Origin of the sequence: Blautia sp. MSK18_10 (assembly GCF_020553185.1) — a bacterium.
Lineage (GTDB): Bacteria > Bacillota > Clostridia > Lachnospirales > Lachnospiraceae > Blautia_A > Blautia_A wexlerae.
This window is the reverse complement of the sequence record NZ_JAJCGT010000028.1, coordinates 1-45,164: the sequence shown is the minus strand read 5'-3', so window position 1 is coordinate 45,164 and position 45,164 is coordinate 1. Positions and strand designations below refer to the sequence as shown.

Genomic DNA, 45,164 nt, shown 5'->3' with positions numbered 1-45,164 from the left:
TTTCTTTTTCTCATAAAACATGACCCCTTTCGTGTAGGAATTGCTATAATTTTTATATTTTTATTGTATCATTGTATATGTGCAAATTGTATTTTTTAAGTTACAAAATCCTGAGATAATTTTATGAGAACCAATCCTCTTCCCTATGCATCTAATTAGTGTAAAAGTAAAAAGTAAACACGTGTAGTAATCCGGCTGGACAAAAGGAGAAGACAAAGTTATGACAAAAGATGTATTTATTAAGGAGGTTCGGGATGCAGAAGCCATGCTGTATCATATATCAAAGTCCATTCTGAAGAATGACTCTGATTGTGGGGATGCTGTGCAGGAAACAATTCTTAAGGCATATGAGAAACTTCCCACCTTAAAGAAAGAAAAGTATTTTCGAACATGGATCACAAAGATATTGATCAATGAATGCAATGGGATTCTTCGGAAAAGAAAAAATGTTATTCCATATGAAGAATATATGGACAATATGAGGCTGACTGAGGAGGACAGATACAGTCATCTGTATATGGCGATTATGGAACTTCCGGAGGATCTGAGGATTTTGGTAACATTGTATTATTTAGAAGGATTCTCACAGAAAGAGATCAGTGAGGCTCTGGATATTCCGGAAGGAACGATTAAAAGCAGACTTTCCCGTGCAAGAGAGTTTTTGAAAGCACAGTTATCCGATGAAGAAGAGAAAAGACCGATGCCTGGGAAAAACAGCAAACTATCAAAGAGAATAACAGGAAAGGGGAAAATGTCATGTTAGAGAACAAATGGAATAATATAGCACCGGAAGTACCACAGGATTTTCATGATAAATTTGAAGAGACACTGAGACATATTGAGCAGGCAGATGCAGTTGATAAAAAATATAAAAGAAAAAGATTCAGTGGCCGATTACTGATTGCAGCAGCAGTGATCTGTACAGGCATGGGAGTAACAGTGGCGGCAAAAGAGTTCTTTAAATGGAATGACCATCTGTTAAAAAGATTGGAACCCTCTGAGGAACAGCAGGAAACGATGCAGGAATCAAACTATATTCAGAATATAGACCAGTCTGTAACACAAAATGGTGTGACGGTTACCCTGACAGATTCTATTCAGGATCAGGGATTCCTGTATGCTTTTTTTGAAGTGAAAACAGAGGACAGTATTTCTATGACTGATCATACTTCTTTTGAGGAGATGACACATTTTAAAATTGATGGAAAAGAAGTATATGCAGAAGATGATGACAGATTTGGAAGCCTGAGTACAGGTGTGAGCCAGGATAATCTGCTGAACTATGATCAGGATTCGGCACATTCTAAATATTTCACAGCAGGGATTTCTTATGACAGTGATTATAATCTGAGTAATAAAACTGTAGAAATCACATTGAAGAATCTTACGGAGGAAGGGGATTATGATAAGACTGTTATTACAGATGGAACATGGGATTTTAAATGGACTCTGGGTGCAGTAAAGCCTCCGACAACTCTGGAAGTGAACCGGAAATGTGATTTTGGAGGTTATGAAATCACAGTGAAAAAAATGGAAGTAACGCCCCTTTTATGGTCATTATATCTTGATTATGATGAAGCTATGAAGGTGTATGAAGATGAAAAAAACAAATTTGAGTACGCAGGTACGGACTATGGCATGGATCTTTATGTCAGAACTAGTATTGACCAGGTGCGCTATAAAGATGGAACGGTTTTAACACTTGATAGGACCATGGGAGGCATCGCTGGCGGTGGAGAAAAACAGGATAAGGAAAATGGTGTCCTGATCATCAGAAACAGCTTCCCGCAATTGGTTGATGTAGATAACCTGCAGGCGGTACATTTTGGAAACATTGACCAGTGGCTTGAAGTGCGGGAATAAAGGTTTTTTCGGTGATACAGAAAAATTCTCCCATAATTAGATAATGAGAGAATACAAAAAGAACCGATACAAGGTCTTTGCAAGACTGATATCGGTTCTTTTTGGCTAAGTCTGCCAACTGTAAAATTTTGTTTATATATTAACGCATCCTGTTCATGTACAGGAAACGGATTCTAGCGTATACTGAAATTATTGATTACAAGGTCTACATGAACTGCAAATACAGATTCCGGGTTATATCCGGAAGCCATATTTTGCACTTACTGGTAAAATCTGTAATAGTTGGCATAAAAGTTCATTACATATTCGATATAAGCTTTAAATTTTTTCATTGTCTGTTCCTCCTCTTCTTTACGGGACGGGGAACATGCACTGGGGCTTTTGAAAAACCAGCTCCGTTATACCAGGGAGGAAAATATCTCCTGTGTGGGAGGCGGCATTTATCCCAACATGCTGTGTGCACACCCTCCGTTCCAGATTGATGGGAATTTTGGCTTTGCAGCTGCAGTTGCAGAGATGCTTATCCAGAGCAGGAAAGGGTATATCCTGTTACTTCCGGCACTTCCGGATGAATGGAAGGATGGAAAAGCCCGGGGAATGAAGGCACAGGGTGACATCACAGTTGATTTTGAATGGAGAGAGGGCAGGATACACAGGGTTCGCCTCTGTTCTTCCCATGAGCAGAAAGTAACGCTGGAATGTAATGGAATTTCGAAAACAGTATTTTTAAAACCTGATGGGACAGAGAATATGATTTTTGATTGATCTGTCCTGAGGGGCTGGAATCATTGGCAGCCGTATCATGTAAAAGCACATGGTACGGCTGTTTTTAGTACCTGGAATATTTTATAGCACCTTGACTGATAATCATGAAAAGCATGGAAGTGTTCAAACTAATCTTTTGGGGATTTTCTGAGATTGTTAAAAAAAATTGCAACTTTTTTGGGAGTTTGCACGTCTAATAAGTAGAAGCACATAAAGAAAAGATTTTATACAATATTTCCTGATGACCGGTCTGATATAGGAGAAGGGAGACGACAATGAATGAGATTTTGATACGAAAAGCAAAGAAAGGCGATAAAGATGCTTTTTGTCGGCTTATAGATGAGAATGTACAGAGTATGTACAAGGTTGCAGCGGCATATCTGAAAAATGATGAAGATGTTGCGGATGCAATACAGGATACTATTCTTTCCTGCTATGAAAATTTGAAAAGTCTGAAACAGAACAGATATTTCAAGACATGGATGATCCGAATTCTGATCAATAAGTGCAAGGACATGATACAGAAGAAAAAGCTGGTTACTTATACGGATCAGATGCCGGAAACGCCTTTTCACGAAGAAAAATATGCAGCAATGGAATGGATCCAGGTCTTAGAGCCATTGGACAGTAAATACCGCTTGGTTGTTCTTCTATACTATATGGAAGGATTTGGTATCCGGGAAATCAGTGACATTCTGGATATGAAGGAAAGCACTGTAAAATCTCGTCTTTATCGTGGCAGAAAACAGATTGCAGAGATGTATGGATATAAGGTTAAGGAGGGACGTGCCTAATGATGACTTTAAATTATAATGAGAAAGACTTCCAGAAAAAACTTCAAAAGGACATAGAAATGCCGGAAATCGTGCATGAACATATTAATCAGGCATATCGTTTGATTGAAAATAACGCTGTTTTACAGAAAAAAGCATCAAAGGATCCATATCATTGGATGAAAAGTGGAGGCAGGATAGCAGGAGGGATGGCAGCGGTACTGGCAGTAGGATTTGTATTCTGTGCAATCAATCCGGTAATGGCAAAAAATGTCCCGGTTGTAGGAGGACTCTTTGAAATTTTACAGGATAATGTGAGTTTCTTTGGTGACTTTTCAGATCATGCAACAACTTTGGAAGCTGTTGATGGAACGAAGACAGATAGCAGTGAAACAGACGGAGCCAAGACAGATCATGCCAATAATGATGCTATTTACACTAAGACAGCAGATGGGCTGACAATTACATGTTCTGAGGTATATGCAAACAGCCAGGCAATTTATGTGACTATGCAGTTTAAAAGTGATAAACCGTTCCCAGAAACAGAAACTGGGGCGGAAAGTGGAACACCAGTCATTGATCTGGATATGACAGGGGGTGTGGACTTTAATTCAGAGGCTAGCCCGGTAATTGACGGTCAAGTGGAAGGAAAATTTCTGGATGATAACACCTATGCATGTATTTTCCGTTATGATTTGGCTGAAGCCGCAAAAGATTATACGGAATATAATGAGAAATACAATGAAATGACACAGCAGGTAATGGATGAGATGGGAATAACTCAGGCGGACTTAGATGATCAGACGGATGAAGGTTATGCGCTGCTGGAAGAGTTTATCAATAAATTGTCTGAACGTGGTGGAGAATATCAGAAGTACATTAAAGATATTGATATTCCAGATACCTTTAACCTGCATCTGGATATTACGAAGGTAAGAGGACTGGAAGCAAACTATCAGTGGTCAGAAGAGGATGAGAAAAAATATGGAAGGGATGCTGGCTACTACAAATATGAAGGTGACTGGAGCTTCGATATCCCGGTTACGGTAGATGATTCCCAGACAGAAGTATTGGAACTCAATGATACAAACGATGCAGGTATTGGACTTAAATCGGTGATTCGTACTCCATATGAATTGACGGTAAATGAACTTTATAAGGAAGGTTCCAACAGTGATTGCTTTATGGTAGCTCTTGATGCCAATGGAAACACACTTCCGTACAATGAGTCTACTGGAAACTGTAATAACTTCGCAATTCAGGACAGAGATATTTCTACGGTAGACATTTATTTTCTGGATTATGTCCAGTATATGGATGAGCTGAAAGGCCAGCAGAATTTTGATAATCCTACGAAAGAGGATGGACAAAAATGGAAAAAACTTCTGGAGGAGAATGCGAAGTACCATAAGACATTGCATTTTGACAATGACAATGTAAAAAACTAGTTGATATAAAAGAAAGATGAATAAGATATGAGACAAAAAGAAGTGATGGGGCAATCAATAAGAACTTCAAAATCGGCAAGACCCGGAACAATTACTTATGTGCCGATAGACAAGTCTGAATTCAGATCTACTGTATCTTCAGACAAAAAGAAAAACAAAATTATGAAAATAGTTGTAATGCTTATAGTGATGATTTTGGTTATGAGCTGTTGTGTGTATGCAGGTATATCTTATTATTACTCATATCACTTCTTTTTGGGTACGACCATCAATGGAATTGACAGTTCAAATAAGACAGCTTATGAAGTTGAGCAGGAGATTGCAGGGAAAAAGGATAACTATGTTATTCAGGTAAGTGCAAGGATGCAGGAACCTCAGACTATTACAGGTAAAGACATTGATTATCAATATGTATCCAGCGGGGAAATCCTTCAGCTGCTGAAGACTCAGAAACCATGGGAATGGATCAGAGGTTTTTTTGAAACGAAAAATTATATGGTTCAAGAAGAGACTGTTTTCAGTCGGGAAAAGCTAGAAAAACAGGTAAGTTCATTAAATTGTGCCCAAAAAGAGAATCAGATAGCACCGGAAAATGCGTATGTAAGTTTTGCTAATTCAGAATTTACTATTATGCCAGAGACAGAAGGCAGTGAATTAAATGCCAAGGAAGCTTATCAGATGATAAGCAGAGCAATTGATAATGAGGCGGCAGATGTAGATCTGGGAAGCAATCCAAAGGCTTATAAGGAAGCAGATGTGACGAGAGATAGTTCAGAACTTCAGAATATGGTAAATATGTATAATAGCCTGGCAAAAGCAAATATCACATATACATTTGGAGATGAAACGGTAACACTTGACGGGAATACCATCAAAAACTGGCTGCAGTTTGACGAGAAAGGGCAGTTGCTTCCGGATGATGGAGCCTTCAGGCAGCATGTAGTGGATTATGTGGCACAGCTTGCAGCAGATCATGATACAGTTGGTACTGAAAGACAATTTGAGACCACAAGCGGAAGGATTGTGTATGTATATGGCTCAGCCTATGGATGGAAGATTGATCAGGACAAGGAAGCAGCACAGCTCATGCAGGAAATTCAATCAGGAACCCAGACAACCAGGGAACCGGTATATTCTATGAGAGCAAATGCACATGGGATCAATGATCTCGGAGATACATATATAGAGGTAGATCTTACAGAGCAGTATATGTGGTATTATCAGAATGGAAATATTATTTTTCAATCAGAAATCGTATCCGGACTGCCAGGTGATCCGGATAGAAAAACACCCCCTGGAATATTCACACTGAATTCAAAGAGCAGTCCGTCTGTGCTGCGAGGTGAAATGACAGCAAATGGAACCTATTCTTATGAACAGCCGGTAACGTACTGGATGCCATTCAATGGAGGAATTGGCTTTCATGATGCAGACTGGCAGCCGTACTTTGGTGGTGACAGATATCTTACAGGTGGTTCTCATGGATGCATCAATCTTCCCCCGGAAAATGCCGGGCAGCTTTATAGTCTTATTCAGTATGATGTCCCGATAATTTGTTTTTACTAATTCTATATTATTCTGCCAGACGGCTTTAATTAATATGTTTTCAATCCGCCGGATATTTGTTTTTGGAAAAGAAGACCTCATTTTTAAAGAATAAAAAAATACCTGTGATGTGGGCAAAACTTTTTCAGGATCTTTTAAAAGATTGTGACCGGGAGATATATTCAAATCCGCAATTTTATACATGGAAGAAAACAAAGTAATAGCAAGTCGAATGGCTGTGTATTAAAATTAGGTAATGTAATTGAAGAAAAGATATGATATCATATGGGTAACAAATTGAACTGTGTGTGGAGGTGATGGCTGTGAAGAAAAAAGTGACAATAGTGTTGGTCATTATTAGTATTGTTGCTATAAGTACAATGATTATGTTTTCAACATATAAGTCTTCAGAAGCCTGTCGAAAAGCAAATGCCGCGATACAGTGGGATTGTTCTGTAACCTGTGCGGAAGAGTCAACGCCTGATTCTTATGTAATTACATATTCTGATGCAAAAATTTTATCCAAAACAGGCGTGTTGACGGTTCAGAACAGAAACGATTTTGACGTTATTGTGCATCTGCTCTGCGAAGGAAAACAGGAACTCGTATCTGGCAGTATTCCTGCGGGTGGCTGCTATTCTTTTCTGAACGTTACAGATGAAGAATACACGGTAGGCATCCATGCTGATGTTGATGAAAATACGGATATAAAAGTATTTGTATATGACGGAAAAGACACCGAACCATATACAAGATAATTGATAAGACAAAGGAATATTGAAAAAAATATTCGCAGATATTTTGGGATATGAAGTTCAGGAATGGATAATGGATTTAGAAGCATTAGGAATTCACTCATATGACTTGGATGATCTGGCACAAACACAGAAAATATTCCACTGCCGATAAAAAAGGCAGCTTTTCCCTATATCTACACGCCATAGGTATCGAAAACCTATGGCATTTTTTATAAAATTTTTTTCTTGAAAGCAAATTGCTGTTTTTCAAGTCTAATAATTATAAGAAGAAAAGGAGGTACGTTATGGATGCTTTAATAACAGAAGCTAAAAATGGAGATAAAGAAGCATTTGTCAGATTAATCCGGATGAATAAGCAGAGCCTGTATAAGACTGCCTGGATTTATCTTCGGGATGAGCAGGACATTGCTGATGCCCTGCAAAATACAATCCTATCCTGCTATGAAAATATACAGAGACTGAGAGAACCGAAGTATTTTAAAACCTGGCTGATGCGGATCCTTATAAATGAGTGCAAGGACATTCTCCGCCAAAAGAACCATGCAGCAGAACTGGATGATTTTGCAGAAGGGGTACATTGTGAAGAACTGAATCTCTGTGAATGGAAACAATTGCTTTTATGCCTGGATGAAGAAAGTAGGAAAATCGTGGAACTCTATTATTTTGATGAGTTTTCAGTTAAGGAAATCAGTGCCCTTCTTGAAATGAACAGCAATACCGTATCAACCAAACTTTCCCGGGCAAGAGCAAAATTAAAAAAGGTGATCAGGAGGTGAGACTATATGAAGGAAATCAGAAGGATTTTAAAAGAAGAAACTACAATACCAGAAAATATTGATAAAGCTATGGAAGATGTTCTGAGTGGAATTTTAAATTCCCCAGATGAGAAAACAACGGGGGATTTAAGTAAAAAAACAGATGGAGAAAGAACGAAAAATTCAGGAAATAAGAAAAAAATAATTCGGATTCTTCTTCCGGTAGCTGCTATATTAGGAGTTAGTACTGGTGTACTTGCAACAAATATCGGACGACTGTATAAAGAACTTGAGCAACAGGGGGTCACTGAACAGGAAGCAGCTCAAATGGTTGTCACAGAACCTGAGTCAACTGCAGAAAATATTACTTCTTATTCAATAACGCCCGAGGAGGTCGATTGGAATCAGTCCATGCTGACTGTTAAAGAAGCGTATTTTGATGGCGGCGGTTTAAGTTTTCTCGGAGAACCTTCCACTGAGGCAAAGAATTATATGATCGGTTGCCGTGATCATGCAACGGTGAATGGAAAAGATGCACTGGCTTCTTTAAATAAAATAGAAGGGGAAGATCTTTATTATGGGCATATTACTTTGTATGATGACGCTTTGATTGAGAAAATATTAAAAGAAGATTCTGAAGTAGAACTTTCCATGACTATTCAGGCATATCCTGTTTATGACGGTAAGATTTATTATACCTGGAAAGACACTGAAGCTTACGAAAAGATTTTTAAAATTGGTTCTTTTACAGATTCAGAAGGAAGGGTTTCTTATGCACTTCCTGCGGAGGACGTTTACAGAGGATATACGCCTCAGACCCTTACGTTAACCCTCCCATTAAAGGATGAAGTAAGGGATATCATTGAAAAATATAGAAAAGAAGGGAAATTGCAGGCTGCTGACACCGGAATAGAACCATCTTCGGGTGAGAGTACGCAGAACACAACAGATTTGGAAAGTTCGTCAAATACTACGAGTGTAAATGAAAAATATGATCCGGAAAAAACAATGTTGCAGGTAAAGGAAAACCATGTAACAGCTTCTCTGCCGGGAAAATCAGGAACCCTTACGATAGAAGCTGATATTACCGGAAATACCGATGACGTTTCAAAGGGAGTTCTGAAAAAATGCAATATATCAGAGAAAGACATCTGCTCCTGGTTTGGCGGGAAAGATGGATGGGAAAAATCTGTAACAGATGAAACGGTCTGGGAAAATAAAGAAAAAGGACTGCAGTTATTTATTTCGGATGGGATGATAGAGTGTGATGGATTAAGTGAAAAAGATTTGGGATTTTTAGGTGAGAATACAGAAGATGAGAAATTAAATATTATAAATCAACTGTTTTCCAAAGCTGATTTAGCTGGAACTTCTGTAAGAAAATCAATTAGCAACATGACGGAAGGATATGATTATTACGACACAGAAGTTATGTTGAATGGAATACCGACAGGTGGACTTTCCCAGTATCATTACCAGGGAAGCGCAGGATTTGGTCTCAAGCTTGAAGACTGTTATTTCAAAATACCGATCCCGCTTCAGGTGAAAGAGAAAGAAACAGTTACTATGCTTTCCATGGAAGAAATTATGAAATCGGTGGGACAATATGTAAAAGAAGGAAAAATTGGATTTTTTACGGAAGAGGACACGACGGAAAAAACAGAACCAATCACGATTCCAGTTACGAAAATTCGTCTGAAATATTATATTGATGAAACCACAGATGGAATTGTTTACAGGCCTGTATGGAGTTTTTGCTGTCCTTACCAATGGAAGGATTCACCAGAAGAACAGGAATTGTTTTATATAGACGGAGAAACCGGAGCTTTGATCCGGGACGCATTCGGATGGTAGACATGAAAAACAAATTTTATGGGAAACATGACCATGGATGATGCTATAGCTTCTAAGGCAAAGCTTTCGTCATAGGCTTTGCATCTGCTTGAAGATAGTTAAGAATAGTTAAGGTACAGTTAAATGAACAGGTAAGAATTAAATGTTATTGTATAAGTACATTCTAAGAGATAACTCTTAGAAAATAATACATGAGGAGAAAAGTAAAGGAGCATTTATGAAAATAAAATGTACGTTCCATATTGCAATAGCATTCATTCTTATTCAGCTTACGGATGAATTTAGTATAGCATTTGCATATGGGATATGTGAGAAGAATCCATATGTGAGAATTCTATATGTGACATTTGCGATTTTGAGCCTGCTGACCATGATATATTTATATACGAAGTATATTATAAGAATTCAAATGCAGGATTTGTTTTTAGGAATGCCGCTTCCGAAAAAAAAGTGGTGTATAACAGCGGTATTAATGCCGGTATTAATATGCCTTTTTTATATATTTTTTACAAAGGGAACATTTGAAAAAGGAAACCTTACATATAAAGAAATCATAGATGTAGTTACAATTTCTATTTTATCATCAGGTATTAAAGCGGCAGTAACAGAAGAAATTGTCTTTCGTGGTATGATTTTAAGATTGCTTCAGAATACTTTTGGAAAGAAATGTGCAGTGTTTGTTTCAAGTTTTTTATTCGCTGTTTATCATTTTGATGGGATTGATACTTCTGATATAGAAAAAGTAATTATGATGATTATTTCTGTTGAAATTGCAGGAATTGCATTGGCACTTGTTACAGAGCAGACAGGTTCTATATGGTCTTCGGTTATGATTCATTGTCTGTATAATATTCTATCAGGAGAAAGCCAGATTTTTCATATTGACGTGGCACAGAACTTTCCTGCAATATGGATGTATACTGTAAATAGTAAAAATATGTTGCTTACAGGAATTAATGGTTCGGTAGGGTTTACAGCTTCAATTCCAACAATGGCAGGATTTACCGGGATCATATTAATGGTGATTTATGATGAAAAAAAGAAAAAAACATATGGGAAAAAGTTGTAGTAAAATTATTCTTCTGATTTTAATTCTGGCAGCATGGATAGTTGTGACAGTAAGAGCGAAAAAAACTGAAGAGGGTATTATATTGACAGACGCTTACAAAAAACAGATAATGGAAAGTGCAGAGTGGAAGAAGATATTTTTACATACAGAAAATTATCCGGATATTCTTTTAGAGGATTTAAAAAGAAATCCGGAAATGCTGGAATTTGTCGAAGGATACAATGATGTACATAAGAAGTCTTCTGAAGGACTTACATTTGAGGAACGGAAGAAAAAAGTTCCTTTATTTATTCAATGGGATAAAAGATGGGGATATGAACCTTATGGAACAAGTGATATAGGAATTTCCGGATGTGGTCCGACGTGCATGGCAATGGTAATATACAGTTTAACCAGAAATACAGAGGCAACACCACCTGTGCTTGCGCAAAAATCCATGAACGAGGGATATTATGTAGAGGGTATTGGAACATCCTGGAAATTCATGAGAGAAGCTGCTTTGGATTACGGTGTAATTGCTTCGCAATTTGATATGCTGGGAGAACAGGAAATGGCCGACAGACTTAAAGATGGAAATCTGATAATCTGTGCTATGGGTCCCGGAGATTTTACAAATTCAGGGCATTTTATTGTTATTTATGATTATTCCAGAAAGAAATTTTCTGTAAACGATCCATTCAGCTATACAAACAGTTCAAAAAAATGGGAATATACGACCCTGATTTCTCAATGTCAGCAAATATGGGTATATGCAGTTTAGAAGACGAAAGGATGAAAATGGATAATCATATTTTGGTTGTAGAAGATGATGCAGCAATTAGAGAAGGAGTGAGGATACTTCTTGAAGGTGAGGGATATATTGTTCAGGAAGCAGAGGATGGATATCAGTGTTTGAAAAAAGTATCAGATGATATTGACCTTGTTATTCTTGATATTATGATGCCGGGAATATCCGGGATAAAAACTTGTGAAGAAATTCGAAAAATCTCACATGTTCCAGTGTTGTTTCTGACAGCCAAAAGTCAGGAATCTGATAAATTACTCGGACTTATGGCAGGAGGTGATGACTATCTCGTGAAACCATTTTCGTATGCGGAACTTCTTGCCCGGGTTAAAGCGTTACTACGAAGATATCATGTATATAGTCAGACATTACAAGGTGAGAAGACAAAAGAACATTGGATTGAATATGGAAAAGTAAAAGTGAATACTCAATGTAATGAGGTATTCCGCAATGAAAAGGAAATCAGTCTCAGAGAAATGGAATACAGAATCTTATTGCTTATGATGGAAAACCCGAAAAAGGTATTCTCGGTAAAAAATCTTTATGAGAGTTTGTGGGAGGAGCCGTTCTTATATTCATCTGGAAATACTGTTATGGTGCATATCCGAAGATTACGAATGAAAATCGAAGATGATCCACAAAAGCCAAAGATGATTCAAACCGTATGGGGAAAGGGATATCGCCTTGGATAAAATTTGCGGAAATAGTTTGACAGGCAAGATAATTTGCTATCTTATGCAGGGGTTATTAGCAGGTTTATTAGTGTTAAGCGTGACATATTTCGGGGGAAAGGGGTTACTGCAACGCTTTTTCTTTCGTACAGGATATGTTTATGCTGAAGAGACAGAACGTGCAGAAGAACTTCAGGAGTATGTTACACAAAATAAGTTGAGTGCATCTGATTATAAAATGTTGAAAAAATGGGGTACAGAACGAAATATTGATGACTTCACGATTTCAAGGGGAAAATGGCTGTTGTTTGATATTTCCTACAACGGAAAAATTATGTATGGCAGCAGAGAAATACCAAATCTGACATGGAGAATGTACCACAGAATTTCATTTAAGGATGGAACGGCAGATGTATATATATATGAAGGAACAGCGGATAAATATTTTAACATATTGATGGTCTTTTCTGTTGTACTTGGAGTCGCGGCGTGTATTGGAATTGTTGTATCTGGAATGTATGAGAATGTAAAATATATACAATGCCTTATGAAAGAGGTAAATATAATCAGCAGAGGAAATTTGCAGGGGAATGTAACTGTTCAGGGAACAGATGAAATTGCACAGTTAGCCAGTGGACTGGAACATATGAGACAAACATTGGTGAAAAAAGAGCAGATAGAGTATGACCTGAAGAGTGCACAGGAGAAGCTGGTGTTAGGAATGTCACATGATCTGCGTACTCCTCTGACTGGTTTGATGGCATATCTTGAGATTCTAAAAAAGCAGCAAAAAGAAGGTGCGGTTACTCAGGAATATATAAATAAAGCCTTTGATCGTGTACTTCAGATCAGAGATTTGTCGGAGCAGATGTTTGAATATTTTTTTGTAAATTCACGACACCATATAGAACTGGAACCTGCAGAAGATATTATGTGTGCTTTTGGTGATTATCTTTCTGAACTGTGTGCTTTACTGGAATATGAAGGATTTAAAGTAAATACAGATCGGTTGGAGTGGAGACAGATATCTGTATGTATAAATACAGATTTTATTGGCAGAATTATGAATAATATTATTTCTAATATTGAAAAATATGGAAAACATGAAAATGAGGTATGTATACAGCTTTGTTATGGGAATGAAGAAGTAGGAATCAGTATTCAAAATAGTATTACCAGGTTTGATTCTGAGCATCAAAAAACAGGGATTGGGTTGCACAATATTTCTATTATGATGGAGCAGATGGATGGGCGAATGGAAGTTAACGCAGACGATTTAACTTATTGTATAGTTTTGTATTTTCCAGAGAAAAAAGAGTATCATAAAATTTCAAAAGTATAGAGAAATCTGTTGGCATAGACGCCTGCTCAGGCAGACAATCATAAACAAGGTATCCGCAGAGTAGAAAATTATTTACACGCCATAGGCATTGGAAAAAACCTATGGCGCTTTTTATGTCCATTTCTGAAGGAATACCGGAAATAAAACTGGCAAAAGTAAAAATGAAGATGGAGTTTCAGAGGGAAAGTGAAGGAGTACTACTCTGAGTGAAATCTACATAACATGATCCACTTGAAAAATCACCTGTTCTTTTTAAAATTTTGTGCATGTTTTGTATTATATCTTTTATGTAAATTCAGTATAAACAGAGTTATTATAATGACGTAAAATCCAAAAAAATCAGAGAAAATTGTTGAGGTACATAGCATGAAATCTAAGTACATGGCAGTAATACCGTTTTTGTTTGCTTTTGGGATATTACTGATATCAGGATGTTCAGTTACAACACAGAAAAGTACATCTTCACAGGAAAATATGCCAGAGATAATCATTGGAAGTGACGATTTTCCACCTTTTAATTATTCCGATGAAAATGGGGAACCGGCAGGGATTGATGTTGACATTGCAAATGAAGCTCTGGGGCGCCTTGGTTATAAGCCGGTATTTACAAAGATTGTATGGGATGATAAAGATAAAGACCTGGAAAATAAGGAGATAGACTGTTTATGGGGGTGCTTTTCCATGGATGGCCGGGAGAATGATTATAAGTGGGCAGGTCCATATATGGTGAGCCGGCAGGTCGTTGCAGTCAATGAAAACAGTAATATAAAGAAGCTTAGTGATCTGTCGGGAAAAGTAATCGCAGTACAGGCTTCCACAAAGCCTGAGGATATCTTTCTTAACAGGATGAATCCTGCTATTCCATTGGTAAAAGATGTGTATAGCTTAGAAAACCGAAAACTGCTTTTTACCTCTCTTGGAAAAGGTTATGTTGATGCCATAGCAGCTCATGAAACCTCCGTACAATAGTATATAAAAGATTACGGGGCAAAGATAAGAATCCTGGACGAAGCTATCCTGACTACAGGAATTGGAGTAGCTTTTCCTGAAAACACGGATAGTGAACTTCCGGAAAAACTCACAGAAATCTTTAAAGAAATGAGAAAAGATGGAAGTGAAGAGAAAATTCTAAAAAAATATCTTCCCGAAACCAGTGGATATCTGGAGGTGGACAAAATTGAAAATAACTAAACTGTCCAGACGGCAGATTCAAATCATCATTATTACTACAGGACTGCTTCTGTTTCTGATAACTATAGTTTATTCTGTAAAAACCGATATAAAAGCAGTTGCCAGGCAAATGGACGAGACTCTGAAATATGTGAAAGAACAATGTTATATTTATAACAGATATAATGAAGCATCCCAAACAAAAGGTTTAATGCGTGCAATTGAAAATGCTCAGCAGGTTAATCGTAATCTGACGTATACAAAGGATGAAGTTACGAAGGATAAGCTGAAAACATATGCAGAGGAGCAGAAACTTACCGGAATTATTATACTTGATGTAAACGGAAAGGTAAAATGTGAATACAGTACAGACAATCTTAATTCCCGGGCTTTACAGAATGAGATTCAAAAGAAAACAGTACTTGATGTAGTTGCTTATCCCCGAAAAACATATGCTGCAAGTATCGTTCTTGAGGATGGATCACAGGTGGATCTGGCTGCATATGGACGTTCTGACGAAAAAGGCATAATTATTACTTTTTATCATACAACGGCTGAGTATGCCAGAAACTATAATCTTACGATCCAGAGCCTTTTTAGTGGCTATGATACATATTCCAGCGGAATGATTGTTGTAACAGATGGAAAAAATGTGGTTGCTTCAAACGACGAAAATCTGATTGGACTGAGCTCTGAAGGTATTAATATTATCCAACAGGTAAAACAGAAACCAGCTAACAAACTGGTCCGTGTTTCAGACAGAAAATGTAGATATATTGGCAGAATGACTAAGGGGCGTGATTATTATGTTTATATGTTTATAGATGAGCAAATGGCGTTTGCTTCTGTTTTTAAAAACCTGTTGGTCGTGTTACTGTTGTATATCTTTGTGGTTGCTTCCGTATTTGCCTTCCGCAGGAGATCAAATGCGCAATTGTTGAAGATTCAGATGATGCAGGAAGAAGCCTATAAGCAGAAACTTTTGCAAGAAGCTCAGAGGGCTGACATGGCAAATAATGCAAAAACAGAATTTCTGCAGCGAATGAGTCATGATATCCGAACTCCTATTAACGGAATCCGTGGCATGATCGAGGTAGCTGATTATTATAAAGATGATTAAAAAAAGCAAGATGAGTGCCGCAGGAAAATATGGGATGAGACTATTTCCGGATCTGGTCCGTGTGGCTGCCGGCATCCATTTCGGAAGTGGACCATTTCCTGCACCAATGCATGCATTTTTTTATTCCAGGTACGGTTTGGCTCGTTCTCTATGCTGGCTTTCAGATACCGCAGTACATGGGCAAGGCATTCCTGATGATCTGCTCCATAATTATAAAAGGTAATATCATGGTCATGGACAAGGATCCCCTGATAGTCTTCTGTAACCGTACCCTTTACTCCTTCGTGTCCCTTTTTCTCGCGGGCAAAGTACAGGGCTTTTCCGTCCGGTGTTGCACAGACATATGCCTGGCAGCTCTTTCCGTTTTCCCTGGCATTTGTACAATCTGTATGCATAACAGGGGAAAGCAGCATATCTGCATAGGCAGACCTGCGTTCAGGTTCAGTTTTTAAAGCAAACTCCCGGTTTAGTCTGCTTATCATGCCTTTGGAAATATTCAGTTTTCCACCCGTCAGGTCGGACAGAAATGCCCTGTTCTTCTTCCAGTCTGGATGCCGTTTCATAAAACTGATGTCTGAAAACGGCTGCTTTATCCAGTGCATCATCTCTTTGTTTTTCTGCATTCAGTGCACGGATCTCCATTTTTCGGAGTTCCTGCGCGGACCTTTTTTGTGCCTTTTCAAACTCCCGGAGCATATCCTCCAGTACCTGAAACCAGTAATTGCGCACACGGATCGTTTCTTTGTACGCATCTGCAAGTTCTTTTTTCAGCTTCTCAATCTTATGTTCATAAACGTTGTACTCTTTCTGATGAAGTTCTTCTAACTGGATATATCTTTCACCAGATTCCAGTTCTTTGTTTCTGCGTTGTGCAGCTTTCAGCCGACACATGAGAGTGATATGATCATAAGTATCAGGCATACGTTTTCCTCCGGTACAGTCCTGCTAAACACTGCTGACGATATCTGTGATCTTTGAGATATGATCCTCGAGATATTCGATCAGCTCTTTCTGTTTCTGGATGAATTTCTCCTGGATCTCGATCTGCCTGAGATAGCCGTCAAGAAGTTCATCACGTTTTTTTAGTTCCTGTATAAAATCAATCTCCATAAAAACAACCTCTCTTTCTTGAAAAAAGTATAGCAGAAATGCAGGAAAAAAGCGAATTTCCGGAAATGACCCATTGGGCAATCTGACTGTGGATAAATCTCCATTATAAGATTGGAAATGAGTAGATATAAGGCCTCTGTCTGAAAGAATGGATAGGATTCGGTGTATAACTTTTGTGAAAAAGAACAGCAGAAAAAACTATAAATACAGTTTTTTCTGCTGAAGATAATTATCCACAAAATAAAGAAAATAATTTCGTCACTTTTTACAATGACTTATACATACCTTTGAACAGTAACAAACTAAAAGCGAAATCTCTGATGAGAATGGAAACAGCTATACAGAAATAGACTGATATGATATAATAAAATCGTTCCTACATTTGTAGAAAGAGGGAGAATGAGAGCGTGAAAAAAACATATCAGAGACTTCCAGAATCAGAACTGGATATTATGCTTGTTCTTTGGAATAATACACCTCTGATGAACAGAATGGAAATTGTAGCAGCAGGTGAAGGTGATGAAGAATCCAGAGTCCTTTACAATAACGGAGACGGAACCTGGATCGATGAGAACGGAAATCTTCATGAAGAGTAAATGAAAAGAAACGTTTTCCGTAAGCAAATAAGGGAATGGAAAACATTTCTTTTTTTATAAAATGTTATATGAGATATAAAAGCTATTTTGAAATATAAGTATTTGATAAGAAAGACATTTTTATTTTACAACAAACAGACATTTTTATGATAAAATATCGGTAAAAATAATTTTGGACTGTAACAAAAGTCGTTGCAGTGTCTAAACTACATCAAATGGATACGGAGGAAAAAATGTGCGGGATTTGTGGATTTACAGGTTACAGACAGGATCAGAAGACAGTAATTGAAAGGATGATGAAGGCCATTGAACATAGAGGCCCGGATAGTGAAGGCTCTTTTTGCAGGGAGAAGATTACGCTGGGCTTTCGAAGACTTAGTATTATTGATTTAGAAGATGGGCAGCAGCCTATGGAAAGTGCGGACGGAAACCTGCATATTGTTTTTAATGGGGAAATCTATGATTATAAGGAACTGCGGGCAGAACTTGAGGCTTCCGGCATTTCTTTCTGTACCCATTCTGACACGGAAGTTCTGGTAAATACCATTCAACAGTATGGGGAGAAGGCACTGGATAAGCTCAGGGGAATGTTTGGGTTTGCAGTATGGAATGAAAAAGAGCAGACTTTGATGCTTGCAAGGGATTTCTTTGGAATTAAGCCTGTGTACTATGCCGAAATAGATGGACACTTTGTATTTGCTTCTGAAATTAAGAGTATTCTTGCATTTCCAGGCTATGAAAGAAAAGTAAATCAGAAGGCCCTAGAGCAGTATTTGTCATTTCAATATGCCCCTCTGGAAGAGACCTTTTTTAAGGGAATCTATAAACTTATGCCCGGACATATGCTTTTATATAAAAACGGAAACTATGAAATAAAGACTTATTTCAAAACAAAGCTTACACCTGGCAAGTGGAACCGTAAGACGAATATGGATCAGCTGCGGAGCCAGCTTGCAGAGATTTTAAAGGATTCGGTGAAGCACCACATGTTAAGCGATGTGGAAGTCGGCGCGTTTTTATCCGGGGGAGTGGACTCCGGGTATCTGGCTTCTGCCTCCGGCGCAGATCAGGCATTCACAGTGGGATTTGATGAGGGAGACCGATATAGTGAAGTAAACAAAGCTGCCAAAGTGGCAGAAAAAGCAGGCTTGAAACACCATGTGAAAATCATATCCAAGCAGGAATTCTGGGACGCCCTTCCAGATGTGATGTATCATATGGATGAACCACTTGGGGATGCCTCTGCAGTTGCACTTTATTTTCTTTCCAAGGAGGCTGCCGGACATGTTAAGGTAGTCCTTTCCGGGGAAGGCGCAGATGAACTTTTCGGTGGATACAATATTTACAGAGAGCCTGAAGCATTAAAGAAAGTTGCCTGGATTCCGTTCGTGCTCAGACGCGCTGTCAGAAAACTGGCTGCAAAGCTGCCAGATGTGAAAGGACGGGATTTCCTTATCCGCGCAGGAATGAAAGTAGAAGAACGCTTCATCGGAAATGCATATATTTACTGTGAAAAAGAGAAAGCACAGATTTTGAAAAATAAAGTAACAGGACCTTCCACGCAGGAATATTTAAGTCAATTTTATGAAGAGCTTGAGTCAGAAAACAGAGGCTCACTTCAAGACATGGAAAAAATGCAGTCTATAGATCTGAACTACTGGCTTCCTGGCGATATTTTGCAGAAAGCAGATAAAATGAGCATGGCACATTCCCTGGAAGTCAGGGTACCATTTCTGGATAAAGAAGTTTTTAACTTTGCAGCAAAGCTTCCGAAAGAAGCCAAGATTGCAGCAGGTACAACCAAATATATTTTCCGTAAAGCTGTTTCAGAATTTCTTCCACAGGAAACCAATGAACGGAAGAAACTTGGTTTTCCCATTCCAATCCGTGTGTGGCTGCGGCAGAATGACTGGTATCAGATGGTAACAGATTTATTTACCTCGAAAGAAGCAGAAGAATTTTTCCATACAGAGAAACTGCTCCAGCTCCTGAACGACCATAAAGATAAAAAAGCAGATAACAGCCGTAAAATCTGGACAGTTTTAACATTCCTTATCTGGTACGATAGATTTTTTACTACATGTTCGAAGTGAGAGAGTTGGTTATGAGACGGTAATAATACCTAAATGGATATTCACAAAGAAAAAATAGAAGATAGGTATTAAGCTTTCGTATAGGAAGCTGCATGTCAATCCATGGTTTATGAAGAGCAGACTTCATCATAACTATTTGAATAATTTATCGAAAGAAGGAAAAAATGAAATTATACCACTACCGTTCAATAAGCAGTGCATTATTAGAAATTGAAAATGGCACTTTTCATTTTGCATCGAAAGAAGAGTTAAATGATCCGTTGGAAGGGTTTGTACGTGTTTTCTGGCAGGGAGATAAGATGGCCTGGGAGGGATTGTTCAGACATTATATATATAGCGTAGCGCGTGCATTGAAACTCTATATTCTGAAAGCCGATGATGAAACGTTATATCATGGTACTTTGGTTGCAGATGTTCATTGCTATAAAAATAACTTTTTTGAGAAAATTTTATTGAAATTAGGAGAAGAGTTCATAACGGATACAGATGTACAAAATCTGGCAGGAGTTTATGGTGACAATTGTTTGAAAGTATCAGAAAAGGAACTTCAATATATTCTTTTTTATATTCATAATAATGCACTAATTAGGTGTCTGGAAGAATTTAAGAAAAATAAATTTGTACCTGCAGAGGAAGCTGAGAAACAGATTAAACTTCTTAATTTTTCACTTTCTGTGGAAAAATTAGTAGATGCAATAAAGAAAGTCTTTTCTAATGAAAAAATGCGTGTCCAGACAATTGAATCTATGGAAGAAATATTCGAGGAAATGAAGGAATTCTCCTATATAATGAAAGGTGCAGAAAACGACATATTTCTTCATGGTAAAGGCTCTGAAGAACAAATATATGATAATGATGGCAATTCAGTAGTTCAACAGCATAGAAAGTGGTTAATTGTTATGGCTGATTTTCCAAAAGTGTTTGTGGCTCAGTTGAGGGATATGATATACCCCAAAAGCTATGTTGTTTGTTTTTCTAAAAAAAATGATAATTCTGCTATGTGGGGAAACTATGCAGATTGTCATAAGGGTGTATGTCTGATTTATGATACAGGTGACGAGGCAAAACTTAAGGTAGGAGGGCGACATATTCCTCTTGATGTAAGAGCAATTTCTTATGGTGGAGAGTCCATTGAATGTAATTTTTTCCAGACATTAGGACGATTGACTATGGTTCAAATAAGAGAATGGTTACTTGGAGTAGACGGCGTCAGTTCCTGTTATGAAGCATTTTCTGATGTAGAGGAATGGAGAAAACGTTACTGGAAGATCTATGATGCGAAAACCTATCGCAAGACAAAAAACTGGGAACATGAAAAGGAATTTAGGGTAGCTGTGTCAAATACATTTGGTGAATTTGATGTTCCTCAAAAGCAGAATATGTCATTTGATTGGAACCTTTTGAAAGGTGTTATCTTTGGAATCAGAACCAGTGAATATGATAAAAAACAGATTCTGGATAAGCTGATAAAGCATAAGGACGAATTATCAGATTTTACTTTTTATCAAGCTGAATATAGTGCTGAAGAGCAGAAAATTAAGATTCGAAAAAAGAAATTTTGGAGACTGATAAATTATAAAGGAAAAGTCGATGGCACAGAAAAAGTTTAAGGTAATTTGACATGGAAAGTATGTAACGCTCTGGCTTTATGGCTGGGGCGTTATTTTGCTGGAAAAAAGCAGATTCTGAGGATATAATATAATCATGTTGATTTTTCCTGATTTAATCCTGTGATTAATTGTGATGAAGAAAATACATATCGTGTAATACCATATGAACAGGGGCTTATGTTCCCTCTGAGATTGTATCACATAGTATATTAGAAGTTTGCAATAGAAAAGAATAAGTCATTTGCAGAACAATTAATGGAAATTGTAGAGGAAACGCTAGAAAGCTGCCAAACGGAAGACGAGATTAATACTTTAACTCATTCATATACATCTATGTTACTGGATATTAGGTAAACGGTAGAACCTGAGTACCTTTTTATTCACTTCAAGTTATGCCATAATCATACTCAACAAAATAACATAGTCAAAAAAGTTTAGTACTTAACTTTTTTAACTGACTATGATTCAGAGGAGGAATATTATGGCTACGCAAACCAGCCTTGTAGCTCAGCAGGTCAGGATCAGACAATGGGCAGAACAGATCCGGAATTGTCAGAACCGTCCCAAAGGGATGGATGTTGAAACCTGGTGTACCCAAAATAATCTTACAAAAGCCAACTATTATTACCGTCTCCGGTGTGTCAGGCAGATATGCCTGGATCAGATGCAGGACACAGAAACCACTGCTTTTGTGGAACTGCCCGCACCTGCACCAGATCCAAAGAAAATAGATACTCCAAAAGAATCCGGTACATGCATTTCGGCAGGAACTCTGCCAATGATCCGTATTAAAAATACCAGGGGACTGTCAGCTGAGATATTTTCCGGTACTTCACCGGAAATGCTCTGCCATCTCATAAAGGCTTTTACCCATGCTGAATGATGCAGATGCTTCCGGATTTAAAAAGGTGTATCTGGCGATGGGATTATCCTCAGCATATTTTTATCCTCAGCTTTTCATTGATTCCCTATAATTATTGTGAAAATACTCTCAAAGCTGAGGATAATTATTATCTTATTCCACAGATCCTAGCTAATTCTTCCTCATCATCTAGCCATTCAGCTGTTTCAGATACATCAACACTATTGTTTTCCATGGCCTTTTTCAGCATTTCAATTGATGGAGATGCGTATATACGGGTCGTTTGAGTGGAAGTATGTCCCAGTATTCGGGATACAAGTTCAAGTTCAACTCCATTTTGATACAGTCCACAAGCCCTGGTTCTTCGGAGCATATGTGGATACAGCTTTTGCGGAAGTCCAGGATGATCAGGTCTTATTTTTTCTGCATACTTGTTCAGTATTCTTTCTACATTTCCGGTTGACATAGCAGACAGATTTCCTTTGATCACTGTATAAAACAGGGGATAATCACCGTTTGTTTCCGAATGATAGATCTTTATGCATCTTTTTAAGTGCTCGACAGTTTTGTCTGTTATTGATACAATTCTTTCCTTATCACCTTTTCCATGAACTCGGATATAAGGTATCGTTTCATTTAGCTTCAAAGATTCAAGAGTTAACTCTCGCAGTTCAGATACTCTTATAGCCGAATCGTACAGAAGAATCAGTATAGTCTTGTCCCGTATTCCTATTTTTGATCTGTCGGAAGGGGCAGCCAGCAAGGCTGCAAGATCATCTGGCTTTATTGTTTCCTTCACCTTTTGTGTTCCCTTAATAAATGTGACCTTTGAAGCCCCAAGAGCGATTGACTGCATCGATATTTCGCCATCAGCTACGTACCATAAATAAGATCTAATCGCAGCCAACCTGTTATTACAGGTGCCAGCGGAACATCCTTTATTCACTGCCCTGTGAATTCATGTACTGGGCCAGTTGCCGCATTGCACGGCGCGATTTTGCTTCATCTGCATGATAAGACAGCCATGTGTCCGATAATTCTTTTGTTATGATTGCCCTATCGATAGCATTGACTTGCCTGATGAAAGTTGTCGAATACTGATTATGGATAGCCTTCCGTATTTTGATAGCTTGGCAGATCGCTATGAAGAACAGGCGTGTCCAAATAGTGAACTGATCAATAAACGGATAGCTCAAAAAATTGAACAGGGTATTGGCAGAGGTGTCCGTGGTGAAAAAGATTATTGCGCCATTTTAATAATTGGCTCAGAATTGGTTCGGTTTATGCGGAGTATTGCAACTAATAAATTCTTTTCACCACAAACGAGAAAACAAATTGACATTGGCATCGAAATTGCTGACATGGCGAAAGAAGATAAAACTGAAAGCCCTATAAAAGTTGTGCTTTCTTTGATAAAGCAGATGTTAGTGCGTGATGAAGGCTGGAAAGAATATTATGCTTCTGAAATGGATACGATTGCAGAAGATAATGCAGAATCACAGGTATATGACAGGCTTTTAAAAGAACGGCAGGCAGAACAATTTTTTTGTGAAGGTGAGTATGAGAAAGCTATTTCTTCCATGCAGCGATTGATTGATGGGCTTAATGTTGATGACACAGAAAAGGGTTGGTATTTACAGCAATTAGCAAGATATACATATCCGACAAGTATTGCAGAATCGATTAAAATTCAAAAAAGTGCATTTAAGAAAAATACACAGCTTTTAAAACCGAGTACAGGAATTGATTATACAAAAATTTCTTATATACACCAAGACCGCCTAAATAATATCAGAACATATATGCGGAAATTTTCAGATTATAGTGAATTGTTTTTGTCAGTTAATGCGACATTAGATAATTTGTCTTTTGGTATTGAAGCTACTAAATTTGAAGCTGCATTAAAAGATATTGGCGCTTTACTTGGCTATGTCAGCCAGCGTCCAGATAAAGAAATTCGGAAGGGACCTGATAATCTTTGGTGTGGTTCGAATGATCATTATTTATTATTTGAATGCAAAAGTGAGGTGTCCGGAACCCGTCAGGAAATCACGAAACATGAGGCGGGACAAATGAATAACCATTGTGCATGGTTTGAAGATCAATATGGCCCAAATGCAAATGTAGACAGATTTATGATTATTTCGACAAAGACACTTTCTTATGAGGGAGATTTTACACATAAAGTTAAGATAATTCGTCCAAATAAACTTAAGATCCTGAAGGATCAGATAAAAGGGTTTATTAAAGAATTAAAACCGTTTTTCCTGGATGAGATATCTGATGATACTTTACATGAATTTTTAACGTTACATCATCTGAATGTTGGAGATTTTTCTGAGCAATATTCTGAAGAATACTACCATAAAACTAGATAAGAAATGCGAGTACAGCTAATTGGATGAACCGAAAGGCTGTACTTTTTATTTTTAAGAAAATATGATATGGAATATGTCTGTCTTTTTGTTTGTAAAATTTCTGAAAATATTCTGGTGAAATGGTAGTATGATATGGAGAATGTTAAAAAACGTAGGGGAGAACGAAAAATGAGATTGCAGGATAAATTAGTACCGTATCTGGAATATTGCACATATAGAAAGGAACTGGATCAGAAAACAGTAAAAGCATATCGAATTGATCTCAATCAGTATTTTACTTTTGTTGCTTGCGAAGAGCCCGACAAAGAGAAGATTGAGGAATATATTACAGAATTACATAAAAAATATAAGCAAAAAACAGTGAAACGCAAAATAGCCTCTGTCAAAGCATATTATAGTTATTTGGAAGAGAATGAATTGATTAAAGAAAGTCCATTTCGAAAAATAAAAGTCAAATTTAAGGAAAATTTGATTCTTCCGAGAATTATACCGCGTGAAGAGATTGAACATTTATTAAACCATATGTATGGCTGTCTGCAGCAGGCATCGGAGACGGTTTATAAATATTGCCTGAGAGATGTGGCAGTAATCGAGCTTTTCTTTGCAACCGGGGCCAGAGTTTATGAAATATCAAATATACGGGCAGAAAATGTGAATCTGAATACTGGGCTGATTCAACTCATGGGAAAAGGAGCGAAAGAAAGATATGTTCAGATTGGCAGTACCTCAGTGTTGAATATTTTGCGGAAATATTATGCTGAAAACAGAGCGGCGATTAAAAAAAGTGGATATTTTTTTGTAAATGGCAGGGGCAACCGGTATACGGAACAGTCCATTCGACTGATGCTAAAAAAATATACAGCTCAGGCTGGAATAGAAAGAAATATCACACCGCATATGTTCAGACATTCATTTGCAACATATCTGATTGAGGAAGGAGTGGACATAAGCTGTGTACAGCGGATACTGGGGCATTCTTCCATAAAGACAACACAGATCTATATTCATGTGGCAGCCAGAAAACAGGCAGAAATCTTACGGGATATGCACCCACAGAATAATATGAAGATTATAGGAGCAGCGTAAGAAACATATAAAAGCTACGTATGCGGAATGGAGATCGGCTAAAGAAGGCGGTCTTTTTTGCGTACAAAATATTATAAGGAAATTCCAAATACAGTTTACAAGATAAAAATAACTAGAGTTTCTTGGATTTGGAAGGAATTTTATGGAAAAGAATGGAAGGATTTGATATAATATATATGATAATTCTTAATTATCTGTACCCAGATATCTAAGCCATAGCTCAATTACAGAATATTATTAAATAATAAAAATTGTATTTTGAAGGAGGATGACATTTTTTATGTCAGATAATATATTTATTAGCTGGTCTAAATCCAAAAGTAGAGAATTTGCTTTTGAAGTGAAAAATTTATTAGAAACTCTGAATCCTCATTTGAATATTTTTATGTCTGAGGATAACATTTCAGCAGGTGAAAAAGTTCAAGAAAAAATTATTCAAAAAATTTCTGAATGTGATAAAGTATTGTTGTGTTTCACTCGTGATAACAAAAAATCTCCATGGCTACTATATGAAGCCGGATATGCGTGCGGTCAAAACAAAATGGTAATTCCACTATTATTTGATGAAGATCCCAACTGGCACTCTTGGATTGATAATCCTATGAATATTGCGAGAGAAATAAATATCAATAGTATAAGTTTTGAAGAATCATTTATAAATTGTTTTAATTTATGTGATTCCGTTTATACTAGAGAATTACTTTCAAATTTTATTAAAAGAATTGATGAAATTCGAGAAAAATATCGTAAAGTTGATGCTCAATGCGAAGATTTTGTTGATTTACTTATTTCAAATAATACATTTAGAATTGAAAGCCCTATATACAGAAATAAAACTGCCTATTTTCTAACCGGATTTGAAACATTTGAATTATGGAAGGCCATAATACAATCTTTTATGTATACAGGAAAATATTTATGGATATACGGAAGAAAAAACATGAAATTATTTGGTGGAAATTTCAAGGAATTATTTGATTATTTGGAAGAAAAATCACTAAATAATCAAATGTTTGGAATCGATTTTCGTTGTTTGTTTTTAAACCCCAATTCGGATGAAGTGAAGCATGCTCATAAACAACAAGATATATTTTTGCCGGAGCTCAAAGCAACAATTAAACGCGCCAAATATCAAATAGGTGATAATCAACTCTTACAAAAATGTTTTCGCATGTACTCAAATAGAAGAGAAGAAATTATTATACGCTTGGATAATTGCATCATTTACGCAAAACCTCATTTTGATGAAAACGGGTATCCCCAGCTTATGACAGATACAAAATTTGAGATTTTTAGCGCATCTTCCCCACGAGGTCAAGAGTGTATTCGCAAATTTTCTAACATTTGGAATGAAGCTATAAATTTGTTCTAATTACCATACAGATTTATAAAAATTTTATGGATATCTGAAAGTGTTTCATAAATGGTTTTATTACTTACATCAATTGAGTATACTTTACATATATTAGTTGGTATACGATGGATACTGTTATTTAAATCAGTGTTAGTTTGATATAATAATGGTATACATTCTGATTTGTATTTTTCAGGATTTCGATTTTTAAGTCGATTCCACAATGCATTTTCAGAGTTTACATATAGATTAATATAAACTATATTTTGATATGGCGTGCATAAATATAATTCCTCTGGAATAATATGTACGCCATTGATTATAGTAGGAATTTTTTTTCGTTGTTGGCGTTTTATAATATTTAAAATAGATTCTTTCATTATTTTACATTGTTCTTTTGCCATATCATAAGTCAAAAAAATGTCATGTGAACAGACCTTATCAAATTCAAAGTTGCAAGTTTCCTTTAAATAAATATTATACCCTCTTAATATATCTCTAATTATATCCGTTTCTTCGATGAGCCTGATTTCCGTGTGAATTTTAAGAAGTTCATACGATATTGTTGTTTTTCCTGCTCCCGGAACACCGGATATCAGAACAATTAAATCATCTGGTAAATGACAAGTCATATTTGTAAATTCTCCCTCGTCTTTCTTAAAACTATAATTGGTGTATCATTTATTTAGTGTAAGGTTGCTTTTAAATGTAAAATAATTAAGAATTATCCGTTATCCCCTTAGAAATGAACATGTTTACTGCAAGTAGAATATTTGTTTTTAAAAAATAATTCAAATAATGTTAAAGAAATTAACAAAAATAGAATAAGAATTGATTTTTTGAGATATAATAAGATATACTGAGTACAGGTGAATGAAGCTGAAAGGAGGTGTGATAGAGATGAAATACGTTATTCGGCTTTGGGGAATGGAGATAAGCAACATAAAAAACGTGATACACGGTGAAATTGAAATGCCCCAAAATAAAAAGGGAAGCATTTTAGGAATCTACGGAGCCAATGGATCTGGAAAAACAGTAGTTGTGGACTGTATGGTATTGCTGAAATATCTTCTTTCCGGACGTCAGATCCCGTCAAATTTTTATTATTATATAAATGAAGCAAGTAATACCTCCTCTGTAAAGTATCGCTTTGAGCTGAAAATCGAAGAAAAATGCTATCTGGTAGAATATGAAATTGAACTGCTGAAAAACGGTAAGAAGAGCTTCTGCATCAGTAAAGAAAAATTCAGCCAGAGAGAAATGTCCGAAGGAAAACGGATCACACCTGTTTTTGATTACCACAAAGGCAGGAAAGAGCTTTTTCGTCCGTTGAAATTGTATGAGCGTTTTTCTAAGGATATCCAGAATGTTATTGCACTTGGAGTCGCAGAGCAGGCAACACAGAACTATAATGAGGAAAAGGGTGTTCCGGAGGTAAGTTCCTTTTTATTTTCAAGAAAAGCACAGGAAGTCTTTGAAAAAACTGAAGGTGAGGCTGCATTGCTTTCTCTACTGAGTCAGTGTTTTCAGAAATATGGAATTTATGATCTTGCTGTTGTTGAAAACGCGCAATACGGTTATTTATCCTTAAATCTGGAAAATATGCCCGTTAATATTGACTGGCCGGATACGATACCAAAAAAAGGCGAAGGCATCTTCTTACGCTTCACAGATATAAATGTGGTGCCAAAAGAAGTTTTTCCTTATGTAGCAAATACGATCAAGCAGATCAATATTGTAATGAAATCATTAATACCTGAGATCAATATAGAAATTTATAATGCGTTTGATAAGCTATTGAAGGAAGGAAAAGACGGAGTGCAGTTTGAAATCATTGCCATGCGTGGAGAGAACCGGATTCCGCTTTTGTATGAATCCGCAGGAATAAAGAAGCTGATTTCTATTTGCAGTAATTTAGTTGCCTGCTATAACAGGGAGTCTTATTGCCTTGTGGTAGACGAGCTGGATTCTGGTATTTATGAGTATTTGCTGGGAGAATGCCTGGAAGTTATGCAGGATAAAGCTAAAGGACAATTGATCTTTACATCACATAACTTACGCCCATTGGAGATCCTTGAAAACGATTCTCTGCTTTATACGACTGTGAATCCTGAGAATTGCTATATAAAATCTACTTATATCAAAAATACGCAAAATACCCGGTTATCTTATTTACGGACGATCAAGCTTGGCGGGCAAAAAGAAAAGCTCTACAATGAAACAAATATATATGAGATGGAGCTTGCTATGAGGCGGGCAGGAAGGATACGTGCTAATGACTAAAAAAGTTATTCTGTTTCTTGTAGAAGGGCCGACGGATGAAGATGCACTGGCTGTTATATTTACGAAACTGGTAAACAATCATGAACGAAATATTTTGATGCACATATAGAGGCAAAAAATAAGGATCGGCTGATCCGTAGAAATCTAAGCAAGAGAAAGATTGTATATTCTTTGTATAACCGGAAAACTGTGGCAGGATTTCCCTACGAGATCTACTATTTTTCCAGAAATATGGAACATGTGCTGCATGACCGGGCAGAAAATCTGACTGATGATGAAAAGGAAGATCTGGCATTTGACATCGCAGACCAATATACAGATCAGCTGGAAAAATTCCTGGAATATTTACATGACGATGGTTTTTATGTATGTGGTACTTATAAAGATACCTGGGAATTTATCATGGATGGAAATAATTCACTGAATCGTTATTGCAGTTATTGCAATGTGGCTGTCTTTTTTGAACAGCTGGAAATTGGGTAAAACTGGTAAAAAAAATCCGTTGACTTTTACCGTATTCTTCCATTGTAAAATTTTTTGCTGATCCGAAAAACGGAACTTTGGGAAACAAATAAACCACCTGCTATGCGGGTGGTTGTAGTTATCCTGCTTTTCGGAGCATTTATGGGAACATGGATGAAAGACAAAACTTTTGCTTTCCTAGATGGGAAGTTTGCGAAAAACGAGACCCATGATTTTATTTAAATGCTTGCAGAAATTTAATGGAAAATTTCTAAGAAATATAACATTTTAATTTTCAGGTCTTTCTGGATGGACAGGAACAATAATGGTCTATCCGGGAAGGCCTTTTTTTACTGCAGGAATGTTGTAAAACGGAACTTTTGATGGAAATACGATTGCAGAAAAAAAAATGTTAGTTCTGGCTATCATGTCCAGTATGCCGAAAATCATTTGGAGAAGGCGAAGGACGTGTTTATGAAAGTGATGAATATCCTCTAGATTTATATAGCCCAGTGGAAGGAAAATAGAAATTAAACTGAGTTGATAAAAAAATATAAAAAAAGAATTGACAATTATATTCTACAGTTGTAGAATATAATTAACTTCTACAGATGTAGAAAATAAAACTCTAGGAGAATCCACGATGAAGACAAAATTTATGACACTTATGACGGTAGCAACACTTGGGATTTTTTCAGCTGCAACGGTTATGGCAGCAGGAAATAACGATTTCTATACACAGCCGCCGGCTGGATCTGAATGGGAAAAAGCAGATACGAAAGGTACCTATGCAAGCTATACGAACGGAAATGATTATGTAAATATCTATAAATATTCACTGAAGGATGTCAAAACAGGGATTGCCAAATGCAATGACACATACGATGCCTGCTATCAGACAATTTATTCAGAGGGAAACAGCCTGTATATGGCAGTGGGATATGCAAAAGATGCAGATGACATCAGTGACGTCAGAAAATTTGTAGAATATATTTCTTATCCTGGAAATCCTTCACTTACCAGACAGGAGAATGAAAACCAGACCGATGATTCTTCTGATGATTCTGATAAGTCAACTACAGATACTGCCAGTCAGAAGTCAGGAGGAGATTCAGATTCCTCCGATACAGAAGAAAATGCTTCTACAAAATCCTCGGACAGCGATGATGATTCAGATATCCTTACTACCTCACCAATGACATTAGTTGACAGTGATGGAAATACCATTGAGATTAATTACATTCTTCACAAAGATTATTCTTGTGAATATCGTGGAGATGATGGAATGAACTATACCGATAATGGGGATGAAACTTATACCGACGAAAATGGAAATACCTACTCAGCTCTGAATGATGACACTCATCATCTGGGATATACGTTGGAACAGCATGACCTTCAGGATGCAAACGGTAATACTGTGACGGTTACGGAAACTACAAATGGTGATTATTATTTCCAGGACGAAAATGGTACAGGATTTACGGACAACGGAGACGGGACATGGAGTGATGAAAATGGCAGCAGTTATACAGAAATAGACTGATAGTGGTCAGTAGCTGCAGGAATGGCAAGGGCATTTGCAAATTGTGCAAAAGCCCTTGCCATTTCCGTGAACCGTGGTAAAATAGAATTATTCCTACATTTGTAGAAAATATGTAACAGGAGGTATGAAAAAGTGAAAAAAACTTACCAGAGACTTCCGGAATCAGAGTTGGATATTATGCTCGTTCTTTGGAATAATACTCCGCCAATGACCAGACCGGAGATTGAAAAAGTGATCAATACGAAGAAAAAGCTTGCATCAACAACAATTTTGTCATTGCTGACCAGATTGGAGAACAAAAATTTCGTGGAAGTGACGAAACAGGGAAAAATGAATCTGTATACACCCTTGGTTTCGCAGTCAGATTATCAGGCACATGAAAGCCAGAGTGTTCTTGAGAAACTTTATGGGAATTCACTAAAAAAGTTTGTAACTTCACTTTATCATGGAAAGAAGATCAGCTCGGAAGAAGTCCAGGATCTCAGTGAATTTCTTAAGAACCTGGAGGACAGGGAGGAATAGCAAATTATGGAGGTTCTTGTTCTGCACATTCTGAAACTGAATATTATTGCAGCAATAGTAATTTTACTGGTAAAAGTGCTTGCGACTCTGTTTAAAGGACGTGTATCAGCGAGATGGAAGTACTTTATCTGGCTGTTGATTACGATAAGCCTTTGTGTTCCGGTGCGCCTTCCGGCGAATCTGGCACTGGTGGATTTCAAAGTACTTAGAAGCAGTCAACAGAATACGCAAAACCCGAAGATAACGGATTACGCAGTCAGACCAGAGGAAAGTCAGAAGATAACAGAAACCGTATTATCTGCGAGCAATGACATGAAAAATCTGACAGAAATCCCGGAACAAAAGAGAACTGTCAGGTACGAATCAGATAAATGGCTGGGAATTGTGGCTGTGATTTTTGTTGCTGTCTGGCTGAGCGTAGCGGTACTTAAACTGACAGGAGAATTGCTGGCATATTATTTTTCTATAAGGAATCTGGAACGGATGAGTCTACAGGTAAGTGATACGGTGAGTATTCAGATGTACCGTGCAGCGTGTCAAAAGAAGCACGTACGCAGAATACCGGAGCTCAGGCAAAACGCAGGTCTTACCACACCGCTTCTTGCAGGACTTTTACATACAAAATTGTATCTACCAGCAACCGGGTATTCAGCAGAAGAAAGAAAACTTATCTTTTACCATGAACTTACACATTATTGCCATCGGGATCTCTGGTATAAGATGCTCCTTCGAATCTGTGCATCGATATACTGGTTCAATCCCTTTCTTCTTATCATGCTGAAAGAAGCGGATAAGGATATTGAAAATCTGTGTGATACAGCGGTTGTTCGCAGAGTTAATAAAAAGGAACATAAATTATATCGACAGCTGCTTCTCAGGACAGTGGCCATGGAAAATCAGATTCCATATGTGACAGCAAGTCTTAATGACAGCGAAATGGTGTTTAAAGATCGGATTCTGTATATGGTGAACATTCGGAAACTCCGCAAAGGAATTCTTCCGGGAATTCTTGTGACGCTGCTGCTTGCAGGCGGTAATCTGGTATTTAATGTCTCTGCCGGGACAGATACAGTTTCAGTAGAGACGGAGAAGTCTGGTATTGAAAAAAATGCAGATCCAGAGAAAAATAATGTACCGGATTATGCACCGTTTTCTGAAATGGTAACTATGCAGAAAGCTGCTGAAACACAGGACGAAGGAGGAGTGACAGAGAATACAGATACAGAGGATTCTGTAGACGAAGAGGAAAAAGCGGATGCGGAAACAAATGATGAACCTGCCATGGAAAACAGCGGACAGGTAAGTGAAACGACCGATGATGGAATTACCTCTGACAACAACGGGTCTGTTTCATCTTATGAAAATCTGCCAGCAGGCGTACCATATACCAGTGGATTCACTACTACTTCCGGTGTAGCATCAATTGTAGCACCGGGTGGAGGAGATGAAGAATCCAGAGTTCTTTACGATAACGGAGATGGGACCTATTCTGATTATTATGGGAGCCGATACAGTTATCAGGGAGATGGAAACTGGGCAGATGCTAATGGCAATTCATATCGTACCTGGAATGACGAAGATTATTATTCCGGAAACCAACTGGAACAGCATGAACTCCAGGGCAGTAACGGTACCGTTACTGTAAAAGAAACAACAAACGGAGATTATTACTATTGTGACGCAGATGGGGTCGGATACACAGACAATGGTGATGGCACCTGGACGGATGAGAATGGGAACATCTATACAGAATAAACAAAGAAGCAGGACAATGGGGATGCTACCCAATGCCCTGCTCCTTTGTTTATTCAAAATGAAGTTTCTTAAATCTTTGAAGCCGCAAAATGCTGCAAGCTCTTTCTTTGATTTTGATGTTGTGCAAAAAGCCAAAATCTGTTTGGATACCGTTGATGATTCCGGCTCCTGTCTGTCAGCTAGATTTTCCAATGGGATAAATTTACTGGATTTACGCACAAGGCTGTAACATTCGTTGATTAAGATACGGATTAACCAGGTCCGGGCATAGTTATCGTTTTTTAATGTACCGACGTTGGAAAAAGCCTTCACAATTGTATATGGGTAAGAAGTAAGACAGGTGTATAATGTCAACAGAGGGGAAAGATTTATTTCCTCTATTATTAAAAAAATAAAGTTTATTTGGGGATATTTTGAAAAACTGTACGTCTAATCTATGTAAATGAAAATTGCCGGCCGGCTAAAGAAGGTGGTGTTAAAGTGACCAAAGAAGAATTAGGGACGTTGATTCTCAATTCAGAGAGACAATTGTATTCTACTGCCAAAACAATTTTAATTAACGATCAAGATTGTGCGGATGCTATTCAGGAAACGATTGTTAAGGCATTTTCAAAGATTGGAACTTTGAGAAATGACAAATATGCCAAGACTTGGTTGATTCGTATATTGATCAATGAGTGTTATACTCTTTTGAGAAAGTCGAGTAAACTTGTTTCTTTGGAAGGGATGAGTGAAATGACAGAAATTGAGACAGATCAGAGAACTGACTATAGCGACTTGTACAGAGCCGTAAATTCTTTGAAAGAAGAATTACGAATGCCAGTTATTCTGTACTATATTGAGGATTTCAACATAAAAGAGATTGCGCAGATTCTTGAGATAACCGAGGGAGCAGTTCAAAAAAGACTTGCCAGAGCACGGGGAAAGCTTAAGCGTAATTTACAGGAAAGTGAGGAGTTGACAGTATGAGGTTAGAAGATATGAAAAAAGATATTCCTGAAACTCCGGAGTTCATCCACACGATGATCCAAAGCGAAGTGAAAAAACAGCTACAGGACACGAAGGTGGTTAATATTCAGACAAGGAGAGTGAAAAAATGGACAGGTGCCAGAGTGGCTGCAGCAATAGCCGTATGTGTATTGGCTACATCGACCATAGTCTATGCAGGTACCAAATTATATCATATGTTTTTAGAAAAACAAGGAGCCTACAGTATCGTAACGGGAATTAAGGCGGATGGCAGCACAGGGAAAATTAATCTTCCTGAAAGAATTCATGATATAGATATCTCAGCAGGATATATTCCAGAAGGAATGGAATGGATTGATGAATTTCATCTGGAATATCCTGAGCATGATCGAACCGGAGGATTCAGCTTTGCATCTGTGCTTTTAGACGAGGATGATTTGAGCAAAGTAATGCAAGATAAGAATGTTGTTGACTGTGAGGAACGAACTTTTGGCAATTATGAAGGTGTATATCTTAAATATAATGACCTGGCAGAGGATGGATCTTTTAATCAAAGGATTTACCTTCTTCGCCCAGATGTATATCGTGTAATTACTGTTTATATCGGTGATGATATTTCAAAAGAGGATGCCATTAAAGTGGTAGAAAACCTTGTAATCACTGAAAATGATACAATGATTGAAACCGCTGGTTTGTATACGTGGAGCGAAATGGTATCCCCTGAAGAATCATCGGGAGAAGCAGTGATGACTTCTATTGCAGATAATAAATTGCTAATGCATCAGATTGGTGAAGTGTTTGATATATCAGCATCTGGTGAAGACAGAGATGGCAACTATATTGAAAATGATAAAATTTCAGTTTGTGTTGATGCTGTTCAGGTGGAGGACAATCTGCAGCTGCTTGGTCAGAATAATGTGCCGGAAGAATGGACTGATGCAGTTGGAACTGATGGAAATTTAGTAAATAATACGCTGTCTTATATTAAGTCCGGTAATGGCATTGATTCAGTGGATGAGATTGTAAAAACAGAAAGTGTGAAACAAAAGCTCGTCTATGCGACAGTTACTTATACCAATAAGTCAGATGAAGAAATTAACCATATGCTTTATATTGGTACATTGCTGTTGATGGACCATGAAGATGGATCATATCAAATTTACGATCCGACAGAACAGTCCGGAGATGACTACGATCGTGTTATATGGGATGGTGTTGCACGTACAGCTGAAATGACATACAACAGTATATCAGAGGATTATGGAAATGGAGGAAACTATATTTCTTCATTAAAACCTGGTGAGAGTATACAGGTGAATATGGCATGGATCGTAAATGAGAATGACTTGAATAATATGTATCTGAATCTTAACGGTGATGGAGCTGCATATGAGTTTTCAGATTCAATGTTAAAAACAGGATTGGTGGACATATATCAGTAATGAAAATCTTATTATAGAGAAGAGGCTGTCCGTAGTGGGCAGCTTCTTTTAGATGCAGCGTTCGGTACGGATTGCTTAAAAACATCATTCCAGATGCTATACTCTATCATTAACCTGCCAAACATCAATCTGGGACAGTTGCAGATAATTCTTGCCGCAGCAGGCTTGCTCTCCGTATTAGCAACGGTTAGCTGTACGCTATTCCTGTCTGCGAAGTTTAAAGATACCCTGACGGTTTTACTGATCTCTATTGTGGTTCTTTTCATGCCGCTTTTTGCTTATGTGGCGATGGGAGCAACATGGTTCTCCACCATACTTCCATCTGCCGGAATTGGTATGCAGAACAATTTCCTTTATCAGCTGGCGAATTTCAACTATCTGCATATCGGTGGAATGAGCTTCTGGACACCGTATGGATTTCGGCAGGAATTGAATAACTGTGCGTCGCATTCTCGTTACTTAGTGATGAGTTAGGCGCACTTTTTTTAAAAAACGAGCAGAACAAATGTTTGCAAACACTTCTTGCATATGATATAATATAAACATGGAGAAAAATATGTTTAATATCAATAATAATGAACTTTCATATGGTAGAGGATATGTGTATTCCCTACAGTACCATCTGGTATGGTGCACAAAATATCGGAAAAAGGTTTTAAAAGATGGTATTGATGCAGAATGCAAAGAAATGCTCTGTGATCTTGCAGAAGAATATAAATTTCAGATTCTGGCAATGGAGGTTATGCCGGATCATATCCATCTGCTTGTAGATTGCAGACCACAGTTTTATATCTCTGATATGATCAAGATCATGAAGGGGAACATTGCCCGGCAGATGTTTCTTGCGCATCCAGAACTGAAGAAAGAGCTTTGGGGAGGGCATCTGTGGAATCCATCTTATTGTGCAGTAACGGTGAGTGACAGGAGCAGGGAACAGGTATGTTCTTATATCGAGGGGCAAAAAGAAAAACAGTAACCTGAAAGAATCCGTTTTTTATATTTGTAAGAAAGAGGAAAAAAGATGAGGACAGTATCCAGTTATGGTGTAGAATTGCGAAAACAAAATATCCCGATCCGCCAGACACTGGATATTTATCGTTCTGCGGTCAGTTGTCTGATTGAGATCTATGCCCAGATATGGGATGAACTGGCAGTGATCACAGAACCTAAAAAACGTTTCAACACGGCAGAACATCTGGTACATACCACCAAAAAGAACCAGGCAAGGTTTGATTTTGACCTGCGTTTTCCAAAGATGCCTTCTTATCTCAGAAGGGCAGCTATCCAGCATGCCCTGGGAAGTGTATCCTCATATAAGACAAGGATGGAACTGTGGAAAAAAACGGATCAGAAAGGCGGCAGGCCGAAGCTGGTGTGTGATAATCATGCCATGCCGGTATTCTACCGAGATGTGATGTATCGTGAGGATACAGAAGAAAAAGATGGAGCGTGCCTGAAACTTTATGATGGTCATGACTGGAAATGGTTCCGGGTCAGCCTCAGCCATACAGATATGGAATATCTAAGAAAGAACTGGGCAGGAAAAAAAGCTGCAGCACCCGTGCTGGAAAAAAGGCATCGTAAATACTTCCTGCGCTTTTCTTATACGGAAGAAGTGCCGCTTACAAAGACACCTGTAAAAGAACAGATCATCTGCAGTGTGGATTTAGGACTCAATACGGATGCAGTCTGTACCATTATGCGGGCAGATGGAACTGTCCTGGGAAGAAAGTTTATTGATTTTCCCAGTGAAAAAGACCGGATGTACCGTGTGCTGGGACGAATAAGCAGGTTCCAGAGGAAACATGGTTCTGCACAGGTGAAAAGCAGATGGGCCTACGCGAAGCGTCTTAACACAGAACTTGGAAGAAAGATTGCAGGTGCAGTCACAGGATATGCAGAAGAAAACCATGTGGATGTGATTGTGTTTGAGTATCTGGAAATAAAAGGAAAGATATCCGGAAGAAAGAAACAGAAGCTGCATCTGTGGAGAAAAAGAGATATCCAGAAAAGATGTGAACATCAGGCGCATCGCAGAGGGATGCGGATTTCCAGAATCTGTGCATGGAATACCAGCAGGCTTGCCTATGATGGGTCAGGAACAGTTGTCCGCGATCCGGGCAATCACAGTTTATGTACATTCCAGAATGGAAAAAGATATAACTGTGATCTTTCAGCGTCCTATAATATTGGAGCAAGATATTTTATACGGGAACTTTTAAAACCCATTCCGGTAACGGAAAGGTCTTTGCTGGAGGCAAAAGTCCCTTCAGTAAAGCGTAGGATCTCATGTGTATATGCGGACTTAAGAGAACTATTTTTAGAAATGGAACTCTTAAGAGCAGCATAAACACAGGCAGATATACAGCGGACTACCTGTGGTGTGGGAACCTGCCATATCTGGCATGGAAAAAAGCGCATGACTGCGCATATCCTAAGTCACAGGCGTATCCGCCGATATTTAGCCTTGTCGCTTAAAGCGGCTGAGGAGCATGTGACTTTAGTCATGTGAGATCCACAAGAAGCAAGGAATCTATACCCATATGCAGTCTGAAACACATGTACCTTGGTTTCGCGTTGTATTTGAGATGACAGATGGAAGTTTGATGGAATTTCAAATGCAACAGGGAGATTTTCGTGAATTGGAAAAAGGCGATCGAGGTATGCTGACTTATCAGGGAAATCGGTATATATGTTACCAAAAATATAAATTTAAAAGTGAAGCACAGGAGGAAGAAAAATGTTAAGTGAAAGCATTGCAAAGCTGGTACAGTATGGGATTACAACAGGTCTGACACCGGAATGTGAAAGAAACTACACAACAAATCTTCTGCTGGACGTTTTTCATGAGGATGACTATGAGAAACCGGACAACATTGAGGAACCTGTTAATCTTGAAGCAACATTGGGCGAGTTGCTGGACGAAGCCGTAAAAAGAGGACTGATCGAAGACAGTATTGTATACCGGGATCTATTTGATACCAGATTAATGAACTGTCTGATGCCACGTCCGGGCCAGGTGCAAAAAGAGTTCTGGGATAAATATAAAGAAAGCCCAAAGGAAGCAACCGATTATTTTTATAAACTGAGTCAGGACAGCAATTATATCCGCAGATATCGCGTAGAGAAGGATCAAAAGTGGAAGGTAGACAGTCCATACGGTGAGATTGATATTACCATCAATTTGTCCAAACCGGAAAAAGATCCAAAAGCAATTGCCGCGGCAAGGAATGTAAAATCCGGAAGCTATCCGAAATGTCTTCTTTGCCCGGAAAATGAAGGATATGCGGGACGTGTTAATCATCCGGCAAGGCAGAATCACAGGATTATTCCGATCACAATCAATGATACTCCTTGGGGATTCCAGTATTCTCCGTATGTATATTACAATGAGCATTGTATTGTATTTAATTGCCAGCATACTCCAATGAAAATCGAGAGAAATGCATTCATTAAACTGTTTGATTTTGTAAAACTGTTTCCACATTATTTCCTTGGATCTAATGCAGATCTGCCGATCGTAGGCGGCTCGATCTTAAGCCATGATCATTTCCAGGGTGGACATTATACATTTGCAATGGCAAAAGCACCAATTGAGCAGCACGTGGTACTTCCGGGATTTGAAGATGTAGAGGCTGGAATTGTAAAATGGCCGTTATCTGTACTTCGTATTTGTCATAAAGATTCTAACCGTTTGGTAGATCTGGCAACACATGTGCTGGAAGTATGGAGAGGTTATACTGACGAAGCAGCATTTATTTATGCTGAAACCAATGGAGAGCCTCATAATACAATTACACCAATTGCACGTAAAGTAGGGGATATCTACGAATTGGATCTGACATTAAGAAACAACATTACAACAGAAGAACATCCGCTGGGCGTGTATCATCCGCATGCAGAATATCATCATATTAAGAAAGAAAATATCGGTCTGATCGAAGTTATGGGACTTGCAGTTCTTCCGGCCAGATTAAAAGGTGAGATGGAACTTCTGGAAGAGTATATTCTTGAAGGCAAAGATATTTCTTCAAATGAACAGATTGAGAAACATGCAGAGTGGGTTAAGAAGTTCCTTCCGAAATATCCGGAAATCACAAAAGAAAACATCCATGGCATTCTTCAGAAAGAGATTGGAATCGTATTTACCCATGTTCTGGAAGACGCAGGAGTATACAAATGTACGACCGAGGGAAGAGAAGCATTTATGCGTTTTCTTGAAACATTATAAAAACTGAAATAAAAGGATTTTTGGGAAAATGGGAGGTAAGTGAAACCTCCCATTTTTTTAGGGCAGCTACTCTTAAGAAGCATGGATCGGGCAGTTGCATTATACGAAAGTATGGAATTGCGGGGATTCCATGGGGAGTTTTATTATGCAGAGAAAGTATATAACAAACTTGTATCCTGGGGATATGTGATTTTCTGGGTATCAGTATTTATTTTGATGAGAACATGCTCAGTCACAGTGCTGCTGGGAAGAATGTTTGTATAGAAAGTGTAGACGAAAATGATAAAATTTGAAAATGTAGTATTTGGATATGGAGAAGAGAAAAATGCCTTGAATTATGTGTCTTTCCATATCAGTGAAGGAGAACAGGTGGGTCTGATCGGAGCCAATGGTGCAGGGAAGTCTACGCTAATGAAGGCAATGCTGGGACTGATCCCTGCAAAGGGAAAGATCACTGTTGATGAAATAGAAGTAAATCAGGAAAATTCAAGTAGAATCTGGCAATGCCTGAGGTATGTGTTTCAGGATTCTGATAATCAGATGTTTATGCCGACGGTTTATGAAGATATGATATTTGGACCATTAAATTATGGTAAGAGCAGAAAAGAAGCAGATCAGCTTGCCAGGGAGGCCTTGGAAGAACTGGACCTTATACATTTGAAAGACCGCCAGAATTATAAGATGTCAGGTGGCGAAAAGAGAATGGCTGCCATAGCCACCATCCTTGCAATGAACCCAAAGGTAATGCTGATGGATGAACCATCAACAGCATTAGATCCAAAGAACCGGAGACGGCTGATACGGATCCTGCAGAAGCTTCCGACAACAAAGATCATTGCAACCCATGATCTGGAGTCTAAGATGACTGCTGCCGATGCTGATATCTATATCTGTTTTGTCAGAATCAAAAAACAGGTTGCTGAATAGGCATAATCTATATTATAATATATTTATAGCTAAGCTCACTTGGAGGTGATAACATGCCATTATTGAAAGAAGAAGCTTATACTATAGATGATATATATGCTTTACCAGATGGAGAAAGAGCAGAACTGATTGATGGTCGTATGTATATGATGGCACCACCAAGCCGAAAGCATCAGCGTATCTCAACAAGACTTGTCAGTATTATTGATCGTTATATTGAAGAACATAAAGAAAAATGCGAGGTCTATGCTGCACCATTTGCTGTTTACTTGGATGAAAGAAGTAATACCTATGTAGAGCCAGATATTTCTGTAATTTGTGATCCAGATAAGCTTGATGATAGAGGATGTAAGGGCGCACCTGATTGGATTATTGAGATTGTGTCACCTGCAAGTAAGAAAATGGACTACCTGTTGAAGCTTCTGAAATATCGTTTCGCAGGTGTTAAGGAATATTGGATTGTTGATCCTGAGAAGAATCGTGTTATAGTATATAATTTTACCGGTGATGAAAGTGTTAATGATTATACCTTACAGGATTTTGTTAAAGTGGGAATCTATGAAGATTTTGTGATTGATTTCGGAAGTATGGAATTATGAGTGATAATATGACAAAACGTGCAAAAGAATATATGAATGCAGATTTCGTATACGAGGATTATAGAAATCTGGCAGAAGCACAGAAAATAGCAGACGTAGAAGATGTGACAGCAATTTCGGAACGATTAATTAAACAGAATATGGAAGCATATAAGGAGCTTACTAAATGATAATTTTGAATAAAGAATATAGGGAGATTTATTCAAGAGAAGTTACCAGAGAAATACCAAACAGTGAGACTATATCTGCAATTAATGAAGTACAACAGATGAAACAGAATCCTTCTCTAGGAAAATCGTATACAGATATAGACAAAATGATGATAGACTTGACAATATAAAAAGCTTTATTTTCATCGAAGGGAGCATATAGAATGGATTGGAATTTAAAGATTACAGATATGGCAGGTGCTACACCAGAACATTCATCAGTTATTGTCAATTTTGTGGCTGCGGTCAGATATCAGTTAAAAAACAGCACTTGTTATGTTTATTCCGATAATGTACAGTACCGTTTTAAAGATGCTGAGGGAAATAATAAGATAGTCATTCCTGATGCCTCTATAAACTGTCGTACTAAATCCAGGAGAGGGAATACATTTACAGATGCCCCACGCTTTGTTATGGAAGTTTTATCTCCATCAACCGAAAAATATGATCGTACAGAAAAGATGGAATTATATGCGCAACAGGAGATAGAGGAATATTGGATTGTTGATTGGCGTACAAAAACAATAGAGATTTATGAACTGGACTATGATGAGAATGATATTCCCAAATATTATCTCTGGAAAACTATTAGCGAACAAAACAAGGACGAATTAAGATTGGTTCATTTTCCCAATATTAAGATAACCTTTGAAGATCTGTTTGATGAGATTGACTACTAAGATATAGTATGGAATTGTAGGAGGTGAGTGAATATGCCATTACTTGAAGAGGAATATAGAAAAGAAGAGAAGATCAATGGTGTGATTTATGATATGTCACCGTCACCAAATTATCAGCATGGGATTGTAGATGGTAATATTTATTCCATTATAAAAAGTGGATTAAAAGGAACATTGTGCTTGGCTTTCATGGAGAATCTGGATTATAAATATCATGCACAGGAGAATAATGATTATGTGATACCAGATGTGATGATTATATGTGACCGTAAGCACTTGAAAGGTGGTTCCTATACTGGTACACCCAGATTTATTGTGGAAACTCTTAGTCCTGCGACTGCATTGAGAGATAAGACTGTCAAAAAGGAGCTTTACCAGAATGCAGGAGTTGAGGAATACTGGATCATTTCACCAAGAGAGCGGGCTGTAGAAATCTACTATCTGGAAAATGGTAAATATGATTTGAAATACAGTTACATTCTTCAGGATGATTCAGAAGAAGAACATTATAATGCAGATACAGTGGTGACATTGAAAGACTTTCCGAAAATCTCCATGACATTAGCGGAGATGTTTGAGAACGTAGAATGATCACAATTTAATATGAGCAGTATGAAAGCCCTCGGGAGTTAATCCAAACGAAAAGGAAAATAGTTCTTTTGATAATTAAGTGTTATAAAGATAATATTTTAACAACCGTAGCAAGAATTCCCTCACCTCTATAGGGACGCCACTGAAAAAGTGATCGTAAAATCATATATCTGATATAATTAAGGTATCATAATTGTCGGAGGTTGAAATGTTATCATCCCAACTTAAACTTAGCCTTAGTTATTATTCAGATTTATATGACATGATTGTTCCAAAAGATCATATTCTAAGAAAAATCAGGGAATTGGTCGATTTTTCTTTTATATATGATGAATTAAAAAATAAATATTGCCTTGATAATGGACGTAATGCAAAAAAACCTATATTGCTATTTAAATATCTGCTTTTAAAATATCTTTATAACCTTTCTGATAATGGTGTTGTTGAAAGATCACGATATGATATGTCTTTTAAATATTTTCTGGAATTAACGCCAGAAGAAGAGGTTATCCATCCTAGTCTTTTAACCAAATTCAGAAAGCAGCGTTTAAAAGATGAAAATATACTTGATCTGCTCATAAATAAAAGTGTAGAACTTGCCATAAATCAAGATGTTTTAAAAAGCAATACTATAATTGTTGACTCAACTCATACAGAAGCCCGTTATCATAAAACTACTCAGAGAGAAATGTTGAAAAAAGCCTCTACTTCTTTAAAAGCAGCTTTAAAAGATTCTGATAAAGACATTTATCTGCCAGATGAACCTGAAAAACGAGCTTCTTTAGATGAGTATAATGAATACTGTCATGAATTATTAAACACAGTTCAGGAAAGTCCGTATTCAGAACTGCCAACGATTAAAGAAGAATCTTCTATGTTATCCGAAATTTTGGATAATCAGATTGATTGTTATGATCAATCCATTGACCCGGATGCCCGGATTGGCCATAAAGCGGTCAATTCTTCTTTTTACGGATACAAAACTCATTTGGCCATGACAGATGAACGGATTATCACAGCAGCAACAATCACATCCGGCAAAGCATTTGATGGTCAAGAACTTCCAGTACTGGTTCAAAAAAGTAAAGCAGCAGGTGCAACCGTTAATGAAGTAATAGCAGATACCGCATATTCCACACTGGAAAATTTAAAAGATGCACAAAGCAATGACTATAAATTAATTTCAAAGCTTAACCCGAGCATCATAAAAGGGACTCGTTCAGAGGACGGCTTTATTTTTAATAAAGATGCGGATACCATGCAGTGCCCAGCGGGGCATTTGGCTATAAAATATCGAATTGACAAACGTAGTAATCAGAAAAAGAATACACGTATCAAATATTTTTTCGATATTAATAAATGCCATGTCTGTCCTTATCGTAATGGCTGCTATAAAGAAAATGCAAAAACCAAAACGTATAGTATCACTATTAAATCGGATTATCATAAAAATCAAGAAGCGTTTCAAAAAACACAATATTTCAAGGAACGTTTCAAAACCCGCTATATGATAGAGGCAAAAAATAGTGAATTAAAAAATATACACGGATATAGTCGTTGTGATGCTGCTGGACTATCAAACATGCAACTTCAAGGAGCAGTATCAATATTTGCAGTCAATTTAAAACGAATTTTAAAACTAAAGGGAGAAGTCTGCCCAAATGAGGAAAAATAGGAAAGTTCATCTCTCAAAAGGGTAGATTTTGCATCCCTCAAAACACTATTTTAGCAATATTTTATTATCAAGGAACATTTTAGCACATATTTGACGCCCTGTGATACTAAACTTACCACTTTTTCAGTGGCGTCCTATAGGTGATGGGATGAATTGCACATTCGAGCATGTCTGCTCAAATTCATAAAAAATCGCAAAAACATTTGTTCTGATACAATAAATATATTATAATAGAAAAAGAACAATATGCTCTTGAAATTTGGACGT

45 protein-coding genes and 1 pseudogene are annotated in these 45,164 nt (G+C 37.6%); 41 read left to right on the top strand and 5 right to left on the bottom strand.

The features are described 5' to 3' along the window. Positions 1-220: 220 nt before the first annotated feature. From LI074_RS11795 to LI074_RS11725, 15 genes are all read left to right on the top strand, one after another. Positions 221-763, top strand: a complete 543-nt coding sequence (locus LI074_RS11795) for an RNA polymerase sigma factor (RefSeq protein WP_008703681.1) — start codon at positions 221-223, stop codon at positions 761-763. Beyond that, complete coding sequence (locus LI074_RS11790) at positions 757-1,863, top strand: DUF4179 domain-containing protein (protein ID WP_173698231.1); 1,107 nt, start codon at positions 757-759, stop codon at positions 1,861-1,863. The genes LI074_RS11795 and LI074_RS11790 overlap by 7 nt, the downstream gene beginning before the upstream one ends. Positions 1,864-2,244: 381 nt before the next feature. Further along, on the top strand, positions 2,245-2,628 hold the full coding sequence (locus LI074_RS11785) for a glycoside hydrolase family 95-like protein (protein WP_118339067.1): 384 nt from the start codon (positions 2,245-2,247) through the stop codon (positions 2,626-2,628). Between the two features lie 275 nt (positions 2,629-2,903). Beyond that, positions 2,904-3,422 (top strand): RNA polymerase sigma factor, encoded by a 519-nt coding sequence (locus tag LI074_RS11780; RefSeq protein WP_118339070.1) that lies wholly within the window; start codon positions 2,904-2,906, stop codon positions 3,420-3,422. Beyond that, complete coding sequence (locus tag LI074_RS11775) at positions 3,422-4,849, top strand: DUF4179 domain-containing protein (protein ID WP_118339073.1); 1,428 nt, start codon at positions 3,422-3,424, stop codon at positions 4,847-4,849. The genes LI074_RS11780 and LI074_RS11775 overlap by 1 nt, the downstream gene beginning before the upstream one ends. A gap of 27 nt (positions 4,850-4,876) precedes the next feature. Further along, positions 4,877-6,415 carry a L,D-transpeptidase family protein gene (locus LI074_RS11770; RefSeq protein ID WP_118339075.1) on the top strand — a complete coding sequence of 513 codons (1,539 nt, stop codon included), beginning with the start codon at positions 4,877-4,879 and terminating at the stop codon, positions 6,413-6,415. Between the two features lie 296 nt (positions 6,416-6,711). Then, positions 6,712-7,152 carry a hypothetical protein gene (locus LI074_RS11765; RefSeq protein ID WP_118339078.1) on the top strand — a complete coding sequence of 147 codons (441 nt, stop codon included), beginning with the start codon at positions 6,712-6,714 and terminating at the stop codon, positions 7,150-7,152. Between the two features lie 284 nt (positions 7,153-7,436). After that, positions 7,437-7,928: a sigma-70 family RNA polymerase sigma factor gene (locus LI074_RS11760; RefSeq protein ID WP_025577142.1), complete on the top strand. Its 492-nt coding sequence runs from the start codon at positions 7,437-7,439 to the stop codon at positions 7,926-7,928. Between the two features lie 6 nt (positions 7,929-7,934). After that, on the top strand, positions 7,935-9,761 hold the full coding sequence (locus LI074_RS11755; RefSeq protein ID WP_118339081.1) for a hypothetical protein: 1,827 nt from the start codon (positions 7,935-7,937) through the stop codon (positions 9,759-9,761). 217 nt (positions 9,762-9,978) lie between these two features. Beyond that, complete coding sequence (locus LI074_RS11750) at positions 9,979-10,830, top strand: CPBP family intramembrane glutamic endopeptidase (protein ID WP_118339083.1); 852 nt, start codon at positions 9,979-9,981, stop codon at positions 10,828-10,830. After that, positions 10,814-11,590 carry a C39 family peptidase gene (locus LI074_RS11745; RefSeq protein ID WP_173684563.1) on the top strand — a complete coding sequence of 259 codons (777 nt, stop codon included), beginning with the start codon at positions 10,814-10,816 and terminating at the stop codon, positions 11,588-11,590. Before LI074_RS11750 ends, LI074_RS11745 begins: the two co-directional genes overlap by 17 nt. An 11-nt stretch (positions 11,591-11,601) precedes the next feature. Continuing rightward, positions 11,602-12,306, top strand: a complete 705-nt coding sequence (locus LI074_RS11740; protein ID WP_008703658.1) for a response regulator transcription factor — start codon at positions 11,602-11,604, stop codon at positions 12,304-12,306. A 70-nt stretch (positions 12,307-12,376) separates the two neighbouring features. Next, positions 12,377-13,627, top strand: coding sequence for a HAMP domain-containing sensor histidine kinase (locus tag LI074_RS11735; protein WP_226824733.1), 1,251 nt, complete (start codon positions 12,377-12,379; stop codon positions 13,625-13,627). 366 nt (positions 13,628-13,993) lie between these two features. Beyond that, positions 13,994-14,596 (top strand): transporter substrate-binding domain-containing protein, encoded by a 603-nt coding sequence (locus LI074_RS11730; protein ID WP_226824731.1) that lies wholly within the window; start codon positions 13,994-13,996, stop codon positions 14,594-14,596. Between the two features lie 208 nt (positions 14,597-14,804). Then, positions 14,805-15,917: a histidine kinase dimerization/phospho-acceptor domain-containing protein gene (locus tag LI074_RS11725; RefSeq protein WP_173698230.1), complete on the top strand. Its 1,113-nt coding sequence runs from the start codon at positions 14,805-14,807 to the stop codon at positions 15,915-15,917. Positions 15,918-15,952: 35 nt separating this feature from the next. Here LI074_RS11725 and LI074_RS11720 read toward each other — a convergent pair. The 3 genes and pseudogenes from LI074_RS11720 to LI074_RS11710 form a co-directional block, all read right to left on the bottom strand. After that, positions 15,953-16,456, bottom strand: a pseudogene (locus tag LI074_RS11720) (IS66 family transposase); the annotation flags it as partial. Further along, on the bottom strand, positions 16,359-16,838 hold the full coding sequence (locus LI074_RS11715; protein ID WP_118339092.1) for a hypothetical protein: 480 nt from the start codon (positions 16,836-16,838) through the stop codon (positions 16,359-16,361). The pseudogene LI074_RS11720 and the gene LI074_RS11715, both read right to left, overlap by 98 nt. A gap of 24 nt (positions 16,839-16,862) precedes the next feature. After that, the gene (locus tag LI074_RS11710; protein ID WP_173698229.1) at positions 16,863-17,027 is read right to left on the bottom strand and encodes a hypothetical protein; all 165 of its coding nucleotides are present in this window, start codon (positions 17,025-17,027) and stop codon (positions 16,863-16,865) included. A gap of 407 nt (positions 17,028-17,434) precedes the next feature. On the opposite strand from LI074_RS11710, the gene LI074_RS11705 reads away from it, so the two are divergent. The 4 genes from LI074_RS11705 to LI074_RS11690 all read left to right on the top strand — a co-directional run bounded on the left by LI074_RS11705 (position 17,435) and on the right by LI074_RS11690 (position 22,209). Beyond that, the gene (locus LI074_RS11705; protein WP_226824729.1) at positions 17,435-17,623 is read left to right on the top strand and encodes a hypothetical protein; all 189 of its coding nucleotides are present in this window, start codon (positions 17,435-17,437) and stop codon (positions 17,621-17,623) included. Between the two features lie 233 nt (positions 17,624-17,856). Then, positions 17,857-19,716, top strand: a complete 1,860-nt coding sequence (asnB, locus tag LI074_RS11700; RefSeq protein ID WP_118339123.1) for an asparagine synthase (glutamine-hydrolyzing) — start codon at positions 17,857-17,859, stop codon at positions 19,714-19,716. A 164-nt stretch (positions 19,717-19,880) separates the two neighbouring features. Further along, a complete protein-coding gene (locus LI074_RS11695; protein ID WP_118339126.1) occupies positions 19,881-21,326 on the top strand; it encodes a DUF2971 domain-containing protein in 1,446 nt (481 codons plus the stop codon). 481 nt (positions 21,327-21,807) lie between these two features. Next, on the top strand, positions 21,808-22,209 hold the full coding sequence (locus LI074_RS11690) for a hypothetical protein (RefSeq protein WP_118339129.1): 402 nt from the start codon (positions 21,808-21,810) through the stop codon (positions 22,207-22,209). A gap of 127 nt (positions 22,210-22,336) precedes the next feature. Here the strand turns inward: LI074_RS11690 and LI074_RS11685 are convergent, their stop codons facing one another. Next, complete coding sequence (locus LI074_RS11685) at positions 22,337-22,987, bottom strand: tyrosine-type recombinase/integrase (protein ID WP_265107672.1); 651 nt, start codon at positions 22,985-22,987, stop codon at positions 22,337-22,339. A 274-nt stretch (positions 22,988-23,261) separates the two neighbouring features. On the opposite strand from LI074_RS11685, the gene LI074_RS11680 reads away from it, so the two are divergent. From LI074_RS11680 to LI074_RS11670, 3 genes are all read left to right on the top strand, one after another. Then, complete coding sequence (locus LI074_RS11680) at positions 23,262-24,566, top strand: hypothetical protein (RefSeq protein WP_226839623.1); 1,305 nt, start codon at positions 23,262-23,264, stop codon at positions 24,564-24,566. 168 nt (positions 24,567-24,734) lie between these two features. Beyond that, positions 24,735-25,652, top strand: coding sequence for a tyrosine-type recombinase/integrase (locus LI074_RS11675; protein ID WP_173698228.1), 918 nt, complete (start codon positions 24,735-24,737; stop codon positions 25,650-25,652). A 280-nt stretch (positions 25,653-25,932) separates the two neighbouring features. After that, positions 25,933-27,024, top strand: coding sequence for a toll/interleukin-1 receptor domain-containing protein (locus LI074_RS11670; protein WP_173684561.1), 1,092 nt, complete (start codon positions 25,933-25,935; stop codon positions 27,022-27,024). Here LI074_RS11670 and LI074_RS11665 read toward each other — a convergent pair. Continuing rightward, positions 27,021-27,638, bottom strand: coding sequence for an AAA family ATPase (locus LI074_RS11665; protein ID WP_118340629.1), 618 nt, complete (start codon positions 27,636-27,638; stop codon positions 27,021-27,023). The two genes, LI074_RS11670 and LI074_RS11665, sit on opposite strands and share 4 nt — an antisense overlap. Positions 27,639-27,906: 268 nt before the next feature. On the opposite strand from LI074_RS11665, the gene LI074_RS11660 reads away from it, so the two are divergent. The 19 genes from LI074_RS11660 to LI074_RS11575 all read left to right on the top strand — a co-directional run bounded on the left by LI074_RS11660 (position 27,907) and on the right by LI074_RS11575 (position 44,897). Then, positions 27,907-29,289, top strand: coding sequence for an AAA family ATPase (locus LI074_RS11660; RefSeq protein WP_118341845.1), 1,383 nt, complete (start codon positions 27,907-27,909; stop codon positions 29,287-29,289). A gap of 171 nt (positions 29,290-29,460) precedes the next feature. Further along, on the top strand, positions 29,461-29,772 hold the full coding sequence (locus tag LI074_RS11655; protein ID WP_049896285.1) for a hypothetical protein: 312 nt from the start codon (positions 29,461-29,463) through the stop codon (positions 29,770-29,772). A gap of 622 nt (positions 29,773-30,394) precedes the next feature. Continuing rightward, positions 30,395-31,297, top strand: coding sequence for a hypothetical protein (locus tag LI074_RS11650; RefSeq protein ID WP_118340089.1), 903 nt, complete (start codon positions 30,395-30,397; stop codon positions 31,295-31,297). A gap of 132 nt (positions 31,298-31,429) precedes the next feature. Beyond that, on the top strand, positions 31,430-31,819 hold the full coding sequence (locus LI074_RS11645; RefSeq protein WP_008703603.1) for a BlaI/MecI/CopY family transcriptional regulator: 390 nt from the start codon (positions 31,430-31,432) through the stop codon (positions 31,817-31,819). A gap of 6 nt (positions 31,820-31,825) precedes the next feature. Then, entirely contained in the window at positions 31,826-33,574 is a 1,749-nt protein-coding gene (locus LI074_RS11640) for a M56 family metallopeptidase (protein ID WP_055060003.1), read from the top strand. Positions 33,575-34,054: 480 nt separating this feature from the next. Further along, the gene (locus LI074_RS11635) at positions 34,055-34,543 is read left to right on the top strand and encodes a sigma-70 family RNA polymerase sigma factor (RefSeq protein ID WP_008703599.1); all 489 of its coding nucleotides are present in this window, start codon (positions 34,055-34,057) and stop codon (positions 34,541-34,543) included. Continuing rightward, positions 34,540-35,985, top strand: a complete 1,446-nt coding sequence (locus LI074_RS11630; RefSeq protein ID WP_008703597.1) for a hypothetical protein — start codon at positions 34,540-34,542, stop codon at positions 35,983-35,985. Before LI074_RS11635 ends, LI074_RS11630 begins: the two co-directional genes overlap by 4 nt. Positions 35,986-36,078: 93 nt before the next feature. After that, positions 36,079-36,459: a hypothetical protein gene (locus tag LI074_RS11625; protein WP_008703595.1), complete on the top strand. Its 381-nt coding sequence runs from the start codon at positions 36,079-36,081 to the stop codon at positions 36,457-36,459. Positions 36,460-36,529: 70 nt separating this feature from the next. Beyond that, positions 36,530-36,961 (top strand): IS200/IS605 family transposase, encoded by a 432-nt coding sequence (gene tnpA / locus LI074_RS11620; RefSeq protein WP_008703594.1) that lies wholly within the window; start codon positions 36,530-36,532, stop codon positions 36,959-36,961. Between the two features lie 45 nt (positions 36,962-37,006). Continuing rightward, positions 37,007-38,335, top strand: a complete 1,329-nt coding sequence (locus tag LI074_RS11615) for an IS200/IS605 family element transposase accessory protein TnpB (protein ID WP_025577116.1) — start codon at positions 37,007-37,009, stop codon at positions 38,333-38,335. 163 nt (positions 38,336-38,498) lie between these two features. Then, positions 38,499-38,732 (top strand): DUF2500 family protein, encoded by a 234-nt coding sequence (locus tag LI074_RS18185; RefSeq protein ID WP_226824741.1) that lies wholly within the window; start codon positions 38,499-38,501, stop codon positions 38,730-38,732. After that, complete coding sequence (gene galT, locus LI074_RS11610; RefSeq protein WP_118521655.1) at positions 38,726-40,216, top strand: UDP-glucose--hexose-1-phosphate uridylyltransferase; 1,491 nt, start codon at positions 38,726-38,728, stop codon at positions 40,214-40,216. The genes LI074_RS18185 and galT overlap by 7 nt, the downstream gene beginning before the upstream one ends. A gap of 279 nt (positions 40,217-40,495) precedes the next feature. After that, positions 40,496-41,143 (top strand): energy-coupling factor ABC transporter ATP-binding protein, encoded by a 648-nt coding sequence (locus tag LI074_RS11605; RefSeq protein WP_008703583.1) that lies wholly within the window; start codon positions 40,496-40,498, stop codon positions 41,141-41,143. Between the two features lie 53 nt (positions 41,144-41,196). Further along, positions 41,197-41,742, top strand: coding sequence for a Uma2 family endonuclease (locus LI074_RS11600; RefSeq protein WP_118340083.1), 546 nt, complete (start codon positions 41,197-41,199; stop codon positions 41,740-41,742). Then, positions 41,739-41,912, top strand: coding sequence for a hypothetical protein (locus LI074_RS11595; protein WP_173684560.1), 174 nt, complete (start codon positions 41,739-41,741; stop codon positions 41,910-41,912). The genes LI074_RS11600 and LI074_RS11595 overlap by 4 nt, the downstream gene beginning before the upstream one ends. Then, positions 41,909-42,082, top strand: coding sequence for a hypothetical protein (locus LI074_RS11590; RefSeq protein WP_226824721.1), 174 nt, complete (start codon positions 41,909-41,911; stop codon positions 42,080-42,082). The genes LI074_RS11595 and LI074_RS11590 overlap by 4 nt, the downstream gene beginning before the upstream one ends. Before the next feature lie 33 nt (positions 42,083-42,115). Beyond that, positions 42,116-42,631 (top strand): Uma2 family endonuclease, encoded by a 516-nt coding sequence (locus LI074_RS11585; protein WP_118340081.1) that lies wholly within the window; start codon positions 42,116-42,118, stop codon positions 42,629-42,631. Positions 42,632-42,664: 33 nt separating this feature from the next. Then, positions 42,665-43,222, top strand: a complete 558-nt coding sequence (locus LI074_RS11580; RefSeq protein WP_055053608.1) for a Uma2 family endonuclease — start codon at positions 42,665-42,667, stop codon at positions 43,220-43,222. A 208-nt stretch (positions 43,223-43,430) separates the two neighbouring features. Continuing rightward, on the top strand, positions 43,431-44,897 hold the full coding sequence (locus LI074_RS11575) for an IS1182 family transposase (RefSeq protein ID WP_118521654.1): 1,467 nt from the start codon (positions 43,431-43,433) through the stop codon (positions 44,895-44,897). Positions 44,898-45,164 lie beyond the last annotated feature (267 nt).

What these genes read in the sequence shown, in the direction of transcription:
- LI074_RS11795 (WP_008703681.1), top strand. Translation starts at nt 221, where the DNA reads ATGACAAAAGATGTATTTATTAAGGAGGTTCGGGATGCAGAAGCCATG.
- LI074_RS11790 (WP_173698231.1), top strand. Translation starts at nt 757, where the DNA reads ATGTTAGAGAACAAATGGAATAATATAGCACCGGAAGTACCACAGGAT.
- LI074_RS11780 (WP_118339070.1), top strand. Translation starts at nt 2,904, where the DNA reads ATGAATGAGATTTTGATACGAAAAGCAAAGAAAGGCGATAAAGATGCT.
- LI074_RS11775 (WP_118339073.1), top strand. Translation starts at nt 3,422, where the DNA reads ATGATGACTTTAAATTATAATGAGAAAGACTTCCAGAAAAAACTTCAA.
- LI074_RS11770 (WP_118339075.1), top strand. Translation starts at nt 4,877, where the DNA reads ATGAGACAAAAAGAAGTGATGGGGCAATCAATAAGAACTTCAAAATCG.
- LI074_RS11765 (WP_118339078.1), top strand. Translation starts at nt 6,712, where the DNA reads ATGGCTGTGAAGAAAAAAGTGACAATAGTGTTGGTCATTATTAGTATT.
- LI074_RS11760 (WP_025577142.1), top strand. Translation starts at nt 7,437, where the DNA reads ATGGATGCTTTAATAACAGAAGCTAAAAATGGAGATAAAGAAGCATTT.
- LI074_RS11755 (WP_118339081.1), top strand. Translation starts at nt 7,935, where the DNA reads ATGAAGGAAATCAGAAGGATTTTAAAAGAAGAAACTACAATACCAGAA.
- LI074_RS11750 (WP_118339083.1), top strand. Translation starts at nt 9,979, where the DNA reads ATGAAAATAAAATGTACGTTCCATATTGCAATAGCATTCATTCTTATT.
- LI074_RS11745 (WP_173684563.1), top strand. Translation starts at nt 10,814, where the DNA reads ATGGGAAAAAGTTGTAGTAAAATTATTCTTCTGATTTTAATTCTGGCA.
- LI074_RS11740 (WP_008703658.1), top strand. Translation starts at nt 11,602, where the DNA reads ATGAAAATGGATAATCATATTTTGGTTGTAGAAGATGATGCAGCAATT.
- LI074_RS11730 (WP_226824731.1), top strand. Translation starts at nt 13,994, where the DNA reads ATGAAATCTAAGTACATGGCAGTAATACCGTTTTTGTTTGCTTTTGGG.
- LI074_RS11715 (WP_118339092.1), bottom strand. Translation starts at nt 16,838, where the DNA reads ATGCCTGATACTTATGATCATATCACTCTCATGTGTCGGCTGAAAGCT.
- LI074_RS11710 (WP_173698229.1), bottom strand. Translation starts at nt 17,027, where the DNA reads ATGGAGATTGATTTTATACAGGAACTAAAAAAACGTGATGAACTTCTT.
- asnB (WP_118339123.1), top strand. Translation starts at nt 17,857, where the DNA reads ATGTGCGGGATTTGTGGATTTACAGGTTACAGACAGGATCAGAAGACA.
- LI074_RS11695 (WP_118339126.1), top strand. Translation starts at nt 19,881, where the DNA reads ATGAAATTATACCACTACCGTTCAATAAGCAGTGCATTATTAGAAATT.
- LI074_RS11690 (WP_118339129.1), top strand. Translation starts at nt 21,808, where the DNA reads ATGGCTACGCAAACCAGCCTTGTAGCTCAGCAGGTCAGGATCAGACAA.
- LI074_RS11675 (WP_173698228.1), top strand. Translation starts at nt 24,735, where the DNA reads ATGAGATTGCAGGATAAATTAGTACCGTATCTGGAATATTGCACATAT.
- LI074_RS11670 (WP_173684561.1), top strand. Translation starts at nt 25,933, where the DNA reads ATGTCAGATAATATATTTATTAGCTGGTCTAAATCCAAAAGTAGAGAA.
- LI074_RS11665 (WP_118340629.1), bottom strand. Translation starts at nt 27,638, where the DNA reads ATGACTTGTCATTTACCAGATGATTTAATTGTTCTGATATCCGGTGTT.
- LI074_RS11660 (WP_118341845.1), top strand. Translation starts at nt 27,907, where the DNA reads ATGAAATACGTTATTCGGCTTTGGGGAATGGAGATAAGCAACATAAAA.
- LI074_RS11650 (WP_118340089.1), top strand. Translation starts at nt 30,395, where the DNA reads ATGAAGACAAAATTTATGACACTTATGACGGTAGCAACACTTGGGATT.
- LI074_RS11640 (WP_055060003.1), top strand. Translation starts at nt 31,826, where the DNA reads ATGGAGGTTCTTGTTCTGCACATTCTGAAACTGAATATTATTGCAGCA.
- LI074_RS11630 (WP_008703597.1), top strand. Translation starts at nt 34,540, where the DNA reads ATGAGGTTAGAAGATATGAAAAAAGATATTCCTGAAACTCCGGAGTTC.
- LI074_RS11625 (WP_008703595.1), top strand. Translation starts at nt 36,079, where the DNA reads ATGCTATACTCTATCATTAACCTGCCAAACATCAATCTGGGACAGTTG.
- tnpA (WP_008703594.1), top strand. Translation starts at nt 36,530, where the DNA reads ATGGAGAAAAATATGTTTAATATCAATAATAATGAACTTTCATATGGT.
- LI074_RS11615 (WP_025577116.1), top strand. Translation starts at nt 37,007, where the DNA reads ATGAGGACAGTATCCAGTTATGGTGTAGAATTGCGAAAACAAAATATC.
- galT (WP_118521655.1), top strand. Translation starts at nt 38,726, where the DNA reads ATGTTAAGTGAAAGCATTGCAAAGCTGGTACAGTATGGGATTACAACA.
- LI074_RS11605 (WP_008703583.1), top strand. Translation starts at nt 40,496, where the DNA reads ATGATAAAATTTGAAAATGTAGTATTTGGATATGGAGAAGAGAAAAAT.
- LI074_RS11600 (WP_118340083.1), top strand. Translation starts at nt 41,197, where the DNA reads ATGCCATTATTGAAAGAAGAAGCTTATACTATAGATGATATATATGCT.
- LI074_RS11595 (WP_173684560.1), top strand. Translation starts at nt 41,739, where the DNA reads ATGAGTGATAATATGACAAAACGTGCAAAAGAATATATGAATGCAGAT.
- LI074_RS11590 (WP_226824721.1), top strand. Translation starts at nt 41,909, where the DNA reads ATGATAATTTTGAATAAAGAATATAGGGAGATTTATTCAAGAGAAGTT.
- LI074_RS11585 (WP_118340081.1), top strand. Translation starts at nt 42,116, where the DNA reads ATGGATTGGAATTTAAAGATTACAGATATGGCAGGTGCTACACCAGAA.
- LI074_RS11580 (WP_055053608.1), top strand. Translation starts at nt 42,665, where the DNA reads ATGCCATTACTTGAAGAGGAATATAGAAAAGAAGAGAAGATCAATGGT.
- LI074_RS11575 (WP_118521654.1), top strand. Translation starts at nt 43,431, where the DNA reads ATGTTATCATCCCAACTTAAACTTAGCCTTAGTTATTATTCAGATTTA.